This is a genomic window from Bradyrhizobium oligotrophicum (assembly GCF_051168495.1).
Classification (GTDB): Bacteria; Pseudomonadota; Alphaproteobacteria; order Rhizobiales; family Xanthobacteraceae; genus Bradyrhizobium; species Bradyrhizobium oligotrophicum_A.
Window position 1 is genome coordinate 395,155 of the sequence record NZ_JBNPVB010000004.1, and the last position, 56,568, is coordinate 451,722.

Consider the following 56,568-nt stretch of genomic DNA (forward strand, 5'->3'; position numbering starts at 1 on the left):
GCGGCGCGCGACAAGGTCTCGGCATTGCTCTTCAGCCGCACGGCCGAGGAGGCCACGCTGCCGACGACGTTGGCGACGAGTTCGTTGAAGCTGTGGATGCGGCCGTCGAGATAGCGCGAGCGCTCGCCCTGGCGCTGGGCCTCCTGCAGCTCGCGCTCGGAGAGGCGCTGGCGCTCGATGCCGTTGATCTTGAACACCTCGAGCGCGCCGGCGAGCTGGCCGATCTCGTTGCTGAGCCCCGAGCCCGGAATGCGGATGTCGTATTTCTGGTCGGCGACGTCGCGCATGGCCTGGACCATCGCGGCGAGCGGCCGCAGGATGCCGTTCTGTGCGGCGGAATAAGTCATCAGGCAGACGGCGCTGGCGAACACCGCGATGGCGACGCAGGCCATCAGGAAGTAGGAGAACGCCGACTGCGCCTGCTGATACATCAGCATCGCATGATCGCGCGCCGGACCGCTGAGGCTCGCGAAATCGGCCGACAGGCTGGTGATCTGGTTGTTGAGATAGAGCACCGCGATGAAGCCGGTGCCGCCGCCGATCGCCAACAGCATCAGAAGCGAGGCCACGACGCCTCCCACGAGGAAGCGGATCGTCAGGTTGCTGTTGGAGAACATCGGCTTTGCCCGGTCACGTCGGATGAAATGTCCTGCGCACGTTTCCAGACAATGGTAAAATAAGATGAAAGCTGGAGGCCACGCCGATCACGGGATGATCACGGGGTCCTCCGTAGGATTGCGGATCAGGCGGCCGGCGGCGGCTTGTCCGCGGCGAGCAGCGCGGTCAGCCGCGCCTCCTCCTCCGCCGTCAGCTTCGGCATCGCCTCCGCGTCGCGCCGACCGCGGCGGCGCACCTGCAGCCACAGCGCAAACCCGCCGCCGAGCAGCAGCACCGGCGGCAGCAGCCACAGCAGCAGGGTCTGGCGCTCGAAGCGCGGCTTCAGCAGCACGAACTGGCCATAGCGGGCGACCAGGAAATCCAGCACCTGATTGTCACTGTCACCTGCGGCGAGCCGTTCGCGCACCAGGAGGCGCAGGTCACGGGCGAGCGGCGCATCGGAATCGTCGATCGACTGGTTCTGGCAGACCATGCAGCGCAGCTCGCGCGACAATTCGCGCGCGCGGGACTCCTTCGCCGGGTCCGACATGATCTCGTCGGGCTGCACGGCATGCGCCGCCGGTGCGCTCATGAGCAGCAGCGCAAGCGCGATGGAGCTGAGACGACGTCGCATTTGCCCTACTCCGCCGGCTGCAGCGCGCGCGCGGCACGGGCCGGCCGCGGGGCACCGACGCGCAGCCGGCGATCCGACAGCGACAGCAGGCCGCCGAACGCCATCAGCACCGGACCGAACCAGATCAAGAGCACCAGCGGCTTGTGATAGATGCGCACGGCGAGCCCACCGTCGGCTGTGGTGTCGCCGAGCGAGACGTAGAGCTGGCTGACGCCGCGCGTCATCAGCGCGGCTTCGGTGGTCGACATGCCGCGGGTGGCGAAGCTGCGCTTCGACGGCGTCAGGACGCTGAGCTGGCGGCCGTCCTCGCTGATCACGAAGGTGCTGACGATCTCGGCGAAGTTCGGGCCCTGGCGCTGGGTCATGCCCTCGAACTTGATCTGGTAGCCGGCGAGATTGCGGACGTCGCCCGGACGGAGCGTAGAGATCAGCTCGCTGTTCCAGGTGGTCTCGCAGACGATGCCGAGCAGGGCTATGCCGAGGCCGGCATGCGCGAACGCGGTGCCCCACACCGAGCGCGGCAGGCCGCGGGTCCGGTGCAACGCCGTCTTGAACGGCACACGGGCGATGCCGGTGCGCTCGACCAGATCGACGAGCGCGCCTGTGATGACGAACACGCCGAGGCCGATGCCGAGCGGCGCCAGCGCGCTGCCGCCGCGCGCCCAGGCCCAGGCGATCGCGATCGCCACCAGCGCGGCGACGCCGGCCGCGAGCAGCCGTTGCATCGCCGCGACGAGGTCGCCGCGCTTCCAGGCCAGCATCGGGCCGAACGGCACCATCAGCAGCAGCAGCGCGAACAGCGGGCCGAAGGTGAGGTTGTAGAACGGCGCGCCGACCGACAGCTTGAAGTCGAGCGCTTCCATGATGACCGGATACAGCGTGCCGAACAGCACGGTGGCGCAGCTTACGGTGAGCAGCAGATTGTTGAGCACCAGCGCGCCCTCGCGCGAGATCGGCGCGAACAGGCCGCCCTGCTTCAGCGCCGTCGCGCGGCCGGCAAACAGCGTGAGGCTGCCGCCGATGAACAGCACGAGGATGCCGAGGATGAAGACGCCGCGCGTCGGATCGCTGGCGAAGGCATGCACCGAGGTGATGACGCCGGAGCGCACCAGGAAGGTGCCGAGCAGCGACAGCGAGAAGGTCAGGATCGACAGCAGGATGGTCCAGACCTTGAGCGCGTTGCGCTTCTCCATCACGACGGCGGAGTGCAGCAGCGCGGTGCCGGCGAGCCACGGCATCAGCGAGGCGTTCTCGACCGGGTCCCAGAACCACCAGCCGCCCCAGCCGAGCTCGTAATACGCCCAGTACGAGCCCATCGCGATGCCGAGCGTCAGGAAGATCCAGGCCATCAGGGTCCACGGCCGCACCCAGCGCGCCCAGGCGGCATCGATGCGGCCCTCGATCAGCGCGGCAATGGCAAACGAGAACGAGATCGAGAAGCCGACATAGCCGAGATAGAGCATCGGCGGATGCACCGCGAGGCCGATGTCCTGCAGGACGGGATTGAGATCGCGGCCCTCGATCGGCGGCGTGGCGAGGCGGGCGAACGGATTCGAGGTGGTCAGGATGAACAGATAGAAGGCGCTCGCCACCCAGGCCTGCACCGCGAGCACGCGGGCGCGCAACGACAGCGGCAGGTTGTTGCCGAAGGCTGCGACCATGGCGCCGAACAGCGCCAGGATCGACACCCACAGCAGCATCGAGCCTTCATGATTGCCCCACACGCCGGTGATCTTGTAGAGCAGCGGCTTCATCGAGTGCGAGTTCTCGAACACGTTGGCAACGGAGAAGTCCGAGGTCACGTGCAGGGTGATCAGCGCGACGAAGGACAGGCCCGCGAACACGAGCTGCGCCAGTGCGGCCGAGCGTCCGACATTCATCAGCGCGACGTCGCGCTGATGGGCGCCGAGGATCGGCACGGTGGACTGGATCAGCGCCAGCGCGAGCGCCAGCACCAGGGCATAATGTCCGCTCTCTGCAATCACTGCGTGGCTCCTGCGGCCGTCTTCTCGCCCTCGCGCATCGATACCGGACTCGGTGTGGCTGCGCCGGCTGGCTTGGCGCCTTGCGGCTTGCCGTAATCGTCCTTCCAATGGCCCTGTTTCTTCAAGGAATCGGCGACTTCCTTCGGCATGTAGGTCTCGTCATGCTTGGCGAGCACGGTGTCGGCCTTGAACACGCCGTCAGCGTCGAGCGCGCCCTCGGCGACGACGCCCTGCCCTTCGCGGAACAGATCCGGCAGGATGCCCTTGTAGGCAACCGGCAGCTTGGCGCCGCCATCGGCAACCTCGAAGCTGACCGCGAGATCGTCGCCGCGCTTCAGCGAGCCTGGCTGCACCAGGCCGCCGAGCCGGAAGCGCTTGCCCGGGCCGATATGCTTCTCCGCGACCATGGTCGGGGTCGAGAAGAACACGATGGAATCGCGCAGCGCGTTGAGCACCAGCCCGGCTGCGACCGCGAGCACGACCAGCGCCCCGCCGATGATCGTCAAACGCCTCTGCTTGCGTGTCATCCCAACATCCCGTTGGCGGCGGAAGAGCCGCTCATCCATCCAGCCCGAAAGTCTTCACGCCCTCGTTGAGCTGGCGCAACCGCTCGGCATCGCCCGCAACGGCCTGCCGTGCATCCGATAACGCTGATTTGGCCTTGTCGAGATCGCCCATCACGACATAAGCACGCACCAGCCGCAGCCAGCCCTCGACGTCGCCGCCGTCCTGCTTCAGTCGCGTCGCCAGCCGGTCGACCATGCCGCGGATCATCGTCTCACGGTCGCCGTCGCTCATGCCGCTGGCCGCGGCCATCGCCTCGCTCGGCAGCGCCGGCGCCTCGCCGCCGCCGACGCGGGCCAGCGCAGCGGTGACCAGCGGCCGCCACGGCGCATCCGCCGGGCCCCTGCTCAGCATCGCCCGCCAGATGGCGGCCGCATCATCCTTGCGGCCGTCCTGCTCGGCGGCGAGGCCGAGATAGTAATTGGATTTGGGTTCGGCGGCGTCGAGCGCGTGCGCCCGCTCGAACTCGACCTTGGCCTCGGCGGTGACGACGCCGCCGGCGGTGGCCGCCAGCAATTCACCGAGATCGGCGCGCTTCGCCGCGCCGTCGCCAGCATAGCTGATGACGTTGCGATAGGCGCGGATCGCGTCCTCGGTGCGGCCGAGTCGCGCCAGCACCGGGGCGAGTACGGCCCAGCCACGGCCGTCGGTCGGATTCTTCTGCAGATGCTGCTCGACCTGCGACACCAGGTTTTCCAGCGGCTGCGAGCCGTCCGGCGGCGTTGCGCGCGCGGTCAGCGGAAAATCCGGCAATTGCGGCGAGCCGAGCGGCAGATAGACGGCGAGCGCCACGATCGGCAAGCCAATCAGCGCCAGCACTGCGGCAGCGCGGCGCAGGCCCGCGCTCGGCTTCGCCGGGGCCTCGCCCTCCTGATCCGCAGCGGCAAGAAGGCGGCGGCCGATCTCGACCCGCGCCGCCTCGGCCTCGATCTTACCGATCAACCCGGTCTCGACGTCGCGCTCGATCTCGGCCAGTTGGTCCTTGTAGACCGCGGCCTCACGGCCGTCAGACGACGTCCGCGCGCCCAATCCGAGCGGCAGCAGGACGGCGAAAATCGCCGCAGCCGTCATCACGGCGAACACGAACCAGAGCGTCATCAGGCAGGGTTCCAGCAGCGCCCACCGGCGGGCGCTCGTTGCGCCGCTTTTAACCAGCACCGTTCCCGGCGGCAATTCACAATTGCCGCCCTGGTACCCCAGCCGTCCGCGCCAAAAAACTCAGGACGAATACGTAATTAGGGGACCTCGAAATCAGCGCTCTTGGCGAGGTAGCTGCCATGCCCGTTGAGGGCGACCAGGAAGTAGGTCCCCGGCCGGACCTCATTGGTGAGCCTGATCCGCAGCGAGCCGACCGGAACCGGCGAGGCAATGGTGGTGACGGGATCAGACAGCGGCGTCCCGCTCGTCTTGTCGACAAGCACGACCTTGGCCTTGATCATGAGGTTGCGATAAGTCGCGCTAACGACGCGATTCTCGACCTCGACGAAGTTGATGACGGAAATCATGGTCTTGATGAAAACGTCTGGAATTTGACCGGGGAACCTATGCGTGGCCCCGGGCCCGGGTCAACCTGAAATTGCACAAATGAAAGCGGCGCGAATATAGCAAAAAATCAGCCGGCGCGCGAAGATTTTCGCTCGCCGTTCGACGCGTTCTCGGCCGCCCGGCTCATCAATTGGGCGTAGTCGTTGCCGAACAGCACATGGCAGAAGCGGATCGCCGCCGAGACCTGCGACTGCCGGTAGGCACGCGCCCGCGCATCGCCGGAGCGCAGCGACTGCACCAGCGCTTCGGTCGCCTTCTCGACATATTGCTGCAGGTCGGTATAGGTCCGCAGCGTCACCTCGTTGATCGCGAGCTCGCTGGCATAGTTGCGGCACACCGCGACGAACTCGATCAGCGCCGCCACTTCCTCGACCTCGCTGGCATCGACGCCGGCGCCGGCCGGAATGTCCTTGTCGGCGCGCTGGCGCAGGATGCGGCGGGCGCGGCCCGGCACGCTGTCGATCTCCGATTGCAGGGCGTTGGAGATGTCGGCGCGGATCGCGGTGAGCTGCTTGCCCCAGGCGGACTCGGAGCGCAGGTCGAGCTCGGTGCGCAGGCCGCGCGCGCCGTCATGGAGCGATTTCAGCGTATCGCCGAGATTGGCGAAATGCCCGCGCCGGATGTCGGCGCGCAGGATTGCGGCGAGGTTGGCGAGATCGTTCAGCGCAATGGTGACGGCAACGCCGAACGGGGTCGCGGCGACCCGGAGCTCGTCGTCGGAGGCCGCGATCTTGGTGGCGAGGCGGATGATCTGCCAGGGCGCGGCGAGCCGCTGCATCACCAGCGACAGTGCGAACGGCAGCATCAGCGGCGTCTGCAGCGACGGCACGTTGATGGCATCGGTGACGGAGGCAATCTGGGAGTCGCCGAACACGCGGATGATGCCGGGCAGCCGGCCGTTGAGGCCGTCGAGCGCCTCGCGGTTCTGCAGCACGAGCGCGATCGGCAAGAGATCTTCGATCACGCTGGGCGCGCCGATGCGGGCGAGGGCGCGCTGGCGGTCGCCGGTGGCGTTGGGGCCGACGAGCTTCATCAGCGCCTCGGCAGCCGCAAGCTGCAGCTTGCGCGCGGCCATCTCGACCTCGCGCGAACTGTCGCTGTGGGCCGACATCCCAGCCTCGAATTCGGCATAGCGCTCGGGCGCCCCCTCGCGGCCGAGCCATTGCCAGACGGACAACAGCGAGGCGCGGCGGATCTGACCGGGACGCAACGGACCGGTGGAATCGGTGAGGAAGGGCTCGAGCGGTCGGAACAGCCGGCGCGGACCGTCGCCGCTCTGGCGGCGCTCTTCGCGCGCCTGAGCAGGCGGAGGCGCGGCCTCGACGGAGACCGGCGGCTGAGGACGGGCGGCCGCGGCAGCCGGAGCGGCCGCGGGCGCGGCGGGACGCACCACCTTGCGCAGCTGCTCGAGCACCAAGGTCGCCACGGCGACGTCCTGGCCGCGCTCGATGGCGCGTTCGAACTCGCGCATCAGCAGCGACTGCGCGTTCGGCGGCAGCTGCCCGAGATATTCCCTCAATCGCTCGTGAGCTGTCTGACCCATGCGCCGGCGTGCAAATTTCCACGGCGAGAGCGCACATCGCGCACCCCGGCCCCGATCATAGCGGCCGCGGTATTAAGAACACCTTTAGGATGGCGAATTTGCCGCCCGCTAGACGCCGGGCAATCTGAGTTCGGCCCGCAACCCCCCGGTCGGGGCGTCGCTCAGGCTCAGATGGCCGCCATACAGCGCCGCCAGGTCGTTGACGATCGACAGCCCGAGGCCCGATCCGGGCTTGGATTCGTCCAGCCGTTGGCCGCGGCGCGACACCTGGGCACGTTCGGCCGCCGACAGGCCGCGCCCGTCGTCGTCGACGACGATTCGCAGCATCGGCGATGCCCCTGGCTTGGCCGGCGGCTCCACCGTGACCGCGACGGAGACCCGCGACGCCGCCCATTTGCAGGCGTTGTCCACCAGGTTACCGGCCATCTCCTCCAGGTCCTGGCGCTCGCCGCGAAACCTCGCGGCGGGATCGGCGGTCGCCTCGACGACGATGCTGCGGTCGCGATGAATCTTTTCCATGGTGCGGCGCAGCGCCTCGATCGCCGGCGCGACCTCGGTGACGGTCGAGACGATCGTCACCCGCGCCGCGATCCGCGCCCGCTCCAGATGATGGGCGACCTGGTCGCGCATCACGTCCGCCTGTTCCATCACCTTGGCCGCGAACGGATCGGCCGCATGGGTGGTGGCCTCGTTGACGATCACCGACAGCGGCGTCTTGATGGCGTGGGCGAGATTGCCGACATGGGTGCGCGCCCGCTCGACGATCTCGCGATTGGCATCGATCAGCGCGTTGGTCTCGCGGGCCAGCGGCGCGATCTCGACCGGAAACTCGCCCTCGAGCCGCTCCGCGCGGCCCGAGCGGATATCTGCGATCGATTCCGAGATCCGCTTCAACGGCGCAAGGCCGTAGCGCACCTGGAAGATGGTGGTGAGCAGCAGCACGATACCGAGCGCGGTGAAGGTGCCGCCGAGATAATAGTCGAAGCTGCGGGTCTCATCAAAGATCTCGGATGCGTCGCCGGCGACGCTGACCAGAAATTTGCCATCGGAGCCGAGATCGACCGGGCGCTCGACCATGCGCAGATCCTGGTTCTCGGGCCCCTCGACATAGCCGATCCGGATACCGGCGGCGGTCAACTCGACGCCCTGCTCTTCGAGCTTGGGCAGCTTCTTGTCCCATAGAGAGCGCGAGGCCCGCACCTCCGATTTCTCGGTGTCGGTGCGGGTGATCTGCCAGTACCAGCCTGACAGCGGCAGATCGAACAAGGGCTCGCCGAGCGACTGGAATTGGTGGTCCGGGGGATCGTCGGGGGTCGCGACCTCGGCAATCAAGGTCCGCAGATAGAGATTGAGCCGGCGGTCGAAGGCGCGCTCGGTCGCGTTGCGATAGACCGAGGACAGTACGATGCCGGTGAGGGCGAGAATGACCACGAGCCACGCGGTCGCGGACAGGAACAACCGGGTGGCGAGCGAACTCTGGCGCATGACCGCAAACTAGCGAAACGACCGGCGCCCGGCCACCTCGAATGGCGGACGCCGCGATCGATCAGGCCCCAGCAGCCGGCGGCGGCGTGAGCAGATATCCCAGCCCGCGCACCGTCTGGATCACGTCGCAATCCAGCTTCTTGCGGATGCGGCCGACGAACACCTCGATGGTGTTGGAGTCGCGGTCGAAGTCCTGGTCGTAAAGATGCTCGACCAGTTCGCTGCGCGACACGACGCGGCCGGAATGGTGCATCAGATAGGACAGCAGACGGTATTCATGTGAGGTCATCTTGACCGGATTGCCGGAGACGCTGACCTTGCCGGTACGGGTGTCGAGCGTGACCGGGCCACAAGTCAATTCACTCTGGGCGTGCCCGGCCGAGCGGCGCAGCAGCGCGCGGATTCGCGCCAGCACTTCCTCCAGATGGAACGGCTTGGCCACATAGTCGTCGGCGCCGGCATCGAACCCCTGGACCTTGTCGCTCCAGCGGTCGCGAGCGGTCAGGATCAGCACCGGCATTGCCCGGCCATTGCGCCGCCAGGATTCGAGAACCGAAATGCCGTCCATCTTGGGCAGGCCGATGTCCAGCACGACGGCGTCGTACGGTTCACTGTCCCCCAGATAATGGCCTTCTTCCCCATCGAACGCACGGTCCACGACGTAGCCGGCATCACTCAAGGCCGTCGTAAGCTGGCGGTTGAGATCCGGATCGTCCTCGACAACGAGCAGACGCACGCTTGCCTCCAAAGCTGAACTGCACGATTTCCGCCCTCAAGATGAACCGGAAGGCCGTGAACCGTGCATGAACGGAACCCGATCGACCAGGTTACTTTTTGGTCATCTCGATCGGGCCCGTCGGCAAGGCCGACAGAATTGGGGCGGATATAAGCTCTGGGAGGCTGGGAAGAAAAGACTCGATCAGGTCGGCCCGGACATCGGCCGAGGCCCGGACCGGTGAAGGGACCGCGCCCCTCACCGTCGGGACCGAGGGAGGATTGGCGGTCTGCGCCCTCCCCTCAGGTATGGAAGAATGCGAACCAGATCAGCCCCAGGACCAGCAGGGCCAGTCCGGTCGAGATGGCCATCATGGCCAGCACCGACGGTCCGAGCTCCCCCTGTCGTGCTTCGGTGGGAGTCTCGACGATCTGCGGCGGTCGTCTGCTTGCCATGGCGGCTCATCTCCCTGTGTTTCACGTTCGACGGTAATGCGATCTATCGCGCTCCCCCTGGCAACGTCGGCCGCTAGATGATGTTCCTGGTGCGGCGCATGCCGCGACCAGTTAACGCCGATCGACAAATAAGTCCCCAGGCCGTGTTGAATCCGGGGGCTCGGGTGTTATCCTCGCCGGACGCCTCGACAGCGCGTGCCGTCGCAGCCCGGTTCGGAGCAAGCCGTCAGTTCAGAGTTAGGTGGAGTAGGTCATGGCCCCGCGCGCCAATTGGAAGGGTTTTCTGCGGCTGTCGCTCGTGACATGTCCGGTCGCGCTCTATCCGGCGACGTCGGAGTCCGAGAAGGTCTCCTTCAATCAGATCAACCGCAAGACCGGCCACCGCATCAAATACAGCAGGGTCGACGCTGAAACCGGTGAAGAGGTGGCGAATGACGACATCGTCAAGGGCTACAAGGTCGACACCGACACCTACATCGAAGTGACCAAGGACGAACTCGACGACATCGCGCTGGACTCGACGCATACGATCGAGATCGATGAGTTCGTGCCGCGCACCGACATCGACAGCCGCTACCTGATCCGCCCCTACTACCTCGTGCCGGACGGCAAGGTGGGGCATGACGCCTTCGCTGTAATCCGGGAAACCATTCGCAGCATGGACAAGGTCGCGATCGGCCGCGTGGTGCTGACCAATCGCGAGCACATCATCGCGCTGGAGCCGCTCGGCAAGGGCCTGATGGGGACGCTGCTGCGCTACCCCTACGAGGTGCGGGGCGAGCAGGATTATTTCGACGACATACAGGACGTCAAGATCACGAAGGACATGCTGGATCTCGCCAAGCACATCGTCGAGAAGAAGTCGGCCGAATTCCAGCCGGAGAACTTCGAGGACCATTACGAGGCCGCGCTGATCGAGCTCATCGACAAGAAGCGCGCCGGCGTGACGATCACGGCCAAGGCGGCGCCGAAGTCGAGCGGCAACGTCATCAACCTGATGGACGCCCTGAAGCGCAGCCTGGCCAGCGAGGCCGACACAGCGCCGGCCGCAGCCACGAAGGCGAAGGCCAAGAAGCCCAAGAAGCGCGTCGAAGGCCAGCGCGAGATGCTGCTGCCGATCAGCGGCAAGAAGGCCAAGGAGCCGCTGACGAAGGACGAGCCGAAGAAGACGGACGAGCCGAAGAAGGCCGAGAAGCCGGCCCGGACCGGCGCGCGCTCACGCAAGGCCGGTTGACGCGCCCGGCCGACGAGAGCCAGCGCGCGCAGCATGAGAGCGCCACTTCGCTGGCGAATCGTCCCCCGGCCAGTTCCGCCCGTCCCGACGGAGCGCATCCGTCAGCGAACCAGCACAGACAGCAGGTGCACTCGATTCGCCGCAGGAAACTACATGCGCAAATCGATTGAGTTTGTCAGGCAACATCAGGCGGCCGTCAGGCGCGGATTTGTGATCGCCCCGACACGGCCTGGATGCTTGCGCAATGAGCACGTCCCGCCTAGCTGTGCGGCGCGGGTAATGAACTGACACAGCCTCCAGGCAGGCGGGTCGATGATGATGGATGACATTGGCGGAGTCGTCCCAGGGGGCATACGGATGTTTCAGCACGATGCGAACCAGGGCCGAGCTTGGCACGACTAGGTCATGGCACGAGTCCAATTGTCAGAGCTTTCCGCATTCGCCGCCGTTGCGGACTCGCTGAGTTTCACCAGAGCTGCCGCTCAGATCGGTTGCTCCTTGCCGACCATCAGCCAGACCATCAAGAGTCTCGAGGAACGGTTGGAGGTTCGACTGTTCAATCGGACCACGCGCAGCGTGGCGATGACGGAGGCTGGGGAGCGCCTGCTGGCGGAGATCCAGCCGATTCTCGAACGCGTCGATCAGGCCATCGAGAGCATCAACGCGTTCCGCGACAAGCCGGTGGGAACGCTGCGATTGACCGTGTCCCGGGTGTTTGCCATCAGAGGGTTGAGCCCCCTGATCCGATCTTTCCTGGCCCAATACCCGGACATCCATCTCGAACTGGCCGTCGACGACACCAACAGCGACATCGTTCGCAACCGCTTCGATGCCGGCATCCGGGCGGGACACCGGGTCGAGCGCGACATGAAAGTCATTCGCGTCTTCGACGAGTGCAACTTCGTGGCGGTTGCCTCCCCCGGATATCTCGCCGCAAACCCGGCGCCGACCGTTCCCGAGGATCTCCAGGCGCATAATTGCATCCGTCATCGCATTCCCGCTGACGATACGCTGCAGCCGTGGATCTTCGACAATGGCGGCCATCGCACCGAGATCGCCGTGGACGGCTCGCTGATCGTCAATGACTTCGATCTGGCGCTGAATGCCGTGCTCGACGGCGTCGGCGTCGCCTACCTCGTCGAACCCATGATCGAATCTCATGTCGCCGAAGGGCGGCTGGTGCGGCTGCTGCCGGATTGGAGCTACGCCACGCCTGGGATGTTCCTGTATCATCCGAGTCGCCGGCAACCGCCGATGCCGCTGCAAGTGTTTCTCGACTTCGTCAAGCGATGGCGCAGCGGCGCAACGCTGGACCCGGTCACGCGCGAAGCGGATTACGGCAGCAACGGATTGATTGCGGCGAGGTCGCATCGATCGTCCATCATCCACATCGAACCGAAACGCAGCTGAAATACGATTCGAGGCCGGACAATCATCGCGCGCCGCCAGCGCCGCGCGAGAGTGAGCTGTCGTGCGCGCAGCGATCGATCACCACACGATGATTGTTCGGGAATCCCACCTACCCTATTCACGAATATCGCCATTAACAAATTGATACCGCGCGGTCACAAAGGCGGCGTGACCGCGTCGAATCTGGCGCGAGCGGGCAGCGTGTTAACAACGACCCAGTGAAACACGGGCCAACACCAGCACATTCATCAACTGCAATCGGCTCATGCACACTTCGTTCGATCATTCAGCAAATCGGACCGGGGGCCGACCGGAGCGTGGGTGTGAGAACAGCAATCTGGCGAAGCCAGGGGCGACACGCGGGGGGCCGTGTGGATCGCCGATCAACGGAGACATCGCAATGAAGACGATCAGGGGCCTGCTTCTCGGAACGGGAGCAGTGATATTATCCGCCGCGGCGGCTCAGGCCGCAGATCTGCCTCTGAAGGCCAAAGCCGTCGAATATGTGAAGGTGTGCTCGCTGTACGGCACGGGCTTCTACTACATTCCAGGAACCGACACCTGCATCAAGCTCGGCGGCTATGTGCGCGCCGAAACCGCGCTTTGGACCAACAGCAACTATGGCGGCGCCTATAGCGGCGTGGCCGGCGCCGACAACCGCCTGAGCAATCGCTATCAGATGCGTTCGCGCGAGGATCTCAACATCGATACCCGGACGGCGACCGAATACGGCGTGGTCCGCACCTATTTCGATGCCGTCCTGACCTGGACCTCGGGTTCCACCGCCGGCACCGGCGGCGGTGCTACGGCTTATTCCGGCGATGCCATCTCGGGCGGTACGCTCGGCGTCTACTACGCATTCATCCAGTTCGCCGGCTTCACGATGGGTAAGGCAGTGTCGACGTTCGACGCGCCCTGGACCAACTATCCCGGCAACAATTTCGACGGCCTCGTCGGCGGCAGCGGCTCCGTCAACGGCGTCAACCAGTTCACCTACACCGCCGATTTTGGCCAGGGCATCAGCGCCGCGGTCTCGCTCGAAGACCAGTCGCAGTTCTTCACCACCAACATCTGGAACACCTCGGGGATCACCGCCGCGGGTGTCGTCGGCGGCAGCTACGGCTCCAACAGCATCGGCGGCAACGTGTCCCCCGACATCATCGGCATGGTTCGCATCGACCAGGCGTGGGGCCTATTCCAGGCGTCGTTCGCCGCGCATGATAATCATACCGCCTATTACGGCGCGAGCGAGACCTCGGGTCACCCGTCCGACAAATGGGGCTGGGCGGCCCAACTGGCGCTGTCGATCAAGAACATCCCGACCGGTCCGGGCGACGTCGTCAATCTGCAGGCGGTCTACACCGATGGTGCCAGCCGCTACAACTTCCAGAGCTTGGCCGGCACATCCTACTCGATGTACGGCAGCACCAGCGTGGCGGGCGCCTATCAGAGCGTCGGCTTCGCCGGCGTTGCCGATGCGGTGTTCGGGGCGGGCACGGGGCTATCGACCGTGCAGACCTGGGGCATGCGCGGCGCCTTCACCCACAACTGGGACCCGCGCTGGAACACGGCGCTGTACGGCGCCTATGCCCAGGTTCGCTACGGACAGACGGGATCGAGCCTGATCTGCGCGGGCATCGCCGCGACCGGCATGCTCACGGCTGGTTCGACCTGCAACCCCGACTTCAACCTCGGACAGATCGGCCTCATTACGCGATGGACGCCGGTCAAGAACCTGACCTTCTCGGCCGACGTGACCTACAGCCACCTCGACCAGAAGTACTCGGGGACGGCGGTTGCCCCGGCGATCGCCAGCACGGCGAAGCCGGCTGCGATCTACCAGCTCAAGGACCAGGACACGGTGAGCATGGTGCTGCGGGCTCAGCGCAACTGGTAAAGCCCAAAGGTTGAACCTCCAACTGCTCCCAGAGCCTCCGGCGATGCCCCGCCGGAGGCTCTTTCTTTGGACGCAGGGCAACACGTCATGCAGGGAGAACGGAACACAGAGGCGGCGACGTCACCAATTTCGATCGACCCGCTACTTGATCGAGCTGTTGATCGAGGTGAATTTGCTGCTGAGGCCCGATCCCAGGCCGTTGACGGCCGCCAGGATCACGATGCTCAATCCACCGGCAATGATGGCGTATTCGATCGAGGTCGCGCCAGCCTGATTCTTCAGGAAGCTCGCAATCAACTGCCGCATCTACCACTCCGGTCGGGCTCGATCATCAGACGCGCCGCAATCGCGCGCGAACAGGCCGGGACGGACGCCCCACGGAACCCTCGGTCATCGGTTTGAACAATCGGTTAACCTGATCAGGTATCCGAGATGCTCCGATTCGCACGCCGCACCGAGCCGCCTGCGCCCGCCGGCCCGGTCTCAGGATCGAAAAATACACCGTAAACGACTGAAGTTACTACATTTGTTCGGGGTCACAGGCTTCGGCTGGCCGTGGCTAAGCTGCCTCGCGATTTCCCGCCTGACACATGCAGAAAAAATTCGCCTCCTCCGCCGGGACGGCGCCACATGATCTGGATCAACGGGCATGGCGGCGACGGGCGTAGGGATGGTCATCCCGCCCATGATCACAGCAGATTCCGCCCGGCCGCAACTCAAGATCCGCAGCGTCGCGCTCGACACCGGACGCGAGAACGTGGTCGTGATCTCGCGCCGGTCCAGGGCGCTGCGGCCCGAAGTCATCAGCGGCTTCAGCCGGGTCGAGCTGCGCTGCAACTCGCGAACGCTGCTGGCGACTCTCCTGATCACTGATGACGACGCCCTGGTCGGCCCGGACGAGATCGGCCTGTCGGAGCCGGCACTGCGGCGCTTCGCCGAGCCGGCCGGCACGCTTGCAACCGTCTCGCCCGCGCCCCCGCCCGACAGCATGGAGGCGGTGCGCGCCAAGATCCGGGGCGAAACCTTGAGCGACCAGGCCATCGCGGCCGTGATCGACGACCTCACCCACTATCGCTACTCGGACATGGAGATCGCCGCGTTCCTGATCGGTTCGGCCAGCTTCATGACGTCGGGCGAGTTGCTGGCGCTGACGCGCGCGATGGCCCATGCGGGCACGCAGCTGACATGGCCCGAGCCGGTCGTGGTCGACAAGCATTGCATCGGCGGCATTCCCGGCAACCGGACCTCGATGGTCGTGGTGCCGATCGTCGCCGCCCATGGCCTGACCATTCCGAAGACCTCCTCGCGCGCGATCACCTCGCCCGCCGGCACCGCCGATACGATGGAGGTGCTGGCACGGGTCAATGTCGGCGTCGAGGAGATGAAGTCGATCGTTGCCGCCTGCAATGGCTGCGTGATCTGGGGCGGCCACGTCAATTTGTCGCCGGCCGACGACATCCTGATTTCCGTCGAACGTCCGCTCAGCCTCGACACAAGCGAGCAGATGGTGGCCTCGATCCTGTCGAAGAAGCTCGCGGCCGGCTCGACGCATCTTTTGCTCGACCTGCCGGTCGGCCCGACGGCCAAGCTCACCAGCGGTGCGGAGGCGATGCGCCTGCGCAAGCTGTTCGAGTTCGTCGGCGACCGGTTCGGCCTCAAGGTCGAGGTGATCACGACCGATGGCCGCCAGCCGATCGGCAACGGCATCGGGCCCGTTCTGGAGGCGCGCGACGTGATGGCGGTGCTGGGCAACGAGCCGTCCGCCCCGGTGGATCTGCGCGAGAAGTCGCTGCGGCTTTCAGCGCATCTGCTCGAATATGATCCGAAGTTGCGCGGCGGCGCCGGCTATGCACGCGCGCGCGAACTGCTCGACAGCGGCGCCGCGCTGAAGCAGATGATGAAGATCATCGATGCCCAGGGACCGACGACGAGCCGCAGCGAGCTCGGCGACCTCGCCTTCGACGTCAAGGCCGAGCGCGACGGCATCGTTTCCGCGATCGATTGCCTCAGGCTGAACCGCCTCGCGCGCACCGCCGGCGCGCCGGTCAACAAGGGCGCCGGGATCAGGCTGTTCAAGAAGATCGGCGATCGCGTCGACCAGGGTGAGCCACTTTATCGCGTGTTCACCTGCGACCCGTCGGAGCATGATCTGGCCACAGCGGCCGCCGGCGCCGACAACGGCTACGCCTTCGCCGAAGGCCCGAGCAGTCATCGCTGATGAGCCGTGATCGACCATCGTTGCATCGTCTGTCGGAGACCGCCGCATGAGTGTGACCCTTCGCTTCTGCGGCGCCGCGCAGACCGTCACGGGGTCGTGCTATCTGCTGCAGACCGGCACGGGCCAGATCCTGATCGATTGCGGGCTGTTTCAGGGCCAGAAGACGCTCAAGGAGCTCAACTACGGCGACTTCCCGTTCCGTCCCGCCGACATCGACGCCGTGCTGCTGACGCACGCCCATATCGACCATAGCGGCCTGCTGCCGAAGCTCGTGCGCATGGGCTTCGACGGCAAGATCTTCGCCACGCGCGGCACCATCGATCTGTGCTCATGGATGCTGCCCGATGCCGGCAACATCCAGGAGCAGGAAGTGCTGGCGCTGAACCGCCGCAACATTGCGCGCGGCCGCGGCGAGGTCAGCCCGATCTATACCCAGGCCGACGCGATCGCCGCGCTGCAATACTTCCAGCCGGTTTCATACGAGGCCTGGACGGACATCATTGCCGGCGTCCGCGCCCGCTATTGGAATGCGGGACATCTGTTGGGCTCGGCCTCGATCGAGATCGAATTCGCAGGACAAGGCCAAGGACTCGGCCAAGACGGCGCGCCGCTGCGGCTGCTCGCCTCCGGCGATGTCGGTCCCGACGCCAAGCTGCTGCAGCCCGATCCCAAGGCGCCCGAAGGTTTCGACTACGTGATCTCGGAAGCCACCTATGGCGACCGCATCCGCGAGCCGACCACGCCGGAACTGCGCCGCGGCCGCCTCGCCGGCGAGGTGCGCGACGCAGCCGCCGTGAAAGGCGCGCTGCTGATTCCGGCCTTCGCGGTCGAGCGGACGCAGGAGCTGATCGTCGATCTCGTCGGCCTGATGGAGCAAGGCGAGATTCCGGCCGCGCCGATCTTCCTCGACTCGCCGCTGGCGATCCACGCCACCGAGGTGTTTCGGGCGCACACGGAGAGCCTCGATGGCGGCAGCGATGTCGGCCGTCTCCTGTCGTCGCCGCATCTGCGCTTCACCGAGACGGTGGACGAGAGCAAGGCGATCGCCAGGCTGACCGGCTTCCACATCATCATCGCCGCCAGCGGCATGTGCGACGCCGGCCGCATCCGCCATCATCTCAAGCGCTGGCTCTGGAACAGCCGGGCCACGGTGCTGCTGGTCGGCTACCAGGCCAACGGCACGCTCGGCCGCTTCCTGCAGGACGGCGTCAAGGCGGTGCGCATCCAGGGCGAGGAGATCAAGGTTGCCGCGCGCATCCGCATGATCGACGACTACTCGGGTCACGCCGACGGCGCCGAGATCGCGCGCTGGATCGCGGCCCGCCGCCCGATCGGGCGCGGGCTTTTCCTGTGCCATGGCGAAGAGGCCGCGATCGCCGCGCTGGCCGAACGTGTCGCCGAGCGGATCGTGCCGTCAGCCAAGGTGTTCTCGCCCCTGCTCGACGACGTCTACGAACTCACCGGCGCGGCACCGACGCTGCTCGATGTGACCCACCGGCGGCGTCTGGCACCGGAAGCCGTGACCCGGCTCGACTGGCACAACGACATGTCCGGCCTGCTGCTCGACATCCACGACCGCATCGAGCAGGCGGCCGACGATCGCGCCCGCGGCGTCATCATCCGCCGTCTGAAACGGGCACTCGAGGAGTGACGTGACCCTGGCCCGCCGGTCGTCGAACGGTCATACTTTGATCGCACCCTCGACCGGTCCGCCAAGCGACCAGGACGCGATCGAAGGATACGGTTGCCCGACTGCACGTCATCTAGGCTTGTGCACAGCCGAGGCACCACGCACAGACGGCTGGTCTCCGGAGATGATTCTGATACGCTCGGCACGTGGTTCGCGGCGACTGCTCGATCCGGGTGAACCGGACGCAGGTGGGGAAACAGGGGCTCTCACATGCATCAACCATCGAAATGGTGGACGGGGCTGATCGCTGTCGCCGTGCTCTGGTTCGCGGCGATGATCTTCAAGACAGCCGGTGTCGAAGACGATATTGCGCCGCGGGCGCGCGCCGCCGTCGCGGCGGCCGCCCCCGATACCGCCGCGGCGCTGAAGCTCTCCGTCGCGGGCCGCGATGTCCGGATCGAGGGACCGGAGTTCAGCCCCGATCAGCCGGACCGGCTGAGCGACGCGGCGGCCGTCAACGGCGTCCGGCTCGTCGACGGCAGCTACGACAAGCTCCCGGCGCCGAAGCCCTACACGTTCCGCGTCGCGCGCAACGGCACCCAGCTGGTGCTCGAAGGCGGCGTGCCGACACCCGCGATCCGCAATGCCGTTGTCGCCGCCGCCCGCGCCGCAGCCACCGGCGGCGAGGTCGTCGATCGACTCGGTTATGCCCTGGGGGCTCCAGCCGAATTTCCTGCCATCGCCGGCCATGGGCTGGTCCAGGCCGCAAGGCTCAATGGCGGCACGTTCGCGCTGGCGGACAAGGCCTATTCCATCGCCGGCACGGCCGCGTCGTCCGACATCTACGAGGCGGCGATTGCGGCGACGCGGCAGCTGCCCGGCGGCGCCGTGCTCGCCAATGCCGCCATTCTGCCGCCCGAGGCCAAGCCCTTCATCTGGAGTGCGGTGCGCGAGGACAAGTCGGTGGTGATGTCCGGCGTCGTTCCGACCGACGAGATCAGGCGCGCGCTCGAAGCCGCCGCGGTCAAGGCCTGGCCCGGGTCGTCGGTGATGCACCACATGCAGATCGCGCGCGGCGCACCGGCGGGGGACTTCAACGCCTATACGGCTTACGCGCTGGCCGAATTGTCCCGGCTGAGCACGGGGCGCGTCGTCCTCTCCGATGCCAACTACATGATCGCGGGCGAAGCGCCCTCGACGGCCGCCTATGACGAGATCCTGGCCGCCGTCGGCAAGCTGCCGGCCGGGCTGACGCTGGCGAAGGCGGACATCGTGCCGCCGGAGATCAAGCCCTATCGCTGGTCGGCGGAGTTCAACGGCTCCGGCCTGAGCCTGGCCGGCCTCGCGCCCGCCGCCGCGGTGCGCGAAGCGATGCTCGGCGCCGCAAGCGGACAGTTCGACGGCAAGCCCGTCAAAAGCGAGATCGGCATCGCGCGCGGCGCTCCCGATGGCGACGTGGCCAAGGCGAGCGCGAGCCTGCTGCAGGTGCTCGCCAAGCTCGCGCAGGGCCGTGCCGCGATCGACGACTCCAAGGTCTCGCTCAGCGGCGTCGGCCTTGCCAACGTCACCGGCGCCGCGGTGCGCGACGAACTCGCGGGCGCCCTGCCCGCGCCGTTCACGATCGCCGCCGTCGACGTGCGCGACGGTCCGGTGTCGCCTTACGCCTTCGGGCTGCAGAAGCAGGAGGGCCGCGTCCGGCTGAGCGGCTACGTGCCCGACGACGCCGCCCGCCATGACCTGGTCGGCGCGGCAACGGCGGCTTTCGTCACCGACACGGTCGAGGACGGCCTGAAGATCGGCGACGGCGCACCGAAGGATTTCGTCAAATCGCTGAAGGCGACGTTCCCGGCGCTGGCGCGGCTGTGGTCGGCGGGCCTCAGCGCCAAGGACGCAACGCTCTCGCTGGACGGACTCGCGATCTACGACAAGTCCGCCGAGCAGGTCCGCAAGGAGCTCGCCGACGCCGTCGGCGGCGATCTCAAGCTCGACGAGGTCAAGATCGGGGTCAAGCCGGAGAGCCCGGCTCTGCCTGTCGCGGAGTGCCAGCCGGCGTTCGAGGGCCTGCTCGCCAAGGGACGGATCCGCTTCAGCACGGGAAGCGCCGAGCTCAGCCGTGACTCGCTGGCGCTGCTCGACCACATCGTCGAAGTCGCCCAGCGCTGCAAGGAGGCTACGATCGCGATCGAAGGCCACACCGACAATGTCGGCGAAGAAGAGGCCAATTTGGACCTCTCCAAGCGGCGTGCGGCCGCCGTGGTCGACTACATCAGTGCGGCCGGCCTCGACACCTCGCGCATGACCTCGGATGGCTACGGCCAGACCAAGCCGGTGGCCTCGAACGACACGCCCGAAGGCCGCGCGCAGAACCGCCGCATCGAATTCGTCGTCAAGTAAGGCGCTGACATCATGATGTACGACCTTGCGACATTCCCGTTCTGGATCCTGCTCGCCGCTCTGATCGGCGGCTTCGTCGGCTGGCAGACTTGGTCGAATGCTCCTCAACCGGACTGGTCGAGAAGCTGGCTGCTGCCAACCACGCTGGCGATCGCCATCGGCCTCATGATGGCTTTGCTTTCGGTGCTGCCGGGCCGGGCCGGGCTGTGGCTGGAGGTCGGCCTGCTGATGGTCGGCGCCTATGTGTTGGGCTGCCTTTTCGGCGGACATCTGAAGGATTTCTTCGGCCTCGGCAGCACCAGCGCCATGTCGCCGGGAGGTCCGGCCAACAGCGTCGCGTTCGTGGCCGGGATGGCCGGAACGCGCCCCGCCGACCGGTCGCCTGCGGCTCAGGCTGCGGCCAGCATCGAGGCCGATCGGCGGGCCGCCGAAGCTGCGGCCAGGGCGGAGGCTGAACGTCTCGCCACAGAGGCGGCCGCGAAAGCCGAAGCCGATCGGCTGGCGGCTGAAGCTGCGGCGAAGGCGGAAGCCGACCGGCTCGCGTCAGAAGCCGCGGCCAAGGCCGAGGCCGATCGTCTCGCGGAAGAGGCCGCGGCGAAAGCCGAGGCTGATCGCCTTGCCGCCGAAGCTGCCGCGAAGGCGGAAGCCGACCGGCTCGCGGCCGAAGCTGCCGCAAAGGCCGAAGATGACCGTCTTGCCGCTGAAGCAGCGGCAAAGGCCGAAGCCGATCGACTTGCGGCTGAAGCTGCGGCGAAAGCCGAGGCCGATCGCCTGGCCGCCGAAGCTGCTGCAAAAGTCGAGGCCGATCGTCTCGCCGCCGAGGCCGCGGCAAAGGCCGAGGCGGAGGCACAGCGCCTCGCGGCAGAGGCCACGGCGAAGGACGAGGCCGATCGTCTCGCCGCCGAGGCCGCGGCGAAAGCAGAGGCAGATCGGCTGGCCGCCGAAGCGACGGCGAAGGCCGAAGCCGAACGCCTCGCGGCGGACGCCGAGGCGGACCGGCTCGCGGCCGAGGTCGCCGCCTCGTCGGCGCCGCCGGCGATGGCAGTGGCCGATGATGACCGGCCGCCGGCCCTGCCCGCGCCCGACGGCACCGCCGACGATCTCAAGCTCATCAAGGGCATCGGGCCGAACAACGAGCGGGTGCTCAACGACATCGGCGTACATCATTTCAGTCAGATCGCGGCGTGGTCGCCGGCGCATGCGGACTGGGTCGGCCATCACATGGCGTTCCCCGGCCGTATCGAGCGCGAGCACTGGATCGCCCAGGCCAGGCTGCTCGCCGCCGGCCTCGACACCGCGCATTCGACCGCAGTCAAGTCGGGCGCGATCACCATCGACGATCAGGCCGACGCCCCTTTGAGCGAGGACGAGGCGAACGACCTCGGCGCGCAACTGCCGGCGCTGATGCCGAAGGTCGAGAACGAGGAGGCGCATGCCGGCACCCGGCCGCTCGGCCTTGCCGCGCCGCGCGGCGGCCAGGCCGACGACCTCAAGCTGATCAAGGGCATCGGCAAGCAGAACGAGGCGCGGCTGCACGGCCTCGGCATCTGGCACTTCGACCAGATCGCGGCCTGGACGACCGAGCACGCCAAATGGGTCGGCTCCTATCTGGCTTTTGCCGGGCGCATCGAGCGCGAGCAATGGATCGGCCAGGCCAGGGAGCTGGCGAACGGCGGCACGACGGAGTTCGCGAAACGCGTCGAGGCCGGTCTGGTGACGTCATCGCTCGACGACGGCTCGCGCGGGCAGGACAACGTCGAGAGCGTTCAGCCGCGCGAGTAGCAGCGCCAAAGCAAGATTGGGTGGGCAAAGGCGCTGCCGTGCCCTTTCCTCACATGCGATCGTGGCGGCGCCGTGCCCACCGTCTCGCGGCGAAATGGGCTGCACGACGGTGGGCACGGCGCCCAAGAGTGTGCCTCAAAGAACGGCCGTGCCCAGCGCCTTTGCCCACCCTACTCCGCTACTCCGCCATCTCCACCGGCTCGTTGCGCGACGGGCCGGCCAGCGGCCGCTCCTCCATCAGGATCATGCAGACCGAGGCGCAGGCGAGCATGGCCGTTGCGGCGGCGTAGACGAAGCGGAAGGCGTGGATCATGTCGGCTTCGGCGATGCCGCTGACCGCGCCATGGGCGCCCTCGGCCAGCGAAATGTCGGCGCCGAGCACCATCAGCAGGATGGCGCTGAAGGCTGCCACTGTGAACGAGGACATCATCGAGCGGAAGAAGTTCATCGCCCCGGTGATGGTGCCGATCTGCGAGCGGTCGACCGCGTTCTGCAGCGACACCACCGAGATCGGGAACGCCGTTCCGAGACCGATGCCGTAGATCGACAGCAGCCCCATCAGCACCCAGAGCGACGGCGTCGTCACCGTCATCACGGCGGCGGCGATGGTGCCGATGATCGTGCCGACGATGGCGACGCGCTTGTAGTGCTTGACGCGAGCCATGGTGCGGCCGGCGATCGCCGCCCCGAAGGTCGAGATCGCCGCGATCGGAATCAGGCCGAGCCCGGCCTGGCTGGGCGTGAGGTGATAGACCAGCTCATAGTACAGCGGCAGGTGGACGGTGAGCCCGATCAGGGCGCCCAGCGCGCAGCCGCTCGCCAGCATGCCGTAGGGCACGACCTTGCCACCCATCAAAGACAGCGGCAGGAACGGCTCGTCCGCCCGCTTGGCGTGCCAGACGAAGGCGAGCCCGAGCGCCACCGCGCCGCCGATCATCGCCAGGATGGTCGGCGACAGCCACGCAAGCTTATGGCCGCCCCAGGTCAGCACCAGCATGAAGATGACGGCGGAGGCCATCAGCAGCAGGCCGCCGGCCCAGTCGACCTTGCGCAGCCGGTGAAAGACCGGCAGCCGGCCCATCTTCGGCAGTAGCAATGCGAGGGCCGCGATCGCGAGCGGGACGTTGATCCAGAAGATCATCGACCAGTGCAGATGGTCGGCGAAGAAGCCGCCGATGACCGGCCCGAGCAGACCGGCGAGCAGCCAGACGCCGCTGAAATAGGCCTGGTACTGGCCGCGCTCGCGCGGGCTGACCACGTCGGAGATCACGGTCTGCACCACCGGCATGATGCCGCCGCCGCCGAGCCCCTGCAGGCCGCGGGCGAGGATCAAGACCGGCATGTTCGGCGCCAGCGCGCAGACCACGGACCCGACCACGAACAGGCTGAGCGCAGTGATGATCATCGCGCGACGGCCATAGATGTCGCACAGGGTGCCGAACACCGGCGCCACCGCGGTCGAGGCCAGAAGATAGGCCGTGATGACCCACGACAGATTGGAGACGTCCTGGAACTCGCGGCCGATGGTCGGCAGCGCGGTCGCGACGATGGTCTGGTCGAGTGCGGCCAGGAACATCGTCAGCAACAGGCTCATCAGGATGGTGCGCACCTCGGCCGGGCTCAGCGGCACCGGCGCCGCGATCGGGCGGGCATCCTCGATCGCCTGCACCTGCGGCGGAATCGCCGGCAGTTCGGCGGCCAGCTCTTCGGGCAAGGATCGGGACGCGGCTGGATACGGGCTCTGCCGATCAAACTTGTTCATGGGATAAATGCTGTGCCGGGCGCGACGAGCGACGCGCGAACTCGCTTCTGAGCGAACTACTTAAGGCATAAATTTCTCTTACGGCAGCAGGGCGCGCGCATGGGTGCATCCCGACGGCACGGGACCACATCACGGAACCGGTCGCCCCCTCGTGACGTGCTGCGCATGCGAAGTGATCGAGCCTATTTCGGCCGGCGCTTCAGCTTGGCGCGCTTGGGCAACAGCACGGGCCATTGCACGATGTGATCCTCGAGCTGGTCGTCCGGAACGTCGTCCTCGGTGCCCTCGACCCGGCCGCGCACTGAGACGCCGGCTTCATGTACCGTCTGAGCATCGCCCGAGATCAGCGGGTGCCACCAGTAGAGATCGCGCCCCGCGGCGACCAGGCGATAGCCGCAGCTCGGCGGCAGCCAGGTCAGGGTGCGGACGTTCTCCGGCGTCAGCCGGACGCAATCGGACACCTGGTCGGAGCGGTTCGGGTAGTCCTTGCAGGCACATAGCCCTGCATCCAGGAGCTTGCAGGAGATATGGGTGAAATAGATGTCGCCGGTATCTTCGTCCTCGAGCTTTTCCAGGCAGCAGCGCCCGCAGCCGTCGCACAGGCTCTCCCATTCCGCCTCGGACATCTCCTCCAAGGTCTTGGTTTTCCAAAAGGATCCCTCCTGGCCCGAGGGTCGTTTGAGCGGTGCGGTCATTCGGGCATATCCAATCGGGCGGGGCCTGGCGCGACATCTAGGGGGCGCGCCCGGGGCGACGCAAGGGGCGCCCTGCGGTTGAAGCGGCACGTTAGCTTTGTGTATCAAATTGTGAGCGGAACCATTGGTTTGTGCTGCCCGCTCGGTTAGATAGAGGAACGAGCCATTCCGGCGGCGGCACCGGCAAAGCGGCTTGGGTTCGGGACTGCTCCGGTCGAGATGCCCCGACCGCAGTGCCTTGGGTTTGCCGCAACATTCGCGCAAGACCCTTCGAAGGCCCAGCCGGCGTGCTGCGTGCTTTCGAAGCCAGCTGACACGCTTTCGAACGACCAGGGTTCCCGTGCGCCAGATCATTCCAGACGATTGGAAGAAGCGGATCAACAATTTCCGCCTGGATCTCGACGCCCGATTCGATTCGGCGCTGTTCTCCTCCCTGCGCGGGACCCGCGAGCTCTATGAGCGCTATTCGGCGTTCATGGACCGCTTCTATGTCGGCGGCTGGAAGCGCTGGGTGTTCGTGGAGCCGTTCTCGGAGGCCGCCACGATCGGCCTCGGCGGCCTGGTCCTGCTGCTGGCGCTCGCCATCCCCGCGTTCCGGGAAACCGCCGACGAGGACTGGCTCAAGAAATCCGACCTCGCGGTCACCTTCCTCGATCGCTACGGCACCCCGATCGGCAGCCGCGGCATCAAGCACAACGACTCGATTCCGCTGGAAGACTTCCCGGACAATCTGATCAAGGCGACGCTGGCCACCGAAGACCGCCGCTTCTACGACCATTTCGGCATCGACATCGCCGGCACCGCACGCGCGCTTGTGACCAACGCCCAGGCCGGCGGCGTCCGCCAGGGCGGCTCCTCGATCAGCCAGCAGCTCGCCAAGAACCTGTTCCTGTCCAACGAGCGCACCATCGAGCGCAAGGTCAACGAGGCGTTCCTGGCGATCTGGCTGGAAACCCGGCTGACCAAGAACGAGATCCTCAAGCTCTATCTCGACCGCGCCTATATGGGCGGCGGCACCTTCGGCGTCGACGGCGCGGCGCATTTCTACTTCAACAAGTCGGTGCGCGACATCAACCTCGCCGAAGCCGCCATGCTGGCGGGATTGTTCAAGGCGCCGACCAAGTTCGCCCCCCACATCAACCTGCCCGCAGCCCGCGCCCGCGCCAACGTCGTGCTCGACAACCTGGTCGATGCCGGCTTCATGACCGAGGGCCAGGTGTTCGGCGCCCGCCGGAATCCGGCGTTCGCGGTCGACCGCCGCGACGAGAGCTCGCCCAACTACTTCCTCGACTATGCCTTCGACGAGATGCGCAAGCTGGTCGACACGTTCCCGAAATCCTATACCGAGCGCGTCTTCGTGGTGCGGACCTCGATCGACATGAACGTGCAGCACGCCGCCGACGAGGCGATCGAGAACCAGCTCCGCCAGTTCGGCCGCGACTACCACGCGACCCAGGCCGCGACCGTCGTGTCCGATCTCGACGGTGGCATCCGCGCCATGGTCGGCGGCCGCGATTACGGCGCCAGCCAGTTCAACCGCGCCACCGACGCCTACCGGCAGCCCGGCTCGTCGTTCAAGCCCTATGTCTACACCACCGCGCTGCTGAACGGCTTCAAGCCGACCTCGATCGTGGTCGACGGCCCGGTCTGCATCGGCAATTGGTGCCCGCAGAACTATGGCCACTCCTATTCCGGCTCGGTGACGCTGACCCAGGCGATCACCCGCTCGATCAACGTCGTACCGGTCAAGCTGTCGATCGCGCTCGGCGGCAAGGAAGGCCCCAAGGCGGGCCGCGCCAAAATCATCGAGGTCGCCCGCCGCTTCGGCCTCAAGGCCCCGCTGCCCGACACGCCGTCGATGCCGATCGGCTCCGACGAAGTCACGGTGCTGGAGCACGCCGTCGCCTACGCCACCTTCCCCAACAAGGGCAAGGCGGTGACCCCGCATTCCGTGCTCGAGGTGCGCACCGGCGCCGGCGACCCGGTCTGGCGCTGGGACCGCGACGGTCCGAAGCCCAAGCAGGCGATCCCGGCCTCCGTCGCCGCCGACATGGCGGGCATGATGAGCCACGTGGTCAGCGAGGGCACCGCGCGCCGCGCCGCCCTCGACGGCATTCCGACCGCCGGCAAGACCGGCACCACCAACGCCTATCGCGATGCCTGGTTCGTCGGCTACACCGGCAACTTCACCTGCGCGGTGTGGTACGGCAACGACGACTATTCGCCGACCAACCGCATGACCGGCGGCTCGCTGCCGGCGCAGACCTGGCACGACATCATGGTCACCGCGCATCAGGGCATCGAGGTCAAGGAGCTGCCCGGCGTCGGCATGGGCGAGAAGCTGCCGCAGCAGCCGGCCTCGGCCGCGATGGCGCAAGCCGGTCAGCCGAAAACGCTGGAAATCAAGCCCGGTCCGCCTCCGGTGCTCACCCGTCGCGGCGCCGAAGTCCTGGTCCAGGTCGAGAAGATGCTGGACGAGGCGGCGCGGGTTGCCGAGAAGGCCGCGCCGGTCGATCCGCGCAAGCCGGCCAAGCCGGTGTCGTCGAGCGCGCTGGCCTTTCCTGAAAACTACGCCGCGGCGACCGCCGACGGCGTGACGACCCCTGCCCTGCGCAAGAACTGACGACAGCGAATCCCGTGCGGCTGCTCTTCATCACCATGGTTACGCTCCTGATCGCCACCGGCGTCGGCATCGGCGCGACCTGGATGACCACGACGCGGGGCACCGAATTCGGCACGCTCACGATCGGCGCCTGGACGGCGCGCCCGAAGACCGGCACCGCCGACGTCGACCCTTATGCGCGCGCCACGATCACCCGCAACGGCGAGCTGCCGATCGGCACCGGCGACGGCGTCGCCTTCACCGCCACTGCGGACGACAAGAAGAAGCCGCTCGACGGCCGCTGCGACATCCTCGTCAGCGGCGTGACGCCGCCGGCGCGCTTCTGGACCCTCACCCTGTACGACCGTAAGGGCCACCTCGTCGCCAATACGTTGCAGCGCTACGGCTTCACCAGCCAGGAGCTCGTACGCGGCGCCGACGGCTCGTTCGAGATCCGCGTGGCCGCACGCTCACGCTCCGGCAACTGGCTGCCGACCGCCGGCATCGAGCGCTACGCGCTGATGCTCCGGCTGTATGACACGCCGGTGGGGGTGGCGACCCGCACCCAGCGCGATGCGCCGATGCCCTCGATCACCACCGTGGGCTGCCCATCATGATCAGGCTGCTGTTCACCGTGGTGGTCGGCGTGCTGCTCGGCGGCGTGGTTCATCTCGTCAGCGTGCTGGCGCTGCCGCGCATCTCGACCCAGGACGCCTATTCGCGGCTGACGCCGATGACCAAGCTCAACGCGGTCACGCCGCTGCCGCTGGCCGAGCCCGGCAACTCGCCGATGCCGTTCATGGACCCGGCCTTCGCGATGGCCATCTGCCGCTACGATCTGTCCGACGGCGCGATCAAGCTCACGGTCCCCGTGAGCCAAGCCTACACGTCGGTGTCGTTCTACACGCGCAACGAAATCGCCTACTACGCCATCAACGATCGCTCCGCCGGCAAGCGCGTGATCGAGCTCGACCTGATGACCGAGGCCCAGCACGAAGACCTGCCCGAGGACGAAGAGATCACCGCGGCCGACCGGCTCATCATCGATTCGCCGACCACGACCGGACTGATCGTGTTGAAGGCGCTCGCCGCCGAGCCCGGCCTGATGCCGCAGGCGCAGGCCTCGCTGGCCGCGGCCAGTTGCGGCGCGCAGACCGAACCGCCGGCGAAATCGGAAAAGCCGCGCGGCAAGCGGTAAGCCCGGCGATTCATACCCATCCGAAACGGTCTCTTCATCGTTCGTGGCGTAGTGGCTGTGACGATCGGCTGATATACGCATCGGCAGGGATCGGGCTTCGCTCACCATCAGGTCATGCCCCTCGAGATCGAACGGAAGTTTCTCGTCAAGACCGATGCCTGGCGGGATCAGGCGACGCATTGGGAGCATCTTCGCGATGGTCTCGTCGCCCGTCAGGACGGCCTCAAGGTGCGCGTCCGCTGCTACGGCAACCGGACGACGCTTTGCGTGAAGAGCGCACGGCGCGGCCTGTCGCGCGAGGAATTCGAATACGACATTCCCGCCGATCATGCCGAGGCGATGTTCGCGCATTGCGAGGGACGCATCCTGGAAAAGACCCGTCACTACGTGCCGGGCGACAGCGGCATCTGGGAGGTCGACGTCTACCACGGCCCGCTCGAAGGCATCGTCATCGCCGAGATCGAGCTGCCGAGCGAAACCAGCGCAGTGACGCTGCCGGACTGGATCGGCGACGAAGTCACCGGCGATCCGCGCTACCGCAAGGCCAACATGCTGACGGAACGCTCGCGCGCGGCGAAGGTGCGAGAGCGACGACGCGCGCATCTTGCAGGCCTGTGATGCGCGAACGATCCGTCGCGGATTGACCCGTGTCAAACCACCCGTAAGAGGCTCCGCTAAACAGCGCCGGTTTTGGCGGTCCGAACGATCGCGCACGGAGTTGGCTCGATGAGTTCATCGCAGGTGATGTCGCAGGCGCTGCGCGCCAAGATCATGTCGGCGGACGATGCCGCCGCGCTGATCCAGCCGGGCAACCATGTCGGCATGAGTGGCTTCACGGGCTCGGGCTACCCGAAGGCCGTGCCGCTGGCGCTGGCGCGCCGCATCGAGGCCGCGCATGCGCGCGGCGAGTCGTTCCGCATCGGTGTCTGGACCGGCGCCTCCACGGCGCCCGAGCTCGACGGCGCGCTCGCCAAGGCCAACGGCATCGACATGCGCCTGCCCTACCAGTCCGACCCGACCACACGCCAGCGCATCAACGCCGGCAGCATCGACTATATCGATCTGCATCTCAGCCACGTCGCGCAATTCGTGTGGTTCGGCTTTCTCGGCCATCTCGACATCGCCGTGATCGAATGTGCCGGCATCCTCCCCGACGGGCGGCTGATTCCATCGACCTCGATCGGCAACAACAAGACCTGGCTCGACCAGGCCGACCGCGTCATCATCGAGGTGAATTCGTGGATGAACCCGGCGCTGCTCGGCATGCACGACGTCTATTACGGCACGCGCCTGCCGCCGCACCGCAAGCCGATCCCGATCATCGCCGCCGGCGATCGCATCGGCGAGACTACCTATCGCTGCAATCCCGACAAGGTGATCGCGGTCGTCGAGACCCATGCACCGGACCGCAACACGACCTTCGCGGCACCGGATGCCGTCTCCGGCGCAATTGCCGGGCACATCCTCGAGTTCTTCGAACATGAGGTGAGGCAGGGCCGGCTGCCACGCAGCCTGCTGCCGCTGCAGTCCGGCGTCGGCAACGTCGCCAACGCCGTGATGGCCGGGCTCGACGACGGCCCCTTCCCGCATCTGACCGCCTACACCGAGGTGCTGCAGGACGGCATGCTGAACCTGCTCCGCTCGGGGCGGATGGATCTGGCCTCGGCGACGGCGCTGTCGCTGAGCTCGGAAGCAGCGATCGAATTCAACCGCGAGATCGAATTCCTGCGCGACCGCATCGTGCTGCGACCGCAGGAGATCTCCAACCATCCCGAAGTCATCCGCAGGCTCGGCGTCATCGCGATGAACGGCCTGATCGAGGCCGACATCTACGGCAACGTCAACTCGACCCATGTCCGCGGCAGCAGCATCATGAACGGCATCGGCGGCTCTGGCGACTTCGCCCGCAACGCCTATCTTTCGATCTTCATGACGCCGTCGACCGCGAAGAACGGCACCATCTCCAGCATCGTTCCGATGGTGACCCATGTCGACCACACAGAGCACGACGTGCAGATCCTGGTGACGGAGAACGGCCTGGCCGACCTGCGCGGCCTGTCGCCGAAGCGGCGCGCCCGCACCATCATCGAAAACGCTGCCCACGCGAAGTTCCGCCCGGCGCTGTCGGACTATTTCGAACGGGCCTGCCGCGATGCGACCGGCAAGCACACGCCGCATCTGCTCGAGGAAGCGTTCGACGTCATTCAGCCGATGCCGCCCACGGCCTGATCGCCGGCGACGGCTTCAGCCGCGGGTCGTCAACGGCCGCTCGATGAGGGGCCGCGCCGCGACCGGCGGATTGGCGGTCTGCGCCGCCAGTTCATTGATGAGACGATCGGCATCGGCGGCCATGCCGTCAGGCGCCTGCAGCACCAGCCGCTCCAGCGCCCAGCGATAGGACGACACGCGCTGCTCCAGGCTGATCTGCACCCATTGCACGATCAGCGAATTCTCCTGCATGCGCGCGACCGCATCGGCCTTCTCGCGCGGCGACAGCTCGGTCATGAATTTCATGCTGGCGTCGCGCTTGCGGTCGAGGTCGATGACGCGGATGGCCGAAGCGAAGAACGGCTCGAACCGCGAGATGTCGTCGCGGACGTCGTCGATCAGCTGCGCATAGCGCGAGGCGTGCGAGCGATGCGGCTCGTCGATCAAAGCGCGGCCGTAGGCGGTGCGGTCGAACGCCACCTTCTGGCGCCAGGGCGAGGCCGACGGCTGGTAGTCGCCGAACACGGTCTTCCAGGCAGGCCGCGAATGCGGCGGCTCGATCAACGGGTAAGCGAGATCACGCAGCTGACGCTCATTGTCGGTCAGCTGAAATTGCGACGGCTTCACGCCGACGCTGGCCGTGGCTTCCGCCCCGATCCATTTGTGCATGTCGTCGTTGCGCATATCGGCGCGGGTGCGGCCGAAATCGCCGCCGCTGCAGGCGCCGAGCAGGCCGCCGGTGAGAAGGAGAGCGAGGGCCGGCGCAACACGCCGGACCGGAACCATCATGGCCGGCATTCCAATTCCCCCGAGCTGTCAGCGGCGACGTCGACGCCGGCTCGGCGCGGCGCCCTCGCGGGGCCCGCGATCATCGGTCGTGCTCTCGCGCTCGATCCGAACGACGGGGAGAATCAGGATCGTTCCCATGCCCTCCTGAGGCGCGCCGGTCACGGCAGGCCGCGCGCGACGCGCGGCAACCGGAAATTCAATGATGGTCGCCATGTCTACTCTCTTTCGTGCCCGAAGTTCTTACCCCCCAAACTCCCCATCGCCCGAACTTCGCAGGCAAGAGGGCACGCACAACTGACGATCACGCATGCGCATCACACCAGGCGGCGACGCGACATCCGGCGCGGCGAAGATCAGACCCGCGGCGCAACGAGGCCAAGGCGAGATCATCGAACGGGTCGATTAAGATCAGGACGTGGTTAAGAGGTCCTTAATGTGCGGCGCGCCGGACACGGATCGCGTGCATCCGGCCGGGAAATGGCAAGCAAGCGTTGCGCCTTTGTCTCACCGGGTAGGACACGCCGGGAAAATTCGACCGATCTTCACCGATTGTTTTCCTTAACGGCGCTTTAAAACTACTCCGCTCTAATCGGCGCAACGATTGCCGAAGTTGCGTACCCGACATGACAAGATCATCGCTGTTCCCCGGCTTCGACGGGTTGCTCACGCTCTCGCGCCGCGAGGGCGTCGACATCAAGCCTACCCTGCTGCGCGTGCTGACGGATCTCTACGTCCAGGCGAGCACACATTCGGCCGATGAGGAGCGGCAATTCGTCGAGCTGGTGTCACGACTCGTGGACGACGTCGACGATGCGACCCGTGCAGCCGTGCGTGCACGCCTTGCCATCTATCCCGGCACGCCGATCGAGATACTGAGGAAGCTCGGACTGCGTCCGTCGCAGGACGAAGCGATGCTGCCGCTCGCGGGTCTGATTCCGCCCGCGCTTCGAGCGCCCGCGGCGAAAGCCCCCATGCGCGACGATTCCACGTCCGCCGGACTGGCGATGCAGCCGAGAGACGCCGCCGAGCTCAGCGAGATGTTCCTGCGCGCCGCCCCGAAAGAGCGCATCGCGATCCTGGAGAATCTTGCAACCGCGCCGCTGAAGCCGGCGGCGCCGACACCCCGGCATCGCGCGGCGCACGCGATCGAAGCGCTGGAAATGGCCGCCTTCAACGCCGACGTCGAGATCTTCACGGCGGAGCTCGGCGAAAGCCTGATCCTGCCGGCCCGCATCACCCAGGAGGTGATGAGCGACGAGAGCGGCGAGCCGCTCGCCTGCGCGGTGAAGGCCTTAGGCATGCCAGCAGCGGTGTTCGAGCGCGTGCTGCTGTTCCTCAAGCCCGAGATGGGCCAGTCCGTCCACACCGTGTTCAGGCTGTCGCGCTTCTACGATCGCCTCAGCGAGCGCGCGGCGCTGATCATGCTGGCGGCGTGGCGCGGCTCGGCGATGGCGGCACTCAGGGCCAAACATCGCACGGCGCTCTACGACGATGAGCGGCCGCATGTCCGCGCCGGTGGCGCGCGGACCGGCACGCAGGCCGCAAAGCCGATCGTGCGCAGCGGAACTGACGGCTTCAAACGCTGACCTCGGGCCTCCGCGCCCTCGTGGCGCGATGCAGCTGGGCGACGGCTACTCGCGCGCGAGGTCGAGGAAGTGGCGGCCTTGCCTGTCCTCGGTCTCGACGATCCAGGCATCCGGGTCGAAGCGCAGCTCCTTGCGGAGACGCTCGTCGACCTCGAACTCCGGCATCGGTTGCGGCGACACCGCAACGAACAGGCGTTCGAACGGACGGCTGTCGTCGTAGACCGTCTGCGGCGCCGGGACGTAAAGCTGAGCCGTGCGATCCATCAGTGCGACCTTGATGAAGACGGCACCCGCCTCCTCCGCCCCGCGGTGGCTGATCGCGCCGAACACGCCGGCCGACTGGCAACGGCGCAGATAGGCGCTGACCCAGATGCTGGTCTTCAATCGCATGATGTTCGGGCCGAATGAACGCGCGCTGCCATCGGCAGCCGATGGCCTGCTCTATTCGATCGGGTGCCCGATGACAATTGCAAGCTCGCGCACCAGGCGATCCGACACCTGTCCCGTCACCGGCAGCTTGCGCTCGCGTTCGAACTTCTGGATCGCCGTCTGGGTGTCGGAGCCGATCATCCCGGTCGGCTTCAGCTGGCCGTAGCCATATTCGGTCAGCGCGCGCTGAACAGCGGCGACCCGGCGGGCGTTGCCGCCCTGCTGCGTCGGCTGCGGACGCGGCGTGTTGGCCTGGCCGCCGCTGACGGACCTGACGAGGTCGGCCAGCGGATCGGCATATTTCTGATCCGAACGCGTATCCGCGGTGCGCTGGTCGGCCGCCTTCTGCTCGGTCGCGCGCGTTTCGGGCGGCCGGGTCTCGATCACCTTCGGATCGAAGGGCGAGATGGCGTCCAGCGGCCTCGGACGTGGCAATGGATTGGAACTGGCGAGCGCCGGCGGAATGGTGACGATGGAACCGAACATCGGCGCCGGATGCGGGCCCGATTGCAGGAACACGGCATTGACGATGATCGCGCTGGCGGCGGCGCAAGCCAGGAGGCCGGCAAGGAGATCCTTCGGGCTGTAGAGCATGGCGCGCATCAGCCAGCCGCGCTCGTCCACGGCCTCGGCGACTGCAGTGGCCGCAGCGGCGCGCTTGCGACGGCGCGGCGGCGCCTGATCATCCTCTGCAGCTCGTCTAGGCACTCTTCTTCACCTGAATCACCTGCCCCGCCGGGGCGGAACGCGCGGGCGACAACGGCGTAACGGTGGCGCCGGCCGTCGCCTCGGCGACGCAATTGACCGGCAGAGCGACCGTGACCGTCGTCCCCTCGTCGAGCTTGCTTTCTATCGACATTTCGCCGCCGTGCAAGGTCACGAGACTCTTGACGATCGAAAGACCGAGTCCGGTTCCCTCGTGACGACGCTGGTACGTCTTGCCGGCCTGGAAGAACGGATCGCCGATACGCTTGAGATCGTCGGCTGCGATGCCGACGCCGGTGTCGGTGATTCGCAGCAGCAGGCGCGCGCCCTCCACGCCGGCGCAGACCGTGACGCGGCCGCCGCGCTCGGTGAACTTGATGGCGTTGGAGACCAGGTTGAGCACGATCTGCTTGAAGGCGCGCGGATCGCCGGTGATGATCGGCAGGTCGTGCGGCGCATCGGCCGACAGGTCGACGCCGTTTTCGCGCGCCCGCAGCGCCAGAAGATTGCAGCAATTGAACAGCGCCGCACGCGGCGCGAACGGTTCTGGCGTCAGCTCGAAATTGCCCGACTCCATCTTCGACATGTCGAGGATGCCGTTCACGACAGAAAGCAGATGCTGACCGGAATCATTGATCAACTGTGCATACTCACGGCGCCGCGCGGCGTTGAGCACCAGCGCCTGCTCCTGCATCAGCATTTCCGAAAAGCCGATGATGGCGTTGAGCGGCGTGCGCAGTTCGTGGCTCATGGTGGCGAGGAACCGCGTCTTGGCCGCGTCGGCGCGCTCGGCCGCGCTGCGCGCCAGTTCGAGCGCCTGCTCCTGCAGCTTGCGATCGGTGACGTCGCGCATGACCGCGACCACTTCCTGCTCCGATCCCGTCGGCGGCAGGCCGGCGTGATCGAGCGGACGGCACCGCATCTCGACCCAGATGAAATCCGCCGGGTGATGAACGGCGCGGGCCTCGCCGGGCGCTTCGCGCCGGAGACGGAACTCGACGCTGGATGCTTCGCTGCCGCCTGCGGCCTCGGACAGCGCGGTGAGATAGGCCGGCCGGTCTGCGACGTGGACGCGTTCGAACAGGCCGTGCCCATGCAACTGCGCGGCCGGCGCGCCGAGCAGCGTCTCGATGGCGGGCGAGATGAACATCACGGCGCCGTTGCGGCGGTGACGGGAGATCACGTCGCTCATGTTGCGCGCGAGCAGGCGATAGCGCTCCTCCTCCATCGACAGCAGCGTCACGCTGGTCCTTGCGAGCGTGTCGGCGGCGAAGGCGAGCACGGCGGCATAGAGCGTGGCCGAGGCGACGCCGAAGGCGAGCAGCCCGGTGCGCAAGGCAGGGTTGGTCTCGGGCTTCGGCAACCAGTCGGCATGACCAAAGAGAATCAGGAGCAGCGCGCAGGACAGCGCCAGCGCAGCGGAGAACACGACGACGCGGCGCGACGCGGAGAGTGCGGCTTCCAGGGGAACGACGATCAGCCACACGGCTGCAAAGGATTCGATGCCGCCGGTCTCGATCGACACCGCCATGATCAACGCGGACAGCGCCAGCGACGACAGCGCGCAGGCGCTCTCATAACGGCCGGTGCGCGACAGATACCAGGAGAGGAGAATCGGCCCGATCAGCCACGCCAGCGCGCCGACCTCGAGCGCGCTCGGCGCGCCGCGCATCGCAAGATAGGCGGGAAATACGGCGAAGACGGCGAGGCTGCCGAGCAGGCGCGGCGCGATGAAAGCGCGATGACGCGCGCGCGTCATCGCATCAGTTCGAGCCGATGGATGCAATAACGCATCGAGACAATCGCGGATGATACTCAACACAGTCACGGCTCTCGCGCCTCGGCCTATCGGTCGCTCTACTTAAGAGAACGCGCCGGGACGCCCCCTGTCGTCGGAAGTCACCGTGTCAGACTCGCATTAAGCGAACGCTAAGGTCCAGACTGCGGCACGCACGCCATTCGGCCGGGATGGTGAATGCATCGTTTCCGGCTGCGCCTGCGGTTGCGAAAGCTTCGCTGCCGTCAGCCGGTTGCATGGCGCATTCGGTTCTCGCCAACAGAAAATTTACGCCGAAAAAAGTTCGGGGATCCGCTTCGCGAAATCTCAACCAGTTAAGGCCAATGCAAGCAGTGGCGACGTAGAACAAAGCAGTTGCGATCTCGGTTGCGCGGTCAGGAACGGACGCGGGATCGGCAGCACGGTCGGGGTTGCGTGATGTTCTTTCTGCTTCGGATGGCATTCTGGCTCGGGCTCGTGCTGGTGCTGCTGCCGCGCGAGAAGAGCCACGACGCGGACAAGCTGCCGCAGATCAATGCGCACGAAGCGGTGCAGGCCGCGACCGCGGCCGTCTCGGACATGAGCCAGTTCTGCAAGCGCCAGCCGCAGGCCTGCGAAGTCGGCGGCCAGGCCGCGACCGTGATCGGCCACCGCGCCCAGGAAGGCGCGCGCAAGATCTACCAGATCATCACCGACAAGCCCGAGGTCCCGGAGAAATCCGCGGCAGACAAGTTCATCGGCCCGGTGAAGCCCGCGAGCCTTGACAAGCGCGGCAGCGACCACACGGGTTCGATCGACGCTCCGGCGAGCGACGCGGTTCCCGGCGACGAGGCCTCGGCCGACACGCTCTCGGCCGACGATCTCGCCGTCGAATGGCAGTTGCCGCCGACGCCCTGACTGGACCGGAACCGGCTGTCGCTTTCGTCACGCCGAACGCCTATATCAGAGTTCGGACGGGACCGATGAGCACCATGACGATCGACGACATTCGCGACAATTTTGCCCTGCTGGACGATTGGGACGACCGCTATCGCTACGTCATCGAGCTCGGCCGCACGCTGGCGCCGATGCCGGATGACGAGCACTCCACCGCGAACAAGGTGCAGGGCTGCGCGAGCCAGGTCTGGCTGTCGAAACACGTCGACCGCAGCGGCGCCGTGCCGATGCTGAATTATCTCGGCGACAGCGATGCCCACATCGTCCGCGGCCTGATCGCGATCCTGCTGACGCTCTATTCGGGGCAGACGCCGCAGGAGATCCTGACGATCGATGCGCCCGCCGTGTTCGATGAGCTCGGGTTCCGCGAGCACCTCACGCCGCAGCGCTCCAACGGCTTGCGCTCCATGGTCGAGCGCATCCGCGCGGACGCCCGCGAGGCGCTTGCTGCAGCCTCGTGATGCGGTCCGCGGCTACTTCTCGCGCTCGGGACGCTGCTGGCCGAGGCCCATCTTCTTGGCGAGTTGCGATCGGGTGACCGCGTAGTTCGGCGCCACCATGGGATAGTCGGGCGGCAGGTTCCATTTGTCGCGATATTGTTCCGGCGTCATGCTGTACTGCGTGCGCAGATGCCGCCGCAGCGACTTGAAGCGCTTGCCGTCCTCGAGACAGACCAGATAGTCCGGATGGATCGATTTCTTGACCGGGACCGCGGGCCGCGTCGGTTCCGGCGCGGGTTCGCTGCGCCCCGCCGCGACACGGGTCAACGCCGCATGCACCTGGCTGATGAGAGATGGAATCTCGGCCGCGGGCGTCGGGTTGTTGCTGAGATAGGCCGAGACGATGTCGGCCGTCAGATCGATAAAGCTCTTGCCGGCCCCTTCGGTCATCGAAAACTCACCCCCGCTCCCGCACAGGATTCATTTGCAAGTATCACGAGCGGCGAGTGGACCGCGTCGTCTGTCAATTCTCCAAGCAATATGGGCGAATGACTGGCAAAATGACAATAAGGTGAGGACTTCTTCTTGAGAAGTCTGTCCTCGCCTCAGTACTGTGTACCAAATGCCAGTTGTGGCGGCCCCTGGCGCGCGTCAGGCGCGGCCTTCCAAATGGCTGCGCAGCTCGTCGATCGATGCGAAACGCATCATGCCCTCCGGCATCTGCGCCTCGATCGAACCGTCCGAATAGAGCGAATAGGCCATCCCGTCGACCACGCCTGACTTGATGATGCTCGCAGCCGGTGCAGCCGTGCCTTGGGGCTCAGGAGGTGCCGGCTCGGGCTCGAAGGCCGGCGCCGCCCGCGCCAGGCGCCGGGGGAACGGCGGCCGCAGAGATTCCGGCGCCCGCGCCCGCTCCGGCCGCGACCAGCTGTCCTCCAAACCCGGAGAAGCAGGCTCGGGTGCCGGCTGGTCGAGCGGAAGAGCCGGCGGCTCGCTGAGTGGCGGTGACCGGAAATCCGTCGGCATCGGCTCGGCGGCACGCTTTTCCCCGCGCTCCCGCTCGCGGCGCGAGCTGGAGGCGAACAACAGGCTGCGCCTGGCGGGCCGCTCGTTGGGCTCGGCGGCCGGCTCATCCGCCTCCTGCTCCGGGTTCGAGGGACGCAGGGAACCGGACAAGGACGACGACAGCGGAGGAGACGGCAACGGCGCCGACGACAAGGGCGACGAGAGGTCCGGCATCCGCGGCCGCGGTCGCGGCGAGCCGCCCTCGCGCCAGACGTCCTCGGCCGGCGGCATCGGCGCAGGTTCGAGTTCGGCGTTGCCGCCGATCCCCGGCAGTTGCAGTGGCCTGACGTCGGACTCGGACGCCGGCCGCTGCCGCAAGCGGCTCGAGATGATCTTCAGCTCACCCAGCAGGGCCGACAGTCCAAACAGGATCAGCCCGCTGCAGACGCCAAGGGTCCCCGACAGGATCAGCGTGCTGCCGACGCTGAACTCCTTGAACGGAATTCCCCAGGCGATCGCTCCGAGCCCGGCCAACACGGCAAGGGCCCCAGCGGCCAACATAGCACTCATCATTTCGAACCCATCCCCTAATGCGTCGGTTCCGGACGGCGTCCCGACCGATATCACACCAGTTAGCTGCGGTTGCCCGCGTCCCTTGTGCGGTTTCTAGTCGAAATCCGCGACAATTTGCAGCAGAAGTTCGGCCAGGACGCCCGCCCTGCCGGTCGGGGCACGCCGACGGCGCCACGATACCGCCACATTCGCGCTCGCCAACTCACGGAACCGCTTAGGGTTCCTCCGGGTTTGTCCCGAGCCTCATGGTTCAGGACGCGTTCATGTGCCTGTGCCAATATGGCGCCAAGCAGCCGAAATTCAGGCTCCTGCTGCACTGCGATGGAAGCGTGACGCTCATATTTCCAACACCTCGGAAACCGGGACGCGCTATACGCAGGCGGGAACGCAGGCCTGAAGCGCGGAAGCGGGGTCGTTAGGGGACGCCGGGTCACCATCAGCCATGACATCGATAACCACTTCGGTCCTCGAGACGCCGATACGGCGGACACTCGAACGGACTTGTGACGATCTTGCCATGTTCGTGCTCGCCGCGGTCGCGGTGGTGGCCGGACTGACATTCCGGGACTATGGCCTCGGCTGGGACGACTACACCCATGCCGAATATGCCGATCTGTTGCTGCGCATGTACGGTTCCGGTTTCAGGGATCAGGCGGCCCTGTCGTTCGCCAACCTCTATATGTACGGCGGCGGCTTCGACATGGTTGCAGCCCTGCTGCACAAGGTTCTGCCACTGGAATTGTTCGAGACGCGCCGGCTGGTCGGCGCCCTGGTGGGCCTGATCGGACTCGCCGTGACCTGGCGCCTGGCACGCCGCATCGGCGGCGCCGTGGCCGGCCTGACCGCCCTCCTGTTGCTGGCGCTGTGCCCGATCTTCTATGGCCACATGTTCATGAACCCGAAGGATGCCCCCTTCGCGGTCGCCATGGTCGTGCTGCTGATGGGTCTCGTCCGCCTGGCCGAGGAATATCCCTACCCCTCGCCGCGCACCATCCTGATCCTCGGGCTCGGCGCCGGCTTCTCGATCGGCTGCCGGATCCTGGGCGGCATGGCCGTCGTATATGCCGTGGTCGGCTTCATGCCGCTGTTCCTGGAGGAATACCGCACGCAAGGGCCGCGCGAGGCGGTGCGCCGCTTTGCCCACGTCCTGTACATGCTGATCCCGGGCCTGATCGTGGGCTATCTGATCATGGGCCTGATCTGGCCGTGGTCGATCATCGAGCCTGCCAATCCGTTCCGGGCGCTGACTTATTTCTCACACTTCTTCGAGAAGCCGTGGAAGGAGATGTTCGACGGGGCGCTGGTCTCGGTGCCGGACATGCCGTGGTCGTATCTGCCGACCCTGTTCGCGCTGCAGCTGCCAGAGCTGATGATCGCCTTGTTCGTGGCCGGCGCGGTGGCCTCGCTGATGTCACTGTCGCGCCCCGACATGCCGGCGCGCCAGAAGAGCATCCTGCTGATGCTGACCCTGGCGGCGACGCTGCCGATCCTGATCGCGATCGTCAAACGTCCCGCGCTGTACAATGGCATCCGCCACTTCGTGTTCGTGATCCCGCCGATGGCGCTGCTCGGCGGCGTCGCCTTCTCCTGGCTGCTGTCCTGGCTGAACGCCGACGATCGCCGCAGCTGGCAGCCGGTGGCGATCGCCGCCTTCTGCTTCGGCCTGCTGCTGCCGCTGGCGGAGATGATCCGGCTGCATCCCTATCAATACACCCACTTCAACTACATTGCCGGCACGGTGCGCGAGGCCGATACCCGCTTCATGCTGGACTATTGGGGGTTGGCGTTGAAGCAGGCCTCGGACGGGCTCAAGGAGCAGCTCGACGAGCGCCAGGAGGTGCCGCCGATCGGGCACAAATGGAAGGTCGCCGTCTGCGGTCCGCAGCGCCCGGCCCAGGTCGCGCTCGGCCCCGACTTCACCATCGGCTGGGACAGTCATGCGGCCGATTTCGCCATGACGCTGGGCGAGTTCTATTGCAAGGGACTGACCGCTCCGGTGATGGTCGAGATCAAGCGCGACGACGTCGTGTTCGCCCGGGTCTACGACATCCGCGGCCGTAGCATCTCGAGCCTGCTGTCGATCCCGGCGCCTTGAGGCCTCGACTCAGCCAAACGACATGACAGCCTTCCCGCCCCGCGGCTTGCCGCGCGGCGGCGGCCCGCTTAGGCTCCGATCGCCCCTCGGAAATCGGAGAATGCCATGTCGCCAGCAGAAGCCCGCCTCAAGGAAGTGCCGTCGAACATGACCGAAGCCGAGTGGTCGCAACGGGTCAATCTCGCGGCCGCCTACCGCCTGGTGGCGCTGTTCGGCTGGGACGACCTGGTCGACACCCACATCTCGGCCCGCGTGCCCGGCCCCGAGCATCATTTCCTGATCAACCCCTATGGCCTGCTGTTCGAGGAGATCACCGCCTCCAGCCTGATCAAGGTCGATCTCTACGGCAACCAGTTGTCCGAGAGCGACTACAGCATCAACCCGGCCGGCTTCACCATTCATTCGGCGATCCACGAGGTGCGTGAGGACGCCGGCTGCGTGATCCATCTGCATACGCTCGACGGCGTCGCGGTGTCGAGCTGCGCCGACGGCCTGCTGCCGCTGAACCAGATCGCGCAATACGTCACCCACGACCTCGCCTATCACGACTACGAAGGCGTGGCGCTCGACCATGACGAGCGGCCGCGGCTGCAGCGCGACCTCGGCACCAAGCACAACATGCTGCTGCGAAACCACGGCACGCTCACGGTCGGCCGCTCGGTCGCCTCCGCCTTCGAGCGCATGTACCATCTGGAGCGCGCCTGCTCGATCCAGGTGCGCACCCGCACGCTCGGCCCCTCGGCCTATCCGGTCCGCGACGATGTCATAGACAAGAATGCGAAACTGTTCGAGAACCAGGATCGCGTCGAGCTTCGCTCCAACCAGCTGGTGTGGCCGCCGCTCCTGCGCAGGCTCGATCGGGTCAATCCGGGCTACCGGAATTGATGTCCGCGGGTTTCTGAGCTATAAGCGCCTATCACCCTCTACGCGTCCTGGAATGAAACGCCGCCCACTTCCGGGCGGCGTTTTTGCGTTCAAAGCCACGATGCAGGTCAACAGCGCCTCGTGAGCGCGAAACCTCGCCGCTCCGGAAGACCCTTCAGCTGCTGCAACTCCTCGGCGAGTCGTCGCTCGACGAAGCGCCGCTCATGGTCGGCAAGCCGGGTGCCGAGCAGCTTGCGATAGCGCCGCACGTTGGCCTCGCCGGAAAACCGCGTGCGGGCAGCGGACCCCATCGGGCCTGCGGTGCCGCCACGCGCATCGTCCGCCGCGGCGCCATTGGCCTCCACATCGACGCGCCGGACGACGCGCATCGCGGCCCCGCCGCGCGGCCGCGGCGGCTGATCCTCGCGGTCCAACTGCCGCAACGCGGCGAGGATGTTGGCCAGATGCAACGGCCGGGGGATGCCGGGAATCTTGCGCAGCTGCGGCTGCGATTCGACGGCGTACATGTCCGAGGCCCAGGACGACAGGATCAGCCGTTTCTCGGCCCGGCAGAGCCTAGTGTCGTTCAATAGATCGGCGGGGGTCTCGTAGTGCGACACCGGATGGAAGCCGGCGCCGCCCGTGGTGATCGAAATACTGCGCTCACTCATGGGTGTCTCCTCTTACGCTCCTTTCACGAGAGACAGATGGTGCATGGACGCGGGCGCCACGGCGCCCGTGTCCGGATGAAAAGACGTCAGGCGGCCTTCTGCGGCGCAATCTGCTCGGCCGGCGCGGTGCCGATGGCGATGCGGCGCGGCTTCATGGCCTCGGGGATCTCCCGCGCCAGTTCGATCCGCAGCAGACCATTGTCGAAGGACGCGCTGGTCACGTGCACGTAGTCCGCGAGATTGAACTGCCGCTTGAAGGGCCGCGACGAGATGCCTTGATACAGGTACTCGCGGGTCTCCTTGTCGGCCTTGCGGCCTTCCACGGTCAGCACGTTGTGCTCGGCCGTGATGACGAGTTCGTCCGGCGCGAAGCCGGCCAGCGCCAGCGAGATCTGATAGCGGTCGTCGCCGAGCCGCTCGATGTTGCAAGGGGGATAGTTGTCCTCGACCGCGCGCTGCGTCTCGTCGAGCAGATCGAACAGCCGGTCGAAGCCGATGGTCGAACGCCACAGCGGGCTGAAATCATACGTCCTCATAGCCAAGTCCTCCTCGGAGCAAGATGGATACGAAGGGGCGCCGGCGGTGCAGGACGTCTGGTATCAGAGACTTCTGATAACAGAGACTTCTGAGTACCAGAGACTTCTGAGTACCAGACAACCGGTCAGCGCCCAGAGTTCAGCCGGGCCCTGATGGCACCCGGCGCCGCCAAAGCGGCACGGAAGGAGTTAGAAAAGCAGAAGCCGGCTTCAAGAGGGGGACGCCGAATTTTTTTGTCGTAGTCCCGCGGCCGCAGCGCGGCGGGCCATCAGGCGGCGACGGAGGACAGCCGCTGCAGCCGCATGGTCGCCTCCCGGAGCACGCTGACCAGCCGATCGCGCTCGCGCTGATCGATATCGCCGCGCGACAAGACCGCCTGGCAATGCGCGACCACGCGCTGCTCGCTCTCGATGAGAAACCGCGTCAGACGTCTAGGATCGCCCATGGTCATGACGGACGCCGGATTGGGCGGCGGATGATCGTACTGCCAGCCTGGCATGATCGACCCTGCAAGCTCGAGCTGCGCTGCTGATGAGACCGGGCGGCGCGACAGCGCTCAACCACACCTCCCGTCGACCGTCGGTCGGCCGTCCGGCCGGTTCGCGGGTGCGAAATATGGCCGGCTGTGGACGGACTGCGGTCGTAAGTCCGATTGATAGCTGCGCGTTGTGGCCGATCCACGACCGGCCGCAGCAGCCATCAATTGTTTGATGGATATTTCTTCGATGCAGGCAGGACGTGTGATGGGCCCGCCCCGCCCTCGTGCGATCTGAACTCCATCGATCGTGCAGCCGCAGCGGCTTCCGGTGTCTTCGGCTCGCCTGCCGACGCTTGGCGGGCAACGACCCAGGAAAGCCGAACTTTCCGTTCAAGAGGGTCGCGACAGATTTTTGGCATGCAGCGGGACCGACGGCCGGACGGATCTTGACCATCCCCGGAGCCTTTCCCAGCTTTACCGACGCCAGAAATCCTCTTCACGCTCGTTGGTGGACATGATGCAGCTGCTGACCTTCCTCCGGCCCATCCTGCTGGCGCCGGCCGTTCTGCTTTGCCTGGTGGCCGGCCCTGCCCTGGCCCAGATTCCCGATCTCAAGCTCGGCCGTGTGCCGACGCTGGCGCCGCTGGTGAAGGAGGTGACGCCGGCCGTCGTCAACATCTCGGTCGAGGGCAAGGTCCGGCAGGACAATCCGCTCTATCAGGACCCGCTGTTCAGGAACTTCTTCGACGTGCCGAAGCAGGTCGAGAAACAGATCAGCGCCACCGGCTCCGGCGTCATCGTCGATGCCGCACGCGGCTACGTCATGACCGCCAACCACGTCGTCGAGCACGTCGATGGCGCGCAGATCCGAACCAAGGATGGCCGGAAATTCGACGCCCGGCTGGTCGGCCGTGATCCAGCCACCGACATCGCGCTGCTGCAGATCAGGGATCCGATGGAGCTCAAGGCGATCGCGCTGGGAGACAGCGACGCACTCGAGGTCGGCGATTTCGTGATCGCGGTCGGCAATCCGTTCGGCCTCGGCCAGACCGTCACCTCCGGCCTCGTCAGTGCGCTCGGGCGGACCGGCCTCGGCAAGCAGGGCTACGAGGATTTCATCCAGACCGACGCGGCGATCAATCCCGGCAATTCCGGCGGCGCGCTGATCAACCTGCGCGGCGAACTGGTCGGCATCAACACTGCGATCATCTCGCCCGGCGGCGGCAATGTCGGCATCGGTTTCGCCGTCCCCATCAACATGGCGCGGCGGGTGATGGAGCAGCTGGTCGCGAACGGCCGCGTCGATCGCGGGCGGATCGGTGTGACCCTGCTCGATCTGGACGCGCCGGCGGACGGCCGCGTCCACGGCGCGCGCGTCGCCGATGTGACCGCCGGCTCGCCGGCCGAGCGTGCGGGCCTGCGCAAGGGCGACATCATCGTGAAGGCGAACGACACGCCGGTGCGCAGCGCGACCCAGGTCCGCAATCTGATCGGCCTCACACCGGTCGGCCAGCGCGTCCGCCTCGTGTTCGAGCGCGACCGCGCGCTCGGCAATGCGACCGTCGAAGTCGCGCCGGTCACGGAGGAGCGCGCGCGCGTGCGAACGTCGGGCTGAGGCCTGCGTTCAACCTTCAGTCCGCATTTGGGCACTCATGCGACGTGTAGTAAATTTTTACCGCACATCAAGCATGGAACACGACTGGGATACCTCCATAAAGACCTGTTAAGTGTCTTGTCGCTTAGTGCGCCCCGGGTGGAGGTAGGGATATGCGGGGTGACGGTCTGGCTTTCAGTTTGCCAAATTGGCGCGTGACGCGCTGGCTGGCAGACCCGGGATATCCGGTGTCGTCGGACATCCGCCTCGCATTGGTCGGCGAGCTCTACGGCTGCTGGTCGGTTTTCGCCGGCGGCGTCATCAACACTGTCGCCGTCGCCGCAGCGCTCGCGCTGCGCACTCCGAACTTTCTCTTCATCACCTGGTTCGTGCTGGAAATCACGATCTGCCTGTTGCGGCTGGCGGTGATGCTCATCTCCTACCGCCGTGCGCGCGATCAGTTGACGACGCCGACCGACCTCCACATCCTGCTGTCGGTGGCGTGGAGCGCCAGCGTCGGTTTCGGTGTCGGCATCAGCCTGGGGTCCGGCGACTGGGTCGCAGCGTCGCTCACCTGCATTTCCTCGGCTGCCATGGTGGGCGGAATCTGTTTTCGCAATTTCAGCGCCCCGCGGCTGGTCGGCACCATGATCCTGTGCAGTATCGGCCCGGTGATCCCCGGCGTCGCGCTGTCCCGTGAGCCGCTGCTGTTCGCGATGTATCTGCAGATGCCGCTGTACTTCCTCGCGATGACCGGCGCAGCCTTCCGGCTGAACAAGATGCTGGTGGCGGTCATGCATGCCAAGCGCGAGAGCGACGAACGGGCGCGGCTCGATCCGCTCACCGGCCTGAACAACCGCACCGGCCTGATCGACACCTTGCGGAGCAAGCTCGCCAGCAAGGCCAGCGGAGACCAGACCTTTGCCCTGCTCTATCTCGATCTCGACGGCTTCAAGCCGGTCAACGACACCTTCGGCCATGCCGCGGGCGACGAGCTGCTGAAGATCGTCGCCAACATCCTGCGGCAGACCGCTTCTCCGGACGACGTCATCGCCCGGATCGGCGGCGATGAGTTCGTCGTCGTCGCCGGCAATCCCGCGATCGACCATGCGCTCGCGCTCGGCGAACGCATCATCGAGGTCATGACGGCACCCATCACGCTGCCGGGTGGCGCGCGCGTCAACATCGGCATGAGCATCGGCATCGCCGCTGCGCCGGATCACGGCAGCGATCCCGAAGCCCTGCTGTTCGCGGCCGACGCCGCACTCTACGAGGCGAAATCGAGCGGCAAGTCATGCTGGCGCCTGGCCTCGGCCGAGGCCAATCTCGCCGCCTTGCGCAAGTTCGCCGGCGACGGCCTGACGGCGAGGCCTGTCGCCAGCGCGGCCTGAGTTCAGCGTCGCGTAAACCACCGATGCGAGGGCCGGCGGGTCTAGCGCGGCATCTCCGCCAGCGCGGCGAGGATGCGGGCCCACGAGCGGATGCCCTTGTGGTAGCTCTTGAGGTCGTACTTCTCGTTCGGCGAATGGATGTTGTCGTCGTCGAGACCGAAGCCGACCAGGAGCGAGTCGAGGCCGAGCGTCTTTTTGAAGTCGGTGACGATCGGGATCGAGGCGCCCGAGCCCATCAGGATGGTCTCCTTGCCCCACTCCTCGGTGAGCGCCTGCTTGGCAGCCGCCAGCGGCTTCATGGTCCAGTCGAGCGCGATCGCAGCTCCCGCCGAATGGTCACCGAACGCGACCGAGCAGTCGCCGGGAATGCGCGCGGAGACGTAGTCGCGGAACGCCTTGCGGATTCTGAGCGGATCCTGGCCCTCGACGAGGCGGAACGACACCTTCGCATGGGCCAGCGACGGGATCACCGTCTTCGAACCCTCGCCGATATAACCGCCCCAGATGCCGTTGATGTCGCAGGTCGGCCGCGACGAGATCTGCTCGATCAGCAAGCGATCCTTCTCGCCGGCGGGAATCGACAATCCGATCGGCTTCAGGAAGCTCTCGGGTGTCAGGTTCAGCTTCTTCCACTGCTCCAGAACCTCGGGCGGCACGTCCTTCACGCCGTCATAGAAGCCGGGAATGGTGATACGGCCGTCGGCATCGAACAGGCCGCCGAGGATCTCGGTCAGCACCCGGATCGGATTGCGCGCGCCGCCGCCGAACACGCCGGAATGCAGGTCGCGATTGGCGGCCTTGATCTTGATCTCTTCATAAAGAAGCCCCCGCAGCGAGGTCGTGATCGCCGGCGTGTTGGGGTCCCACATGCCGGTGTCGCAGACCAGCGCGAAGTCGGCCTTGAACTCGGCCTTGTTCGCTTCGAGGAACGGCACGAAATTCTTCGAGCCGACCTCTTCCTCGCCTTCGATCAGCATCGTGATGTCGAGTGGCAGCGAGCCGGCGACCTTCTTCCAGGCGCGGCAGGCCTCGACGAAGGTCATCAGCTGGCCCTTGTCGTCCTCGGCGCCGCGCGCGACGATGATCTTGCGGCCGTCGGCATGATCGGTCACCACCGGCTCGAACGGCGGCCGGTGCCACAGGTCGAGCGGATCGACCGGCTGCACGTCATAATGGCCGTAGAACAGGACATGCGGCCTGGCGGCTCCGTGGCCATTGCTCTTGCCGACCACGGCAGGATGCCCGGCGGTCGGGCGCACCTCGGTCGCGAAGCCGAGCGTCGAAAGATCCTTGGCGAGATGGTCGGCGGCAGCCTTGCAGTCGTCGGCGAAGGCCGGATCGGCCGAGATCGACTTGATGCGGATCAGCTCGAACAACCGTTCCAGGCTGTTGTCGAAATCGGCATCGATGTGGTCGAGTACGGATTGAAGCTGCGCATTGGCCATGGCCACGAGATCCTTCGCAATTGACGGTTGGCTCGCTTGTAGCTCCGTTGCGCGGTCCGGGCCAGCACGATGCGCTGAGCATCGCGCCGGCGATCGGCCGGGATCATCGCCGCAGCAATCCGCCGAGCGCGCCGCGCACCAGGGAGCGGCCGATCGAACTGCCCAGCGAGCCGCCGACCTGCTTGCCGAGATCGGCCGCGATCCCGCCCACCACCTTGTCGGAGACCGAGCGCGCGACGTTGCGCGCGATCACCTGCGTCGTCGACAGCCGGCCGCGCTTGACGTTGGTGCCGAAGATCGTCGCGGCGATGTCGCTGATCCTGCCCAACACACCACCGGACGGAGCGTCCGCCGTCACGGCGGTTCCGGCGATCCGCTTCTGCAGCAACTCATACGCGGACTCGGCATCGATCTCCGTGTCGTATTTGCCCTTGACCGGGCTCGTAGCGATGATCGCCTTGCGTTCCTCGGGCGTAACCGGGCCGATGCGCGCCGACGGCGGCCGGATCAGGACGCGTTCCACCATCGATGGCGTGCCGTTGCCTTCGAGGAACGACACCAGCGCCTCGCCCTTGCCGAGTTCCGTGATCACCTTCGCGGTGTCCAGCTTCGGGTTGGGACGGAAGGTGTCGGCAGCCGCGGCCACGGCCTTCTGATCGCGCGGCGTGAAGGCGCGCAGCGCGTGCTGCACCCGGTTGCCCAATTGCCCGAGGACGCGATCGGGAACGTCGAGCGGGTTCTGCGTGACGAAATAGACGCCGACGCCTTTCGAGCGGATCAGGCGTACCACCTGCTCGATCTTGTCCATCAGCGCCTTCGGCGCGTCGTTGAACAGCAAATGCGCCTCGTCGAAGAAGAACACGAGCTTCGGCTTGGCGAGATCGCCGACCTCCGGCAGTTCCTCGAACAGCTCCGACAGCATCCACAGCAGGAACGTCGCGTACAGCCGAGGGTTCTGCAGCAGCCTGTCGGCAACGAGAATGTTGATCATGCCGCGGCCGTCGCGGTCGGTCTTCATGAAATCCTTCAGCGCCAGCGCCGGCTCACCGAAGAATTTTGTGCCGCCCTGGTTCTCGAGCACGAGCAATTGGCGCTGGATGGTGCCCACGGTCGCGCGGGTCACGTTTCCGAACGACTGCGCGGACTTCCGGATCGGCGCCAGCGGATCCTCGGCGGCATCGGCGCCCTTTTTTCCGACTTCCGGAATGATCGCATCGAGCAGCGCGCGCAGATCCTTCATGTCAATCAGCGTAAGGCCGTTCTCATCGGCGACACGGAAGGCGACGTTGAGCACGCCCTCCTGGACGTCGTTGAGATCGAGCATCCGCGCCAGCAACAGCGGTCCCATCTCGGTGACGGTGGCGCGCACGGGATGCCCCTGCTCGCCGAACACATCCCAAAATACCGTCGAGAACTGGTCGGGCTGATAGGCTAGTCCGAGTTCGTTCGCACGCTTGACGATGAAGTCCTTGGCTTCGCCGGTCTGCGAGATGCCGGACAGATCGCCCTTGATGTCGGACGCGAAGACCGGAACACCGGCGCGCGCGAAACCCTCGGCCATGACCTGAAGCGAGACGGTCTTGCCTGTACCAGTCGCTCCCGTCACGAGGCCGTGGCGGTTCGCAAGAGCAAGCGTCAACCAGGCCGGCTGCTCGCCAGCACCTACGAAAATCTTGTCGTCGGTATCAGCCAGTGATTTTCCGGATGGTGCCATGTTGGTCCGTCTTTCGAGAGTGTTTGTTTCGCATTGCACGTGGTGCCGAGCATCGCGTGCCGTAACATACTTTAGTATCGCGGGCTGGAACCAGCATCAGGCCAGCCTCGCGTCCTCGCAGCTCCCACTGCTTTTCATAACACTGGCGCCGCGCGATGCACGGGTTTCATCCGTAGATTCAACATCTGGTCTTGCACGGCTGCAACAGTCCATCCTCGATCGCGAATCGATTCGCGCGCCGGGCCTGCTCATCGCTTGTAATTCACGGATCGTCCGATCAAGATGAAGTCAGCGAGGACGTCCGGTCGCGGGGGACCGGATGACGACGGGGTTCACATGAACGAGCTGATTGAGCCGCTGGCCAGAATGGCCGGCATCGATAGAGCCGTGGCTGAAAAGCCAAGACATCTCCTGACCATCCATCTTGTTTTCAACGTCCCTTTCAACCTCCCTTGCAACGTCTCTTGCAACAAAGAACCGCAGCAGCAGTTTGCCAATCTGCCCACGGCGGCAAACGAACGGTCCGCTCTTGAACTTTCCGGGCTCAGCCAAGACCAAATCGGAACGGACCAGATGGGCACGATGAGGCCAGGCACGCGAGGCCTGAACCAGTTCGCCTGAAGCACCTTCGCGCGCCGAGTATCATGACATATCCGATCACCGAAATCGAAGGCATGACGACCTTCTATGCCTCCAAGCTGAAAGCTTTGGGCATCCGGACCACCGATGGATTTCTCGAAGCCGCCCGGACCGTGAAGGGACGCAAGGCGCTTGCCGCCAAGACCGGCATCAGCGAGCAGCAATTGCTCGATTGGGCCAACGTCGCCGATTACATGCGCATTCCCGGCATGGGCAAGGCCAAGGTCTGCCTGGTCCGTGCCGCCGGCGTCACCACGGTGCGCGAACTGGCGCATCGCAATCCCGCCCGCTTGGCGCAGAACATCAAGGAAGTGAACACGAGGCGGCAGCTCGTTCGCATCCTTCCGTCGGAAAAATCTGTCGGCCAGCTCATCGAAAAGGCCCGCCGGCTGGAGCCCAAGATCAGCTATTGATCCACCGCGGGCCGGCTGCGCACGGCTCGTGTAGTGCGACACCTTGACTCGACCGTGGCAACCGCGCAAAGCGGCGCCATGAGCGCAAACTCGCCGCATTCCGCCTCGGACCTCGCCGCGGGCCACCCGCTGCTGCGGCCGTGGCTCGCCCGTCCGTTTCCGGCGGTGATGGGCATCCTCAATGTCACGCCGGATTCCTTCTCGGACGGCGGCCGCTTCAATGCGCCCGAGCAGGCGCTCGCCCAGGCCCGGCGCATGATTGCTGACGGCGCCGACATCATCGACATCGGCGCGGAATCGACCCGTCCCTATACCGGCGCCGAGCCCGTGACGGCCGACGAGGAGCTTGCCCGCCTGCAGCCCATCCTGCCGGCGATCGTTGCACTCGGTTTACCTGTTTCGATCGACAGCATGAAATCTCAGGTTGTCGACTATGCACTCGACCAGGGCGCGCAGATCGTCAACGATGTCTGGGGATTGCAGCGCGACCCTGCGATGGCCGACGTCGTCGCCGCGCATGGCGCGCCGGTCGTCGTGATGCACAACCGCGCCGAGGTCGATCCGGAGATCGACATCGTCGCGGACATGCTCGACTTCTTCGCGCGCTCCCTCGACATCGCGCAGCGGGCCGGCATTCCCCGAGGGAATATCGTGCTCGATCCCGGCATCGGTTTCGGCAAGACTCAGCCGCAGAGCATGATTGCGCTGGCCCGGCTGGACGAGTTCACCCGTTTCGGGCTGCCGCTCCTGGTCGGCGCCTCGCGCAAGCGCTTCATCCATTCCATCGTGGCCTCGATCCCGCAGCAGCGGCTCGGCGGATCGATCGCGGCGCATCTGATCGCGGCGCAACGCGGTGCCGCGATCATTCGGGCGCACGACGTCGCCGAAACGGTTCAGGCCGTGCGCGTGGCCGCGGCAATCGAGGCAGAGCGATGACCGATACGATCTTCATCAAGGGCGTTCTCATCCATGCGCGTCACGGCGTGATGGAGCACGAGAGCGAGGTCGGCCAGCGCTTCGTCATCGATCTCGAACTCTACACCGATCTGTCGGACTCCTCGCGCAGCGACCGCCTCGCCGACACCGTGTCCTATTCCGACGTGGTGGAGACGGCGACCGCGGCGTTCAAGGACGTCAACTACCGGCTGCTCGAACGTGCGGCCGGCGCGGTGGCCGATGCGATCCTGTCGACGTTCGCCCGCATCCGCGCCGTCAAGATCACGGTGCACAAGCCGCACGCGCCGATCGCCGCGATCTTCGAGGATGTCGGCGTGGTGCTGACGCGCTCGCGGCATCCGTGATCCGATGGCCAGCGCGCTGATTGCTCTCGGCGGCAATGTCGGTGACGTCAGGGCGACCTTCCGGCACGCCGTTCCGGAGATCTGCCGGCGTGCCGACGCAGCGCTGGTCGCCCGCTCATCCGACTACATCACTCCGCCCTGGGGCGAGGAGCAGCAGCCGGCTTTCATCAACGCCTGCATTGCCATCGAGACCGCGAGCGCGCCGCAGGCGCTGCTGGCCATTCTGCACGACGTCGAGCGCATGTTCGGCCGCAACCGCGCCCAGGAAACCCGGTGGGGACCGCGCACGCTCGATCTCGACCTGATCGCCTATGACGATGTCGCCATCGATTCGCCCGATCTCACCCTGCCCCATCCGCGGCTGTTCGAGCGCGGCTTCGTGCTGGTGCCGCTGGCCGAGATCGCCCCCGACCGCGTGATCGCCGGCTACCGCGTCGACGACGCCGTGACCCGCGTTTCGCGCGAGGGAATCCGGCCGCTGCCCTCAGCCGAATAGCCGACATATCAGGCCAAACAACCGTTTGGCTTGGGCGCTCCGACGTGGCATTTTGCGCCACAATAATCGCCATAACAGACGCCCGGGAGACGCGTGCCGACATGACGACCGAGACCGACGATCTGCGACTGGCCGCCGATTTTGCGCCGGCCGGCGAGGCGGACTGGCGCAAGCTGGTCGATGGCGTGCTGAAGGGCGCGGCGTTCGAGAAGCTGGTCGGCAAAACCTATGACGGGCTCAAGATCCAGCCGATCTACCCACGCGCCAGGAACGCCGCACCGGTCGCCGGCCGCGCGCCCGCGGCGCCGTGGCAGATCATGCAGCGCGTCGATCATCCCGATCCGGCCAAGGCCAACGCGCAGGCGCTGCTCGACCTGGAGAACGGCGCGACCGGACTGACGCTGGTGTTCGCCGGGTCGAATGCTGCGCATGGCTTCGGCCTTACGGCCAATGCCGACGTGGTGGCGCGCGCGCTCGACGGCGTGCATCTCGATGCTGCGATTGCCATCGAATTGCAGCTCGGCGAAACGTCGTTGTCGGCCGCCGCGCAGCTGGCCGACTACGTCAAGCAGCGTGGCTTCAAGCCCGAAGTCTGCAACATCCGGTTCGGCCTCGATCCGATTGGCGATGCGGCCAGCCGCGGCGCGAGCTCGCATGACGCATCGACGCTCGGCGGCAATTCCGGCTCGCTGGTCAAGCAGCTGCACGGCGCTGGCTTCAAGGGCCCATTCTTTGCTGCGGACGGCCGTGTCGTGCACGACGCCGGCGGATCGGAAGCGCAGGAGCTGGCCTTCGTGCTGGCGTCCGCCGTGGCCTATCTGCGCGCCCTCGAGGCCGAAGGCATTCCGCTCGACACCGCACGCGACCTGATCTCTGCGCGGCTCGCCGCGGATACCGATCAGTTCCTCACCCTGGCAAAATTCCGCAGCCTGCGCCGGCTGTGGGCGCGCATCGAAGACGCTTGCGGCCTTGCGCCGAAGCCGTTCTTCATCTCCGGTGAGACGGCGTGGCGCATGCTGACCCGGCGCGATCCGTATGTGAACATGCTGCGCGCCACCATCGCGGCGTTCGCGGCCGGGCTCGGCGGCGCCAATGCGGTGACCGTGCTGCCGCACACGGCGGCCCTCGGCCTGCCCGATGCGTTTGCCCGCCGCGTCGCGCGCAACACGCAACTGGTGCTGCTGGAGGAGAGCAATCTCGCCCGCGTCGCCGACCCCGCCGCCGGCGCCGGCGGCATCGAGGCACTGACCACCGCGCTGTGCACCGCCGCCTGGGCGCTGTTCCAGGAGATCGAAAAGGCCGGCGGCGTCGTCGCCGCGCTGCAGGCCGGACTGATCCAGTCCAAGGTCGCCGCGGTGAGGCAGGCCCGCGCGGCCAACATCGCCAAGCGGCGCGACGTGCTGACCGGCGCCAGCGAGTTTCCCAATCTGGGCGAGGCCGAGGTCGCGGTCGAACCGGTTGCGCCGGTGGCCCCGCCGCCGTCCGGAAAAGCTGCCTTCACCTTTGCTGCGCTCGCACCCATCCGCCTCGCGGAAGGGTTCGAGCGGCTGCGCGACCGCTCCGACGCTTTGCTGAAGAGCAAGGGCCAGCGCCCCTCCGTTTTCCTCGCCAATCTCGGCACCGCCGCGGACTTCACCGCGCGCGCGACCTTCGCCCGCAGCTTCTTCGAGGCCGGCGGCATCGCGGCGATCGATGGTCAAGTTGCTGCGGATCCGGCGGCGCTGGCGGCAGCGTACCGCGCGTCGGGCGCCGCCATCGCCTGCCTCTGCTCGTCGGACAAGGTCTACGCCGAAGCGGCGGTTCCGGCGGCCAAGGCCCTTCAGGCGGCGGGCGCGCGGCATATCTATCTGGCAGGCCGAGGCGGCGAGCAGGAGGCTGCGCTGCGTGAGGCCGGAATCGGCAGCTTCGTGTTCGCCGGCGGCGACGCGCTGACGACACTCGAAGACGCCTATACGCATCTGGAGTGAGCATGACCGAGGCCAGCAAACCCGTCCTCACCGGCGGCTGCCAATGCGGCGCGATCCGCTATGCATTGATGTCGGCACCGACCCGCGTCAGCATCTGCCATTGCCGGATGTGCCAGAAGGCCTCAGGCGCGCCGTTCGCGGCGTTCGCCGACGTCAATCGCGAGAACCTGACCTGGACGCGCGGCGAGCCCGCGACGTTCCGCTCCTCGTCGATCGCCGACCGCTACTTCTGCCCTGCCTGTGGCACGCCACTCGGCTTCGGCCGCATCGACGGGCCGCGGATCGAGATCATGACCGGGAGCTTCGACCGGCCAGACCGCCTGGTGCCGACGCGCCAGTTTGGCTCGGAATCCCGGCTCGGCTGGGTGGTCGCGATCGCCAACCTGCCGAGCCAGACCACGCAGCAGAACTACGGACCGGACAAGATGGCGACCATCGTCAGCCATCAGCATCCGGATCATGATTGAGAGACGAGGACGCCGGGCCATGAGCCGCATTCCTGATTTCAGCGCCATCGCTTTCGAGCTCACGGCAGCCCCCGCTCCGGCCGGCGCCGCCGAGCCGTGGCTCACGCCCGAAGGCATTCCCGTGAAGCCGGCCTATGGCGAGGCCGATCTCGCCGGCGTCGATTTCCTCGACACCTGGCCTGGCATCGCGCCCTATCTGCGCGGTCCCTACCCGACGATGTATGTCAACCAGCCCTGGACGGTCCGGCAATATGCCGGCTTCTCCACTGCCGAGGATTCCAACGCGTTCTATCGCCGTAATCTCGCGGCGGGCCAGAAGGGCCTGTCGGTCGCCTTCGATCTCGCCACCCATCGCGGCTATGATTCCGATCATCCGCGCGTCGGCGGCGACGTCGGCATGGCCGGCGTTGCGATCGACTCGATCTACGACATGCGCACGCTGTTCGCGGGCATCCCGCTCGACCAGATGAGCGTGTCGATGACCATGAACGGCGCGGTGCTGCCGATCCTGGCGCTGTTCGTCGTCGCCGCCGAAGAGCAAGGCGTGCCGCCGGAAAAACTGTCGGGCACCATTCAGAACGACATTCTGAAAGAGTTCATGGTGCGCAACACCTACATCTATCCGCCGTCGCCCTCGATGCGGATCATCTCCGACATCTTCGCCTTCACCTCGCAGAAGATGCCGAAGTTCAATTCGATCTCGATCTCCGGCTATCACATGCAGGAGGCCGGCGCGACGCAGGACCTCGAACTCGCTTACACGCTCGCCGACGGCGTCGAATACTTACGCGCCGGCATCGCCGCGGGCCTCGACGTCGACCGCTTTGCACCCAGGCTGTCGTTCTTCTGGGCGATCGGCATGAACTTCTTCATGGAGGTCGCCAAGCTGCGCGCGGCGCGGCTGTTGTGGGCGAAGCTCTTGAAGCCATTCAACCCGAAAGACTCGCGCTCGCTGTCGCTGCGCACCCATAGCCAGACCTCGGGCTGGTCGCTGACGGCGCAGGACGTCTACAACAACGTCGTCCGCACGGCGGTGGAGGCAATGGCGGCGACGCAAGGCCATACGCAATCGCTGCACACCAACGCGCTCGACGAGGCCCTGGCGCTGCCGACCGACTTCTCCGCGCGCATCGCCCGCAACACCCAGCTGTTCCTGCAGCAGGAGAGCGGCACCACCCGCATCATCGACCCCTGGGGCGGCTCCTACTATGTCGAGCGACTGACCCGTGACCTCGCCGCAAAAGCCTGGGGCCACATCCAGGAGATCGAGGAGCTCGGCGGCATGGCCAAGGCGATCGAGGCCGGCGTGCCGAAGCTGCGCATCGAGGAGGCCTCGGCCAAGACCCAGGCCCGTATCGACACCGGCCGGCAGTCCGTGATCGGCGTCAACAAGTACAAGCCTGTCGACGAGCCGCCGCTCGACGTACTCAAGGTCGACAATTCCACCGTGCGCCGGCTGCAGATCGACAAGCTCTCCAGGCTGAAATCCGAGCGCAAGCAGGCCGAAGTCGATGCCGCGCTCGCCGCGCTGACGCGCTCGGCCGGCGACGGCAACGGCAACCTGCTGGCGCTGGCGATCGACGCCGCGCGCGCCAAGGCCACCGTCGGCGAGATCTCCGATGCACTGGAGAAGGTGTTCGGCCGCCACCGCGCCGAGATCAAGTCCATCACCGGCGTCTACAAGCGGGAGATTGCCGCCATGT

The 56,568-nt window shown here is 66.4% G+C and carries 52 protein-coding genes (2 of these 52 cut by a window edge); 27 read left to right on the top strand and 25 right to left on the bottom strand.

Annotated features, from left to right (window positions below; genetic code table 11):
- The 10 genes from ACQR1B_RS11185 to ACQR1B_RS11230 form a co-directional block, all read right to left on the bottom strand.
- A protein-coding gene (locus ACQR1B_RS11185; RefSeq protein ID WP_434830880.1) for a methyl-accepting chemotaxis protein crosses the window boundary here: on the bottom strand, window positions 1-617 show its beginning. 727 nt of this gene lie to the left of the window's left edge; 617 of the gene's 1,344 nt are visible here — the first part of the coding sequence; its start codon is at window positions 615-617; its stop codon lies off the left edge, out of view.
- Between the two features lie 125 nt (window positions 618-742).
- Entirely contained in the window at window positions 743-1,231 is a 489-nt protein-coding gene (locus ACQR1B_RS11190; protein ID WP_434830879.1) for a cytochrome c-type biogenesis protein, read from the bottom strand.
- A gap of 5 nt (window positions 1,232-1,236) precedes the next feature.
- A complete protein-coding gene (locus tag ACQR1B_RS11195) occupies window positions 1,237-3,216 on the bottom strand; it encodes a heme lyase CcmF/NrfE family subunit (RefSeq protein WP_434830878.1) in 1,980 nt (659 codons plus the stop codon).
- Window positions 3,213-3,743, bottom strand: coding sequence for a cytochrome c maturation protein CcmE (gene ccmE / locus ACQR1B_RS11200; RefSeq protein WP_434830877.1), 531 nt, complete (start codon window positions 3,741-3,743; stop codon window positions 3,213-3,215). The genes ACQR1B_RS11195 and ccmE overlap by 4 nt, the downstream gene beginning before the upstream one ends.
- 31 nt (window positions 3,744-3,774) lie before the next feature.
- Window positions 3,775-4,878, bottom strand: coding sequence for a c-type cytochrome biogenesis protein CcmI (gene ccmI, locus ACQR1B_RS11205; RefSeq protein WP_434830876.1), 1,104 nt, complete (start codon window positions 4,876-4,878; stop codon window positions 3,775-3,777).
- A gap of 137 nt (window positions 4,879-5,015) precedes the next feature.
- A complete protein-coding gene (locus ACQR1B_RS11210) occupies window positions 5,016-5,285 on the bottom strand; it encodes a hypothetical protein (RefSeq protein ID WP_434830875.1) in 270 nt (89 codons plus the stop codon).
- 107 nt (window positions 5,286-5,392) lie between these two features.
- The gene (locus tag ACQR1B_RS11215; RefSeq protein WP_434830874.1) at window positions 5,393-6,868 is read right to left on the bottom strand and encodes a hypothetical protein; all 1,476 of its coding nucleotides are present in this window, start codon (window positions 6,866-6,868) and stop codon (window positions 5,393-5,395) included.
- Window positions 6,869-6,976: 108 nt separating this feature from the next.
- The gene (locus tag ACQR1B_RS11220; protein WP_434830873.1) at window positions 6,977-8,353 is read right to left on the bottom strand and encodes an ATP-binding protein; all 1,377 of its coding nucleotides are present in this window, start codon (window positions 8,351-8,353) and stop codon (window positions 6,977-6,979) included.
- A 61-nt stretch (window positions 8,354-8,414) separates the two neighbouring features.
- The gene (locus tag ACQR1B_RS11225; protein WP_434831199.1) at window positions 8,415-9,089 is read right to left on the bottom strand and encodes a response regulator transcription factor; all 675 of its coding nucleotides are present in this window, start codon (window positions 9,087-9,089) and stop codon (window positions 8,415-8,417) included.
- Window positions 9,090-9,370: 281 nt separating this feature from the next.
- Window positions 9,371-9,523 (bottom strand): hypothetical protein, encoded by a 153-nt coding sequence (locus ACQR1B_RS11230; RefSeq protein ID WP_434830872.1) that lies wholly within the window; start codon window positions 9,521-9,523, stop codon window positions 9,371-9,373.
- A 253-nt stretch (window positions 9,524-9,776) separates the two neighbouring features.
- Here ACQR1B_RS11230 and ACQR1B_RS11235 point away from each other — a divergent pair, with 253 nt between their 5' ends.
- The 3 genes from ACQR1B_RS11235 to ACQR1B_RS11245 all read left to right on the top strand — a co-directional run bounded on the left by ACQR1B_RS11235 (window position 9,777) and on the right by ACQR1B_RS11245 (window position 14,064).
- The gene (locus ACQR1B_RS11235) at window positions 9,777-10,757 is read left to right on the top strand and encodes a Ku protein (RefSeq protein WP_434830871.1); all 981 of its coding nucleotides are present in this window, start codon (window positions 9,777-9,779) and stop codon (window positions 10,755-10,757) included.
- A gap of 405 nt (window positions 10,758-11,162) precedes the next feature.
- On the top strand, window positions 11,163-12,167 hold the full coding sequence (locus tag ACQR1B_RS11240) for a LysR substrate-binding domain-containing protein (RefSeq protein ID WP_434830870.1): 1,005 nt from the start codon (window positions 11,163-11,165) through the stop codon (window positions 12,165-12,167).
- 400 nt (window positions 12,168-12,567) lie between these two features.
- Window positions 12,568-14,064: a porin gene (locus ACQR1B_RS11245; protein WP_434830869.1), complete on the top strand. Its 1,497-nt coding sequence runs from the start codon at window positions 12,568-12,570 to the stop codon at window positions 14,062-14,064.
- 141 nt (window positions 14,065-14,205) lie between these two features.
- Here ACQR1B_RS11245 and ACQR1B_RS11250 read toward each other — a convergent pair whose 3' ends face one another.
- Window positions 14,206-14,370, bottom strand: a complete 165-nt coding sequence (locus tag ACQR1B_RS11250) for a Flp family type IVb pilin (protein ID WP_284418933.1) — start codon at window positions 14,368-14,370, stop codon at window positions 14,206-14,208.
- A gap of 379 nt (window positions 14,371-14,749) precedes the next feature.
- On the opposite strand from ACQR1B_RS11250, the gene ACQR1B_RS11255 reads away from it, so the two are divergent.
- From ACQR1B_RS11255 to ACQR1B_RS11270, 4 genes are all read left to right on the top strand, one after another.
- A complete protein-coding gene (locus ACQR1B_RS11255; protein WP_434830868.1) occupies window positions 14,750-16,282 on the top strand; it encodes a thymidine phosphorylase family protein in 1,533 nt (510 codons plus the stop codon).
- A 46-nt stretch (window positions 16,283-16,328) separates the two neighbouring features.
- Entirely contained in the window at window positions 16,329-17,933 is a 1,605-nt protein-coding gene (locus tag ACQR1B_RS11260; protein ID WP_434830867.1) for an MBL fold metallo-hydrolase, read from the top strand.
- Between the two features lie 249 nt (window positions 17,934-18,182).
- Window positions 18,183-20,306 (top strand): OmpA family protein, encoded by a 2,124-nt coding sequence (locus tag ACQR1B_RS11265; protein ID WP_434830866.1) that lies wholly within the window; start codon window positions 18,183-18,185, stop codon window positions 20,304-20,306.
- 12 nt (window positions 20,307-20,318) lie between these two features.
- Entirely contained in the window at window positions 20,319-22,088 is a 1,770-nt protein-coding gene (locus ACQR1B_RS11270) for a cell envelope biogenesis protein TolA (protein WP_434830865.1), read from the top strand.
- A gap of 178 nt (window positions 22,089-22,266) precedes the next feature.
- Here ACQR1B_RS11270 and ACQR1B_RS11275 read toward each other — a convergent pair whose 3' ends face one another.
- The gene (locus ACQR1B_RS11275) at window positions 22,267-23,850 is read right to left on the bottom strand and encodes an MDR family MFS transporter (protein ID WP_434830864.1); all 1,584 of its coding nucleotides are present in this window, start codon (window positions 23,848-23,850) and stop codon (window positions 22,267-22,269) included.
- 182 nt (window positions 23,851-24,032) lie between these two features.
- Window positions 24,033-24,545 (bottom strand): YcgN family cysteine cluster protein, encoded by a 513-nt coding sequence (locus ACQR1B_RS11280; protein ID WP_434830863.1) that lies wholly within the window; start codon window positions 24,543-24,545, stop codon window positions 24,033-24,035.
- Window positions 24,546-24,885: 340 nt separating this feature from the next.
- On the opposite strand from ACQR1B_RS11280, the gene ACQR1B_RS11285 reads away from it, so the two are divergent.
- The 5 genes from ACQR1B_RS11285 (at window position 24,886) to ACQR1B_RS11305 (ending at window position 30,574) form a co-directional block, all read left to right on the top strand.
- Window positions 24,886-27,168: a transglycosylase domain-containing protein gene (locus ACQR1B_RS11285; RefSeq protein ID WP_434830862.1), complete on the top strand. Its 2,283-nt coding sequence runs from the start codon at window positions 24,886-24,888 to the stop codon at window positions 27,166-27,168.
- A gap of 14 nt (window positions 27,169-27,182) precedes the next feature.
- On the top strand, window positions 27,183-27,764 hold the full coding sequence (locus ACQR1B_RS11290; protein WP_434830861.1) for a DUF1214 domain-containing protein: 582 nt from the start codon (window positions 27,183-27,185) through the stop codon (window positions 27,762-27,764).
- Window positions 27,761-28,345, top strand: coding sequence for a DUF1254 domain-containing protein (locus ACQR1B_RS11295; RefSeq protein WP_434830860.1), 585 nt, complete (start codon window positions 27,761-27,763; stop codon window positions 28,343-28,345). Before ACQR1B_RS11290 ends, ACQR1B_RS11295 begins: the two co-directional genes overlap by 4 nt.
- Before the next feature lie 114 nt (window positions 28,346-28,459).
- Window positions 28,460-28,963: a CYTH domain-containing protein gene (locus ACQR1B_RS11300; protein ID WP_434830859.1), complete on the top strand. Its 504-nt coding sequence runs from the start codon at window positions 28,460-28,462 to the stop codon at window positions 28,961-28,963.
- Between the two features lie 108 nt (window positions 28,964-29,071).
- A complete protein-coding gene (locus ACQR1B_RS11305; protein ID WP_434830858.1) occupies window positions 29,072-30,574 on the top strand; it encodes an acetyl-CoA hydrolase/transferase family protein in 1,503 nt (500 codons plus the stop codon).
- Window positions 30,575-30,589: 15 nt separating this feature from the next.
- Here ACQR1B_RS11305 and ACQR1B_RS11310 read toward each other — a convergent pair whose 3' ends face one another.
- Window positions 30,590-31,339 (bottom strand): hypothetical protein, encoded by a 750-nt coding sequence (locus ACQR1B_RS11310; protein WP_434831198.1) that lies wholly within the window; start codon window positions 31,337-31,339, stop codon window positions 30,590-30,592.
- A 30-nt stretch (window positions 31,340-31,369) separates the two neighbouring features.
- Window positions 31,370-31,555, bottom strand: coding sequence for a hypothetical protein (locus ACQR1B_RS11315; protein WP_434830857.1), 186 nt, complete (start codon window positions 31,553-31,555; stop codon window positions 31,370-31,372).
- 410 nt (window positions 31,556-31,965) lie between these two features.
- Between ACQR1B_RS11315 and ACQR1B_RS11320 the strand changes: the two genes are divergently transcribed.
- The gene (locus ACQR1B_RS11320; RefSeq protein WP_434830856.1) at window positions 31,966-32,928 is read left to right on the top strand and encodes a DUF2336 domain-containing protein; all 963 of its coding nucleotides are present in this window, start codon (window positions 31,966-31,968) and stop codon (window positions 32,926-32,928) included.
- 45 nt (window positions 32,929-32,973) lie between these two features.
- Here the strand turns inward: ACQR1B_RS11320 and ACQR1B_RS11325 are convergent, their stop codons facing one another.
- The 3 genes from ACQR1B_RS11325 to ACQR1B_RS11335 are packed head-to-tail and all read right to left on the bottom strand — an operon-like array spanning window position 32,974 to window position 35,821.
- Window positions 32,974-33,318 carry a DUF1491 family protein gene (locus tag ACQR1B_RS11325; protein ID WP_434830855.1) on the bottom strand — a complete coding sequence of 115 codons (345 nt, stop codon included), beginning with the start codon at window positions 33,316-33,318 and terminating at the stop codon, window positions 32,974-32,976.
- Window positions 33,319-33,369: 51 nt separating this feature from the next.
- Window positions 33,370-34,065, bottom strand: coding sequence for a peptidoglycan-binding domain-containing protein (locus ACQR1B_RS11330; RefSeq protein WP_434830854.1), 696 nt, complete (start codon window positions 34,063-34,065; stop codon window positions 33,370-33,372).
- Window positions 34,058-35,821, bottom strand: a complete 1,764-nt coding sequence (locus ACQR1B_RS11335) for a PAS domain-containing sensor histidine kinase (protein WP_434830853.1) — start codon at window positions 35,819-35,821, stop codon at window positions 34,058-34,060. The genes ACQR1B_RS11330 and ACQR1B_RS11335 overlap by 8 nt, the downstream gene beginning before the upstream one ends.
- Window positions 35,822-36,277: 456 nt before the next feature.
- Here ACQR1B_RS11335 and ACQR1B_RS11340 point away from each other — a divergent pair, with 456 nt between their 5' ends.
- Both ACQR1B_RS11340 and ACQR1B_RS11345 read left to right on the top strand, forming a co-directional pair.
- Window positions 36,278-36,736 (top strand): DUF5330 domain-containing protein, encoded by a 459-nt coding sequence (locus tag ACQR1B_RS11340; RefSeq protein WP_434830852.1) that lies wholly within the window; start codon window positions 36,278-36,280, stop codon window positions 36,734-36,736.
- A 74-nt stretch (window positions 36,737-36,810) separates the two neighbouring features.
- The gene (locus tag ACQR1B_RS11345) at window positions 36,811-37,236 is read left to right on the top strand and encodes a SufE family protein (protein WP_434831197.1); all 426 of its coding nucleotides are present in this window, start codon (window positions 36,811-36,813) and stop codon (window positions 37,234-37,236) included.
- 12 nt (window positions 37,237-37,248) lie between these two features.
- On the opposite strand, the gene ACQR1B_RS11350 is transcribed toward ACQR1B_RS11345, so the two are convergent.
- The gene (locus ACQR1B_RS11350) at window positions 37,249-37,665 is read right to left on the bottom strand and encodes a MucR family transcriptional regulator (RefSeq protein ID WP_284418910.1); all 417 of its coding nucleotides are present in this window, start codon (window positions 37,663-37,665) and stop codon (window positions 37,249-37,251) included.
- Window positions 37,666-37,866: 201 nt separating this feature from the next.
- Entirely contained in the window at window positions 37,867-38,793 is a 927-nt protein-coding gene (locus ACQR1B_RS11355) for a hypothetical protein (protein ID WP_434830851.1), read from the bottom strand.
- A gap of 442 nt (window positions 38,794-39,235) precedes the next feature.
- On the opposite strand from ACQR1B_RS11355, the gene ACQR1B_RS11360 reads away from it, so the two are divergent.
- Window positions 39,236-40,888: a glycosyltransferase family 39 protein gene (locus ACQR1B_RS11360; protein ID WP_434830850.1), complete on the top strand. Its 1,653-nt coding sequence runs from the start codon at window positions 39,236-39,238 to the stop codon at window positions 40,886-40,888.
- A gap of 105 nt (window positions 40,889-40,993) precedes the next feature.
- Window positions 40,994-41,773: a class II aldolase/adducin family protein gene (locus tag ACQR1B_RS11365; protein WP_434830849.1), complete on the top strand. Its 780-nt coding sequence runs from the start codon at window positions 40,994-40,996 to the stop codon at window positions 41,771-41,773.
- A 107-nt stretch (window positions 41,774-41,880) separates the two neighbouring features.
- On the opposite strand, the gene ACQR1B_RS11370 is transcribed toward ACQR1B_RS11365, so the two are convergent.
- The 3 genes from ACQR1B_RS11370 to ACQR1B_RS11380 all read right to left on the bottom strand — a co-directional run bounded on the left by ACQR1B_RS11370 (window position 41,881) and on the right by ACQR1B_RS11380 (window position 43,459).
- The gene (locus ACQR1B_RS11370; protein ID WP_434830848.1) at window positions 41,881-42,423 is read right to left on the bottom strand and encodes a hypothetical protein; all 543 of its coding nucleotides are present in this window, start codon (window positions 42,421-42,423) and stop codon (window positions 41,881-41,883) included.
- Window positions 42,424-42,509: 86 nt separating this feature from the next.
- A complete protein-coding gene (locus ACQR1B_RS11375; RefSeq protein ID WP_434830847.1) occupies window positions 42,510-42,959 on the bottom strand; it encodes an Hsp20 family protein in 450 nt (149 codons plus the stop codon).
- Window positions 42,960-43,228: 269 nt separating this feature from the next.
- Window positions 43,229-43,459: a hypothetical protein gene (locus tag ACQR1B_RS11380; protein ID WP_434830846.1), complete on the bottom strand. Its 231-nt coding sequence runs from the start codon at window positions 43,457-43,459 to the stop codon at window positions 43,229-43,231.
- A gap of 496 nt (window positions 43,460-43,955) precedes the next feature.
- On the opposite strand from ACQR1B_RS11380, the gene ACQR1B_RS11385 reads away from it, so the two are divergent.
- Entirely contained in the window at window positions 43,956-45,053 is a 1,098-nt protein-coding gene (locus ACQR1B_RS11385) for a trypsin-like peptidase domain-containing protein (protein WP_434830845.1), read from the top strand.
- Window positions 45,054-45,205: 152 nt separating this feature from the next.
- Window positions 45,206-46,423 carry a diguanylate cyclase gene (locus ACQR1B_RS11390; protein WP_434830844.1) on the top strand — a complete coding sequence of 406 codons (1,218 nt, stop codon included), beginning with the start codon at window positions 45,206-45,208 and terminating at the stop codon, window positions 46,421-46,423.
- Between the two features lie 41 nt (window positions 46,424-46,464).
- Here ACQR1B_RS11390 and ACQR1B_RS11395 read toward each other — a convergent pair whose 3' ends face one another.
- Together ACQR1B_RS11395 and ACQR1B_RS11400 are read right to left on the bottom strand one after the other, a co-directional pair.
- Window positions 46,465-47,868, bottom strand: a complete 1,404-nt coding sequence (locus ACQR1B_RS11395) for a M20/M25/M40 family metallo-hydrolase (RefSeq protein ID WP_434830843.1) — start codon at window positions 47,866-47,868, stop codon at window positions 46,465-46,467.
- Window positions 47,869-47,971: 103 nt separating this feature from the next.
- Window positions 47,972-49,582, bottom strand: a complete 1,611-nt coding sequence (locus ACQR1B_RS11400; RefSeq protein ID WP_434830842.1) for a helicase HerA-like domain-containing protein — start codon at window positions 49,580-49,582, stop codon at window positions 47,972-47,974.
- A gap of 336 nt (window positions 49,583-49,918) precedes the next feature.
- On the opposite strand from ACQR1B_RS11400, the gene ACQR1B_RS11405 reads away from it, so the two are divergent.
- The 8 genes from ACQR1B_RS11405 to scpA all read left to right on the top strand — a co-directional run.
- The gene (locus tag ACQR1B_RS11405; RefSeq protein WP_434830841.1) at window positions 49,919-50,203 is read left to right on the top strand and encodes a hypothetical protein; all 285 of its coding nucleotides are present in this window, start codon (window positions 49,919-49,921) and stop codon (window positions 50,201-50,203) included.
- Between the two features lie 23 nt (window positions 50,204-50,226).
- Window positions 50,227-50,634 (top strand): DUF4332 domain-containing protein, encoded by a 408-nt coding sequence (locus ACQR1B_RS11410; RefSeq protein ID WP_434830840.1) that lies wholly within the window; start codon window positions 50,227-50,229, stop codon window positions 50,632-50,634.
- A gap of 78 nt (window positions 50,635-50,712) precedes the next feature.
- Window positions 50,713-51,570, top strand: coding sequence for a dihydropteroate synthase (folP, locus tag ACQR1B_RS11415; protein ID WP_434830839.1), 858 nt, complete (start codon window positions 50,713-50,715; stop codon window positions 51,568-51,570).
- On the top strand, window positions 51,567-51,935 hold the full coding sequence (folB, locus tag ACQR1B_RS11420; protein WP_434830838.1) for a dihydroneopterin aldolase: 369 nt from the start codon (window positions 51,567-51,569) through the stop codon (window positions 51,933-51,935). The genes folP and folB overlap by 4 nt, the downstream gene beginning before the upstream one ends.
- Window positions 51,936-51,939: 4 nt before the next feature.
- Window positions 51,940-52,431 carry a 2-amino-4-hydroxy-6-hydroxymethyldihydropteridine diphosphokinase gene (folK, locus tag ACQR1B_RS11425; protein ID WP_434830837.1) on the top strand — a complete coding sequence of 164 codons (492 nt, stop codon included), beginning with the start codon at window positions 51,940-51,942 and terminating at the stop codon, window positions 52,429-52,431.
- A 101-nt stretch (window positions 52,432-52,532) separates the two neighbouring features.
- Window positions 52,533-54,398: a methylmalonyl-CoA mutase family protein gene (locus ACQR1B_RS11430; RefSeq protein ID WP_434831196.1), complete on the top strand. Its 1,866-nt coding sequence runs from the start codon at window positions 52,533-52,535 to the stop codon at window positions 54,396-54,398.
- Window positions 54,399-54,400: 2 nt separating this feature from the next.
- The gene (locus tag ACQR1B_RS11435; RefSeq protein WP_434830836.1) at window positions 54,401-54,865 is read left to right on the top strand and encodes a GFA family protein; all 465 of its coding nucleotides are present in this window, start codon (window positions 54,401-54,403) and stop codon (window positions 54,863-54,865) included.
- A 19-nt stretch (window positions 54,866-54,884) separates the two neighbouring features.
- Window positions 54,885-56,568: the 5' portion of a methylmalonyl-CoA mutase gene (gene scpA, locus ACQR1B_RS11440; protein WP_434830835.1), read on the top strand. It continues 473 nt past the right edge of the window; 1,684 of the gene's 2,157 nt are visible here — the first part of the coding sequence; the start codon lies at window positions 54,885-54,887; its stop codon lies off the right edge, out of view.

Coding starts and splice junctions, on each gene's coding strand:
- ACQR1B_RS11325 (WP_434830855.1), bottom strand. CDS start 33,318: ATGCGATTGAAGACCAGCATCTGGGTCAGCGCCTATCTGCGCCGTTGC.
- ACQR1B_RS11240 (WP_434830870.1), top strand. CDS start 11,163: ATGGCACGAGTCCAATTGTCAGAGCTTTCCGCATTCGCCGCCGTTGCG.
- ACQR1B_RS11405 (WP_434830841.1), top strand. CDS start 49,919: ATGAACGAGCTGATTGAGCCGCTGGCCAGAATGGCCGGCATCGATAGA.
- ACQR1B_RS11280 (WP_434830863.1), bottom strand. CDS start 24,545: ATGACCGCACCGCTCAAACGACCCTCGGGCCAGGAGGGATCCTTTTGG.
- ACQR1B_RS11245 (WP_434830869.1), top strand. CDS start 12,568: ATGAAGACGATCAGGGGCCTGCTTCTCGGAACGGGAGCAGTGATATTA.
- folB (WP_434830838.1), top strand. CDS start 51,567: ATGACCGATACGATCTTCATCAAGGGCGTTCTCATCCATGCGCGTCAC.
- ACQR1B_RS11350 (WP_284418910.1), bottom strand. CDS start 37,665: ATGACCGAAGGGGCCGGCAAGAGCTTTATCGATCTGACGGCCGACATC.
- ACQR1B_RS11360 (WP_434830850.1), top strand. CDS start 39,236: ATGACATCGATAACCACTTCGGTCCTCGAGACGCCGATACGGCGGACA.
- folP (WP_434830839.1), top strand. CDS start 50,713: ATGAGCGCAAACTCGCCGCATTCCGCCTCGGACCTCGCCGCGGGCCAC.
- ACQR1B_RS11365 (WP_434830849.1), top strand. CDS start 40,994: ATGTCGCCAGCAGAAGCCCGCCTCAAGGAAGTGCCGTCGAACATGACC.
- ACQR1B_RS11255 (WP_434830868.1), top strand. CDS start 14,750: ATGATCACAGCAGATTCCGCCCGGCCGCAACTCAAGATCCGCAGCGTC.
- ACQR1B_RS11265 (WP_434830866.1), top strand. CDS start 18,183: ATGCATCAACCATCGAAATGGTGGACGGGGCTGATCGCTGTCGCCGTG.
- ACQR1B_RS11390 (WP_434830844.1), top strand. CDS start 45,206: ATGCGGGGTGACGGTCTGGCTTTCAGTTTGCCAAATTGGCGCGTGACG.
- ACQR1B_RS11230 (WP_434830872.1), bottom strand. CDS start 9,523: ATGGCAAGCAGACGACCGCCGCAGATCGTCGAGACTCCCACCGAAGCA.
- ACQR1B_RS11295 (WP_434830860.1), top strand. CDS start 27,761: ATGATCAGGCTGCTGTTCACCGTGGTGGTCGGCGTGCTGCTCGGCGGC.
- ACQR1B_RS11410 (WP_434830840.1), top strand. CDS start 50,227: ATGACATATCCGATCACCGAAATCGAAGGCATGACGACCTTCTATGCC.
- ACQR1B_RS11260 (WP_434830867.1), top strand. CDS start 16,329: ATGAGTGTGACCCTTCGCTTCTGCGGCGCCGCGCAGACCGTCACGGGG.
- ACQR1B_RS11250 (WP_284418933.1), bottom strand. CDS start 14,370: ATGCGGCAGTTGATTGCGAGCTTCCTGAAGAATCAGGCTGGCGCGACC.
- ACQR1B_RS11345 (WP_434831197.1), top strand. CDS start 36,811: ATGACGATCGACGACATTCGCGACAATTTTGCCCTGCTGGACGATTGG.
- ACQR1B_RS11210 (WP_434830875.1), bottom strand. CDS start 5,285: ATGATTTCCGTCATCAACTTCGTCGAGGTCGAGAATCGCGTCGTTAGC.
- ACQR1B_RS11400 (WP_434830842.1), bottom strand. CDS start 49,582: ATGGCACCATCCGGAAAATCACTGGCTGATACCGACGACAAGATTTTC.
- ACQR1B_RS11340 (WP_434830852.1), top strand. CDS start 36,278: ATGTTCTTTCTGCTTCGGATGGCATTCTGGCTCGGGCTCGTGCTGGTG.
- ACQR1B_RS11355 (WP_434830851.1), bottom strand. CDS start 38,793: ATGATGAGTGCTATGTTGGCCGCTGGGGCCCTTGCCGTGTTGGCCGGG.
- ACQR1B_RS11430 (WP_434831196.1), top strand. CDS start 52,533: ATGACGACCGAGACCGACGATCTGCGACTGGCCGCCGATTTTGCGCCG.
- ACQR1B_RS11235 (WP_434830871.1), top strand. CDS start 9,777: ATGGCCCCGCGCGCCAATTGGAAGGGTTTTCTGCGGCTGTCGCTCGTG.
- ACQR1B_RS11300 (WP_434830859.1), top strand. CDS start 28,460: ATGCCCCTCGAGATCGAACGGAAGTTTCTCGTCAAGACCGATGCCTGG.
- ccmE (WP_434830877.1), bottom strand. CDS start 3,743: ATGACACGCAAGCAGAGGCGTTTGACGATCATCGGCGGGGCGCTGGTC.
- ACQR1B_RS11315 (WP_434830857.1), bottom strand. CDS start 31,555: ATGGCGACCATCATTGAATTTCCGGTTGCCGCGCGTCGCGCGCGGCCT.
- ccmI (WP_434830876.1), bottom strand. CDS start 4,878: ATGACGCTCTGGTTCGTGTTCGCCGTGATGACGGCTGCGGCGATTTTC.
- ACQR1B_RS11215 (WP_434830874.1), bottom strand. CDS start 6,868: ATGGGTCAGACAGCTCACGAGCGATTGAGGGAATATCTCGGGCAGCTG.
- folK (WP_434830837.1), top strand. CDS start 51,940: ATGGCCAGCGCGCTGATTGCTCTCGGCGGCAATGTCGGTGACGTCAGG.
- ACQR1B_RS11435 (WP_434830836.1), top strand. CDS start 54,401: ATGACCGAGGCCAGCAAACCCGTCCTCACCGGCGGCTGCCAATGCGGC.
- ACQR1B_RS11320 (WP_434830856.1), top strand. CDS start 31,966: ATGACAAGATCATCGCTGTTCCCCGGCTTCGACGGGTTGCTCACGCTC.
- ACQR1B_RS11395 (WP_434830843.1), bottom strand. CDS start 47,868: ATGGCCAATGCGCAGCTTCAATCCGTACTCGACCACATCGATGCCGAT.
- ACQR1B_RS11220 (WP_434830873.1), bottom strand. CDS start 8,353: ATGCGCCAGAGTTCGCTCGCCACCCGGTTGTTCCTGTCCGCGACCGCG.
- ACQR1B_RS11310 (WP_434831198.1), bottom strand. CDS start 31,339: ATGGTTCCGGTCCGGCGTGTTGCGCCGGCCCTCGCTCTCCTTCTCACC.
- ACQR1B_RS11270 (WP_434830865.1), top strand. CDS start 20,319: ATGATGTACGACCTTGCGACATTCCCGTTCTGGATCCTGCTCGCCGCT.
- ACQR1B_RS11275 (WP_434830864.1), bottom strand. CDS start 23,850: ATGAACAAGTTTGATCGGCAGAGCCCGTATCCAGCCGCGTCCCGATCC.
- ACQR1B_RS11385 (WP_434830845.1), top strand. CDS start 43,956: ATGCAGCTGCTGACCTTCCTCCGGCCCATCCTGCTGGCGCCGGCCGTT.
- ACQR1B_RS11335 (WP_434830853.1), bottom strand. CDS start 35,821: ATGACGCGCGCGCGTCATCGCGCTTTCATCGCGCCGCGCCTGCTCGGC.
- ACQR1B_RS11190 (WP_434830879.1), bottom strand. CDS start 1,231: ATGCGACGTCGTCTCAGCTCCATCGCGCTTGCGCTGCTGCTCATGAGC.
- ACQR1B_RS11375 (WP_434830847.1), bottom strand. CDS start 42,959: ATGAGGACGTATGATTTCAGCCCGCTGTGGCGTTCGACCATCGGCTTC.
- ACQR1B_RS11305 (WP_434830858.1), top strand. CDS start 29,072: ATGAGTTCATCGCAGGTGATGTCGCAGGCGCTGCGCGCCAAGATCATG.
- ACQR1B_RS11380 (WP_434830846.1), bottom strand. CDS start 43,459: ATGCCAGGCTGGCAGTACGATCATCCGCCGCCCAATCCGGCGTCCGTC.
- ACQR1B_RS11370 (WP_434830848.1), bottom strand. CDS start 42,423: ATGAGTGAGCGCAGTATTTCGATCACCACGGGCGGCGCCGGCTTCCAT.